Here is a 56318-nt window from a genome sequence, read left to right on the forward strand (position 1 = left end):
CGCGTCGATCGCTGCCTGCGGCCTGACTTCGGAAATGGCGCCGATCCGCATGCCCGGCATCAGCGCGACCTGGACGACGATGTCGGTGCCCATCTGTCCGGCGCCGGCAAGCCCGATGGTGATCGGCCCCTGCTGTTCAGCGCGCTGCAGAAGTTCCGCTGCAAATTGCGGATGGGACATGTCGCTTCCTCCAGTTCCTGACGCGCCGCAGCGTCCAAATCAACGGTTTGAACATTTCTATTTGCAAATGAAAAATATTTCAACCGGCAATTGGGCATTGTCGCTCTGCAATCGGCCGAAGACGATTGGAGGAGCGGTCATCCACACGGCCGTGCCTCCGCAGTCAGAAGGACGCGGCATATTCAGGTTGATTGGGTGCAGCCTTGTTGTAGCTCAGCTGCCGATTTCGAAGAAGGGCGCACCAAGCAGGCCGGGAACGACATCGATGCCGAGGCCCGGCCCATCCGGAATGCCCATACGGCTTCCCGAAACCGGCGGCATGTTGGATGCGGTGCGCACCGTCACCCATTCGTGGAAGGCGATGGCGTGCAGCCGGCGCTCCTCCGGCGTCGACAGCGACAGATGCGCCATGGCCGATGTGTCGATCTCGGCGCCGCCAGTGTCTTCGACCGTGATCATGAAGCCGAGGTCGACGGCAAGGTCGCGGATCTGGCGCGTTTTGGTGACGCCGCCGAGGCGCGAGATCTTCAGCGTCAGCCCGTCGGCCGCGCCCTTGCGGTGGATGTCGAGCATATCGTCCAACGAGGCGACGGATTCGTCGAGCACCATCGGCTTGTCGAGCGAGCGGCGCACCGACAGGCATTCGTCGATCGTCGTGCAGGGCTGCTCGAACGTGTAGTCGATGGTGCGCGTCGCATCCACGAACTGGCGCGCCTCGTAAGGGGTCCAGCCGGCATTGGCGTCGCAGAAGATGACGGTGCCCTTCGGCACCGCGGCGGCAACGGCTGTGACGCGTTCGATGTCGTCATGGACGTTGCCGCCGACCTTGACCTGCAGCCGTTGAAATCCTTTCCCGACGATGTGCTTGGCAAGTGCGGCCATCGCGTCGACCGTGCCGTGGGTGACGACCTTGTAGAGTTCCGCCGTCTCGCTCTCGCGGCCGCCAAGCAACGTGACCAGCGGCACGTCGGCGGCGCGCGCCGCGAGATCCGAGCATGCCATGTCGAGCGCCGACTTGATGTAGGGATGGCCCTTGAACACCGTGTCCATCAACCTGTTGATACTGGCAAGCCCGCGTGGGTCATGGCCAATGAGATGCGGCGCGATCTCGACGACGCCGGCGCGAGTACCCGCAGCGAAGGCAGGCGAATAGAAATTGCCAAGCGGCGCCATCTCGCCCCAGCCGGTGAGCCCGCTATCGGCGGTGACGGCGACGATCACCGCGTCGAACGCATCGGCGACACGCCCCTTGGACATGCGGTAGGGCCCGTCCACGAAGGGCTGCACGACATGGTAGGCCTTGATGGTTTTGATCTGCACGTTTTCTGTCCGTTGTCTGTGTTCCGGGATGTCCGTCAAATTTGTCGGGCTCAGCCGCCTTTAGGTCGGCCGGCACGATCGGCGCCGGCGCCCTTTGAGCCGCGCTGTTCCAGCCCGCGCGCATAGGCGAGCAGTTCTTCGAAATCCAGGTCGATATGGTCCTTGGCGTGGCGCTGTGCGGCGCGCATGTCGCTGCCCTTGAGCAGCCGTACATAGGTCTCGTGAGCATCTACGGCAGGCACCGGCTCGTTGCGCGCCCGCTGGTGCAGCGCGAAATACATCTGCAGCCGGCTGGTCAGCCGCTGCCAGGTTTCCAGCAGCACCGAATTGTCGGCCCATTCGTGGATCAGGCCATGCAGTTGCAGCGCTGTTTCGATCTGCCGCGTCGTGTCCAGGTCGCGCGTCGCCTGCTTCACCGCCGCATGGCGCCGGTCAAGCTCGTCGAAGAAGCGCTGGTCGCGAAGCGGCCAGGTCCGCTCGATGGCGAACTCGTCGAGCACCTTGTTGAGCGAATAGGCGTCGTCGATGTCCTTGGCGGTGACGTTGATGACGAAGGTTCCGGCGTAGGGGATGCTGGTCAGGATGCCTTCCTGCACCAGCTCGCGCATTGCCTCGCGCAGCGGCGCGCGGCTCACCCGCATCTGCTCGGAAATCCTGAGTTCGTTGAGCTTCTGTCCCGGTTCCAGCCGGCCGGTCAGGATCGCCCGCCGGAGCAGCCCCACGATCTCGGCCCTGCGTGTCGTATCCGCGATCGGACTGAAATCCAGCTTTGCCATTCGGCTGCTCCAGGGAACCGAAAGCAAGACAAGCAGATTGTCGACAATCTTACAAGAGCTGGATTCTCGATCCTGGAGACATTGGCGCCCTTCCGGCCTCAGCCAGCCTGACCATGCAAGCCGACCAGGTCCCGGCCGCTGAGCGTCAGCTGGCTTCTCGCAGCGGGAAACAACCTGGTGCGTAGCCTTCGCAATGTCCATTGACGACTGGGAAGGTTTGTGTCACTAGCAGTGACATGAATTCACAAACGATGACTCAGAAATACGAGAGCCCGCTGCGGGCAGAGCAGGCGCAGGCCACGCGCGAGCGCATCCTCGCGTCCATTCGAACGATTCTGGAGCAAAATCCGTACAGCCTGCTTGGCTTCGATGAGGTTGCCGAGGTTTCGGGCGTAAACCGACGGACCATCTTCCGCCATTTCCCGACGAAGGAAGCGCTTTTGGAAGCCTTTTGGGCCAGCACCAATGCCTCTCTGGGAGTGCGGTTCTGGCCTGAGCGGGAGCAGGATCTGATCGATCTTCCTCCCGACCTTTTCGCCTCGTTGGACGCAATCGAAGGCGTAGTCAGAGCCTCGCATGCGAGCGCTACCGGGCGCGAGATGCGCCTGCAAGCCAATGGTGAGCGGCAACGTGCCTTTCAGAGCAGCCTTTCGCAAGTCGCAAACGGAATGGACCCGAAGGCGGCGCGCCAGCTTGAGGCCGTGATCCAGCTCCTGTTCAGCGCCACTGCCTGGCAGACGATGAAAGACTACTGGGGTCTTACCGGCCGTGAGGCCGGAGAGGCAGCCGCCTGGGCAATTCGCGCCTTGCTCAATGCGGCAAAATCGCAGCAAGGCGCTGTTCGAAAGGAAAAAGCAAGTGACTTGGCATAAGACCAAAGCGACGGTCCATCCGGCCGATTCGGTTCAAGGCTTCTGGGTAATGGGCGATCAGGTCGCTGTCCGGGCAAAGCTCGCTGGGACGGCACTCAACGTGATCGACGTCACGGTACCTCCTGGAAGCGGCACGCCGCCCCACACGCATCCTTCCGCGGAAATTTTCCGCATTCTCGAGGGCACCCTCACGATATGGACAATGATCGATGGGGTCGCGCAAGAATATGAGGTGGAACCCGGTGATGTCGTCACCATTCCGGGCAACGCGCCCCATGGCTATCGCAATGCTGGTCCCGTGCCGGTTATTTTCATGGCGATCGTCGACGACGAGATGATCGCATTCTTCGAAGAGGCTGCATCCAAGGACGCGCCCTCCGGCCCGCCGACCGCTGGCATGATTAACCGCGTGATCGAGCTTACCGGACGCCACGGGATCCGGATCCTGCAGGCGGCCTGACCGGCGAAACCGTTGCGCCAGGATTTGACCTGGAAGACGGTGCCTTATGCCGCCTAAATCCAGCAGTCCATCCATCCAGGTCGAAGCGGGCGTTCGCGCGAGTGATACGTGTAGCCGCGACAAGCCGTCGGCTGGATGGATGTCTCGTTTGCTGATCCACAAACTGCCTTCACAGTTGGAGAGCGCCTCTATGCTGCCATCGTCGCCAGAGCCGCCGTTCGCACTACGGCTTGAATCGGCCGTGTCGAAAACATCAGCAAAAACGGCGCCCTTGGCGTGGGAGCCGAGGGCGCCGCGGGACCGGAACCTGATGGGGGTTATCAGGTGGCCGGTTTCTCGGGCAGCGGCGAGATCGGCATTCCCGGGCCGATCTTCTGCAGATTGCCGGTAATCACCCGGTCGCCTTCGGCCACACCGCTCAAGATGGCGACCTGATCGCCATTGGTCGGTCCGAGCGAAACGATACGCTGGTCGACCGTGTTGTCCTTGCCGACGACATAGAGGTATTTGCCGAGCTGGCCTGAGCCGAGTGCCGTCTGCGGTACCATCAGCGCATCGGGCTGCTCTTTGACGTGCAGCCGGACGCGGACATATTGGCCGGGCAGCAGCGTGAACTTGCCGTTGCCGACCGTCGCCCGTGCCGTGATCGTGCCGGTCGATCGATCGATCGTGTTGTCCATGAAGGTAAGATCGCCCTTCTGGCGCGGTTCCGTTTCACCGGGAAGCAGGACGTCGACACTGATCGGTCCCGCGGCCCGGGCTTCCTCGATCTGTGTCAGGTCCGTTTCGCTCGGATTGAAGGTGACGTAGATCGGATCGAGCTGCACCAGCGAATTGAGCACCGTGCCGGCGACGCTGACCAGCGTTCCAACAGATGCTTGGCTGCGTCCGATGCGTCCCGCGAACGGGGCACGGATTTCGGTGTAGCTCAAATTGAGCTCGGCGGTCCGCAAGGCGGCCTGGTTCACGGCGAGCGAGGCCTGAGCCTCACGCAAGGTGCTGGTGCGCTGGTCGAACACGTCCTTGGCGAGATAGCCGCTCTTGGCGAGTTCGCTGCCGCGCCCGAGATTGGAGCGCGCATAGTCGAGCTTCGCCGTGTCGCGCTGGATAAGCGCCTTCGCCTGCTCGAGGGCAGCCTGGAAATCCTCAGGGGCGATCTTGTAGAGAAGGTCGCCCTTCGCAACGTCGCTGCCGTCGGTAGCGACCTGCTCCTGCAGATAACCCGGCACGCGCGCCTGCAGCGTGATGCTGCGGATCGGCTCCACCCGGGCGGCGTAGTCGAGATAGATCGGGATCGTCTTCTTGACGACGCTCACCACCGGCACCGGCATGACAAAAGCTTCCGGCTTGGGTGTCGCCGCCCCGGCTGTGCCGGCGTTGAGGCTGAGGCTGCCCATGTCGAGCAGGTGAACGCTCGCCACCGAAATCGCCCCAAGGGCGACGGCCGTTCCCAGCGCGATTTTCCATTTACGCATGATCAATTCTCCAGTCCTATTCGGCCGCTTCGGCCAATGGCTCGAAGGCGGGTTCGGCAGTTGGTTGTTCGGTCGCTTCGGAAACCGGTTCGCTCTCGCTGCGGCGCTCGCGCAGCTGCTCGATCACCGCATAGAAGACCGGCACGAACACCAGCGACAGGATCGTCGCCGCGACCATGCCGCCAAAGACGGTGGTGCCGATCGACTGCCGGCTTGCGGCACCCGCACCCGTGGCGAACATCAGCGGCAGCACGCCGAGGATGAAGGCGAAGGCGGTCATCAGGATCGGCCGCAGCCGCAGCCGCGCGGCTTCCATCGCGGCGTCGACGATGCTGAGGCCTTCTTCGCGCCGGCGCCGGGCAAACTCGACGATCAGAATCGCGTTCTTGGCCGCCAGTCCGATCAGCATGACGAAGCCGATCTGCGAATAGACGTCGATCTGCATGCCACGCAGCCACAGCACGACGAACGCACCGAACAGTGCGAGCGGCACCGCCAGCAGCACCATGAACGGCATCGCCCAGCTCTCATATTGCGCGGCGAGGATCAGGAAGACGAAGACGATCGCGAGACCAAAGACGACGGATGCGATCGATCCCGCCTTGAGCTCCTGATAGGTGATGCCGGTCCATTCGTAGCCGAAGTCTCTCGGCAACGCCGTGGCAGCGGCGCGTTCCATCGCCGCCACCGCCTGGCCGGACGAAAAGCCGGGGGCGGCGCCGCCATTGATCAGGGCCGACGCATTGTTGTTGTAGTGCGGCACGGTCTCGGGGCCGACGACGGGCACAAGCTTGCCCAGCGTGCTCAGCGGCACCATGCCACCCGACGCATTGCGGACATAGAGCCGCGATATGTCGGCCGGACCGGCGCGAGAGTCCTTGTCGGCCTGTATCGTCACCCGGAAGGTGCGGCCGAACAGGTTGAAATCGTTCACATAGAGCGAGCCGAGATAGATCTGCAGCGTATTGAACACGTCCGGCAGGTTGAGCCCGAGCAGCTTCGCCTTGGCGCGATCGAGATCGTAGTTGAACTGCGGCGTCGAGGTCGAGAACGACGAGAACAATTGCTGTGGGTTGAGCTCGGGCTGCTTGCGCGCCTCGGCAATCACGGCTTGCGTCGCATCGTTGAGCGCCACGCTGCCGCGGCCGGTCAGGTCCTCGACCTGGAACTCGAAGCCCCCGGTGGTGCCAATGCCTGGGATCGACGGCGGGTCGAAGCTCAGCGCAAAAGCCTCTGGAATTTGCAGCAGCTTGTTGCGCACGTCGGCGACGAGCTTAGACGCGCTCTGATCGGGGCCGCGTTCGTCCCATGGCTTCAGGATAGCGAATTCGACCGCCGAATTCGACTGCGCGGCACTGGTCAGGAAGTTCAAGCCGCTGATCGAGCCGACGATGTCGACGCCGGGCGTGTTCTGCAGGATGTCGCGTGCCTTTTGCGCCACCGCGTCGGTGCGTTCCAGCGAGGCCCCGTCGGGGAGCTGGATGACGACGAAGAAATAGCCCTGGTCCTCGACCGGAAGGAAGGTCGAGGGCAGGCGCTGCCAGACGAAATAGGTCGCGACAAGTCCGGCCGCGAACACGCCGAGCATGATCCAGCGCAGGCGGATGAGAATACGGACCCCATTCGCATAGGCATGCGCCAGCCGTTCGAAGCCCATGTTGAACCAGCGGAACAGCACGAACTGCGTTTCCGGCCGGTGGCGCAGGAAGGCGGCGCTGAGCGACGGGGTAAGCGTCAGCGAGACGAAGGCCGAGATGCCGAAGGAGATCGCCACCGTCAGGGCGAACTGGTTGTAGAGCCGGCCGGACACGCCCGGAATGAAGGCGACCGGCACGAACACCGCCATCAGCACGGCGGTCGTCGCGATGATCGGGCCGGTGACCTCCGCCATCGCGGTGCGCGTGGCAGCCAGAGGTTTGAGACCGGCCTCAAGTTGGCGTTCGACATTCTCGACGACGACGATGGCGTCGTCGACGACGAGGCCAATCGCCAGCACCATGCCGAGCAGGCTGAGCATGTTCAGTGAGAAGCCAAGCATATGCATGACGGCCAGCGTCGCCACCAGCGACACCGGAATTGCGATCGTCGGGATGATCGTGGTGCGCCAGCTTTGCAGGAAGATGAACACCACGGCGACGACCAGGACCAGCGCTTCGCCGAGCGTGATCAGCACGTCGTGCATTGAGGCCGAAACGAAACGTGTCGTATCGTAATGCATGGCGTAGCTGACGCCCTTCGGGAAACGGGCCGACAGCTCCTGCATCTTGTCCTTGACGCGCTGCTGCAGATCGAGCGCGTTGGAGCCCGGCATCTGGTAGACCGCGAGCACCACCGTCGGGTCCTTGCCGAAGAAGGCCGACGACGAATATTGCAGCGCGCCGAGCTCGATGCGCGCAACGTCGCGCAGCCTGACCAGCGAGCCGTTGGCGGTATTGGCCCGCACGACGATGTCGCCGAACTCCTTGGGATCGCTCAGCCTGCCGACGGCGTTGACCTGCATCTCGAAGGCGGTGCCGGCCGGAGCCGGCGACTGCCCGATCTTGCCGGCCGCCACCTGGACGTTCTGCTCGGCGACGGCGTTCTGCACGTCGACGGCAGTAATGCCGAGATTGGCTAGCTTGTCGGGGTCGAGCCAGATGCGCATCGAATAGCGCCGCTCACCGAAGATCTGCACGTCGCCGACGCCGGGCAGGCGCTTCAGCGGATCGACCACCTGCAAGTAGGCGAGGTTGCTCAGCGCGACCGGGTTGACGGAACCGTCTGGCGAGGTGAGGTCGACGATCAGGACGAAGTTCGGGTTCTGCTTCTTGATCGTCACGCCGCCCTGATTGACGATGGCCGGCAACGAGGAAGCCGCCTGCGAAACGCGGTTCTGGACGTCGACGGCCGCCGTGCTCAGATCGTAGCCGACGTCGAAGGTGATCGTGATCGTCGAGGAGCCGTCATTGGAGCTCGACGACGACATATAGGTCATCCCCTGGACGCCGTTGATCTGCTGTTCGAGCGGCGTCGTCACCGTGTCGGCGACGACCTGCGCGCTGGCGCCCGGGTAATGGGCGCTGACCACGACCTGGGGCGGCGTGATGTCGGGAAACTGCGAGACGGGCAGGAGGAAATAACAGATCCCTCCGGCGAGCACCATGATGATGGCGATCGCCGACGCAAAGATCGGACGATGAATGAAGAAGTTTACCATGATATGCATGCCTCGCCCGATGCTCTGGCCCGGCCAAACGCCCTGGCTACCCTGGAAAGCCGCCGGCTGCGTGTTGAGCCGGAATCTTCGAGAAAGCCGAAATCTTCAAGGCGGCGCGGCGCATTGCGGCGCTCGGCCTGTTCGTCCGCCAGCGCACGCAGCATCGCCTCGAAAGACCGCGGGTCGACGCGGTCGGCTTTCATCAGCATGCGGATCATCGGATCCCTTACGACTTCATCGATCGTCAGATCATTGCGCTGCGACATCGAAGCGGCTCCTGGTTTTTGGTGATCCGCGGCAAGCCGCGGATCTGGTGTTTTCTTGCTCGCCGGCCGAGGCCGTGAGGTGCGGTTCGTCCCCTTGCCGATCGGGGCGGGGCTGATGGCTGGCACTTGCGAGTTTGACATGATGCAATGCGGGTGTTACAGGTAAGTAACATCTCTAACGTTACAGACCGGTAACACCCTAGTCAAGAGGTGCACCGAGGGAATTTCGGGAAACGCAATCACGGAGGTTTTGATGACAGACGGTGTTGTGGAGCGTGTTCGCCCCCGGGACAGGATCCTGGAGACGGCACGGGACATGTTTCACAAGCATGGCATTCGCGGCGTCGGCATCGACGCCATCACCGAGGCCGCCGGCACCAACAAGATGACGCTCTACCGGCATTTCGAGTCCAAGGACGACCTGATCATCGAATGTCTGCGGGCGACCGCCTGCAGCGCCAACGCGATGTGGGAAAAGTTCGAGGCTGAGAATCCGGGCGACAAGCTGGCGCAGCTGCATGCCTGGGTCCGGATGGCGGCCGATTGCCTGATGTCGGATCGCCGCGGTTGCGACATGGCCAACGCCGCCATCGAGCTGAGCGAGGCCGATCATCCGGCAAGGCAAGTGATCAAGGAACTCAAGGAAGCGCAGCGCGAGCGGCTGGTCTCGCTGTGTCGCGATGCCGGCATCGGACAGGCCGAGCTTCTTGCGGACACGCTGTCGCTGTTGCTCGAGGGCGCCCGCGTCAGCCTGCAAAGCGTCGGCGCCGAGGGCCCGAGCGCGCAGTTCGTCCGCATGGCGGAAGGCCTGATCACGTCGTTCAGGGCCAGATAGTCTCGCAAGCGGCGAAACGATACGTGGCGTTTCGATTGCGGGCCGCGCCGCCGGGTGATGTCTCGTCCCATCGGATGTGCCATCTCGCGTCTCCTGTGCCGATCCTCCGCACCATGGCCGGCGCGGCGTTGATTGCTGGTCGTGAGGCAGGATAGGGCCGCCGGCGAACCGGTGAGAGTGACAAGTGTGACAGGATTCCGCCCGACAAGCCGCGGCGGTCGCAGCGAAGCACATCGATCCGCGGATCAGCAATCGTGTCCGGTGCCAGTCACGATCCCAGCATCGCCCGCTATCCCGGAGCCGGAACAAAAAAAGCCCGCTGCCGGGAGGAGGTGGCAGCGGGCTCGATTTCGAATACGGCACGGGAGGAGGTGTACCGCACTCAGCGTCGGCATCGCATCTGGGAGGAGTAGATGGCCGACACCTGCGAAACTATCGATTGCCCAATGATTCGGCAACCACAAAAGTTGCATAGGTGATGTGCAGATTTGCGGTATCAACCGAATTTTAACGATCCACTGGCCCGAGCCATCGCCTCGCGCGACATCACTGCACCGGGACATTTTCCTTGAAGATCAGGCGCGGCTCGATGAATTTCCGCGTCAGATAGGGCGCCGACGAGGCGATCGAGCCGAGCAGGCGAATGACCGACTGTTCGGCGATCAGCCGCGCATTCTGGTCGATGACGACGTCGAGCAGATCGTCGACCAGATAGCCGCGCGTCTCGCGCGTCAGATCATGGCAGATGAACACCGGCTTCGTCTGCGGCCTGACTTCGAGCAATGCTTTTGCCACGCCCGAGCGCCCGGCGCCGATACAATAGATGCCGAGCAGCTCCGGCTCGTTGTGCAGCGCCTTCATGGTCGCGGTATAACTGACCTCCGGCTCATCGTTGATCTCGACGGCGCTGGTGACGGTTAGGTTGGGGAACTCCTCGCCGAGCACGGAGCGAAAGCCCATCTCGCGTTCCTCATGGCCGCGGTAGGAGCGTGAACCGACGACCATCGCCAGATGGCCCTGGCGGCCGCCGAGGAACCGTCCCATCAGCAGCGCCGCCGTACGGCCGGCCACCCGGTTGTCGATGCCGACGTAGGCCGAGCGGGGCGCGCCCGGAACATCGGACACCAGCGTGACCAGGCGGATGCCGGCCTCGACGATCTCGCGCAAGATGTTGCGCGTTCTCGGGTGGTCGACGGCAATGACGCCGACACCGTTCGCCTTGAGCGAGAGGTTTTCGACGGCCCCCTGCAAGGCGCTCGGCGAGATGCCGGCGAGCTTGTGGATGCGGCAGGAGGCGACCAGCGGCAGGCGCGCCGCATAATCCTCGATGTGTCTGGCCAGATCGGCCATGAAGGCATTGCTGCCGATCGGCAGGAAGAATTCGAGATGCGCCGGCCGCGACGGCAACGCGACCTGGTCGACGACCGGCAGATAGCCGAGCTGCTTGGCCGCCTCCATCACGCGCTGCCGGTTGGCGGCACTGGCTCCCGCCCGGTTGTTGAGCACACGGTCGACCGTCGCGGTCGACAGGCCGCAGCTCCTGGCAATATCCGAAACGGTGGCTTTCATGTCGCAACCATGTGGCGATGCGATCCAGTGCCTCGACGATAAGCCCGGCCGGCTGCTCAGCCGGGCCGTTGCGTGCCCTCGACCAGCGCGTCATGGATCTCCTTGTCCGACATGCCGGTGATGACGCGTTCGACTTCGGCGACACTGGTCTTCTTCGGGTCGATATCGTCGGCAACCACCTTGCCGCGGCGCATGACGACGATGCGGTCGACCACCTGGAAGACATGATGGATGTTGTGGGCGATGAAGATGCAGGAATGGCCAGAATCGCGGGCGCTGCGCACGAAGCTCAGCACGCCTTGCGTTTCGGCGACGCCGAGATTGTTGGTCGGCTCGTCGAGGATGATGAGGTCGCTGTCGAAATGCATGGCGCGCGCAATCGCCACCGCCTGCCGCTCGCCGCCGGAGAGCGAGCCGATCGGCGTCGTCGGCGGGATGTTCTTCGAGATGCCGACCTGCTTGAGCAGGTCGCGGGCAACCACGTTCATCGCCTCCTGGTCCATCCGATTGAGGAAGCGCGGCGGCTTGATCGGCTCGCGCCCGAGAAACAGGTTGCGGGCGATCGACAGCTGCGTCACCAGCGCCGAGTCCTGGTAGATCGTCTCGATGCCATGCGCGATGGCGTCGCTGGTACTGCGCAAATTCACCTTCTTGCCGCGGATGAAGATGTCGCCGCTGGTCAGCGGGACCGCGCCCGACAGCACTTTGATCAGCGTCGACTTGCCGGCGCCGTTGTCGCCGAGCAGGCCGACGATCTCCCTTTCGTTGACATGGAAATTGGCATCAACCAGCGCCTGCACGCGGCCATAGGACTTGCGGATATTTTCCATGCGGACAAGCGGTTCGGCCATGGTTCAAGTCCCTGCCTGATGCCGGCGTTCCAGCCATGAATGGAGCGCCATCATGCCGAGGATGATGGCGCCGATGAAAATATTATAGGCAAGGCCCGGCACGCCGATCAGCACGATGCCGTTGCGCATCACGCGCAGGATCAGGATACCGAGCACCGTGCCGATGATTGTGCCGCGCCCGCCGGTCAGCGCCGTGCCGCCGATCACCACCATGGCGATGACTTCGAGCTCGTAGCCGGTGCCGCTGTTGGGGTTGGCCGCAGAGGTGCGCAGCGAGGAGATGACGCCGGCAAGCGAGGCCAGGATCGACGACAGGATGAACAGGCCGATCTTGACGCCGCTGACGTTGACGCCGCGCGCCCTTGCAGCACTCGGGTTGCCGCCGGCCGCCTGGATCCAGTTGCCGGTCCGGCTCTGCGTCAGCACGTAGCCGAGCGCGATTGCGGCGGCGATGAACCAGAACAGCGACATATAGATCCGGAACGGCCCGATGAAGAAATCGCCGACCAGCGCTTCCCCCAGCCAGCTGCCCTCGGCGCTCCAGGTCCGCTGCGGAAACCCGTTGGTGACGAACAAAGCGGTGCCGCGCACCACCAGCAGCATGCCCAGCGTCACCAGGAAGGACGGGATCTTGAGCTGCGTCACGAACCAGCCATTGACCAGCCCGATAAACGCAGCGACCACCAGCGCGATGACGAAGGCGGCTTCGAGCGAGACGACGCCGCTGTTGAACAACGTCCACATCAGGACCGGCGAGAAGCCGAACACCGAGCCGACCGAGAGATCGAATTCGCCTGATGTCATCAACAGCGTCATCGCCAGCGCGATCAGCCCGAGCTCGACCGTGAAGGCCAGCGTGTTCGAGATGTTTTGCGGCGACAGGAAGTCGTGGTTGATGCCCCAGAACACGGCGATCTCGACGACGAGCAGCACGAACGGCCCGAACTCGGGCCGCGCGATCGAGCGTTGGATAAGAGAACGATTTTCCACCTTGGACCCGCGATAGGATTGGATTTGGCCGCGACCGCAACCGGCTTCGGCGGAATGATGAGACAGTCACGGCCGCCGAAGCGGCCGTGACCAACTCGATCGCGGATTTATTTGCCGGACAGGATCTTGTCGTAGACTGCCGCGGTGTCCTTCTCGTAGAGCGCGCCGGTGATCACGTCGAAGCCGGGTGGAATACCGCTCGCCGCCATGTTGGCGAGCGAGAGCGCGACGTAGCTGGTCGCCTGCGGATCCTGCCACTGCGCGGCATTGACGTAGCCGTTCAGCACTTCCTGGGTGGTGTCGAGCGAGTTGCCCCAGCCGACGACCGGGATTTCGCCCGGCTTGACGCCGACCTGGTCGAACACCCGCTTGATCGAACCGGTGACAAGGTCGCCGAGGCCGATAACCGCCTTGACCTTGGCCCTGTTGGCGGTGAGGTAATCGACCATGCGGTTGATCACTTCGGCCTGGTCGAGCGTCGCTTCGGTGATTTCATAGGTGATGCCGAGCGGCTCGAACACGCTCTTGATGCCTTCCTCTTCCTGGACGCCATAGGTGGCGCCGGGAATCTCGACCGGCATCCAGACGAAGTCGCCCTTCTTCACAAGGCCCTTGTCGACCAGATACTGCGCCCAATGTTTGCCGAAGGTGACGTTGTCGCCGCCGACATAGGCGTTGAAGTCCGCCTTCGGGTCGGGCGTGTTGAAGTTGATGATCGGGATGTTCGCCGCCCGCGCTTCCTTGGCGATCTCCACAAGGCTGCCCGGATCAGGGCTGGTCGTGGTGATGCCGTCGGCCTTGGCGGAAATCGCGGCGCGAACAGCCTCCTGCTGCGACGCCACGTCGCCATTGTGGAACGACGTGTTGACGGTGTTGCCGGTGTCCGTCGCCCATTGCTTGGCCCCGGCAAGGAAGTAGGTCCAGACCGGATCGGCCGGGCCGCCATGCGAAATCCAGTAGAACGTCTTGGCCTGTGCCGCGGCCGGAATGGCCAGCGCCACCACCAAGCCAAGTACAAGCAGTCTTAGCCTCGTCAGCATTTGATTTCCTCCCATTTGAACCGAACTCCTCCTCCGACGACGATCGCGGCCAAAAACCGTGCGCGGCCAAAGCCGTGATCGCATTTGCCAGCGTCGACCTGGGCGCATTAGAGCATTCCCTTTTTCGATCGATGGCAAGCCTCGATTGCCAATGGACGTTGGCGCAAGGCACCACGCCATCAGCAATCCCATCAGATTGCATCAGTTTGGCTGATATTTTCCAGGCGGCCGACGATCGGCCTTGCGACCGTCATGCAATGCTGCGCGGCGGCGCGCCGAGCACGTATTGCTCTAGGTCGATAAGCGTCCCGGTCATCAGCCCGGAGGCGTCGCTGAGCAGGAACAGCGTTAGCTGGGCGACTTCGTCCATGGTCAGCAATCGACCAAGCGGCAGGCCGGCGGCGGCAATCTTTGCCCAGTTTTCGCCCTTGCCCAGCGTGCGCGCCTGCATCTCTTGTTCGGCCGGCGTCGCTACCCAGCCCATGTTGATGCCGTTGACGCGGATGCGATCGGAAAGATGCGCGTTGGCAATGTTTCTGGTCAGCGTCGAAAGCGCGCCCTTGGTTGCGGAATAGATGGCAAGGTCCGGCGCACCGCAATGCGCATTCACCGACAGTATGTTGACGATGGCGCCCGCCGCCCGCCGTGTCTTCATGTCGGCTACGGCCCCCTGCATGAGGAAGAACGGCGCGCGCGCATTGACGGAAAACAACCTGTCCCAGTCGTCGATTGTGCCAGTTTCCAGAGAGGCCCGGTCGGTGAGGGCCGCGGCGTTCACCAGACAATCGATGCGGCCGAGTCTTTTGATCGCTTCCGCCATGACAGCTGCAGGCGCGGCCGGATCTCCAAGGTCGGCCTGGATGAAGACGACGGGCCGGCTTGGTCGTGAAAGCTCTTCGGCGATGCGTCTGCCACGCTCGGCATTGCGGCCGACAATGGCGATCCCTTCGACGCCATCGGCTGAGGCCAGCCGGACGATGGTCTCGCCAAGTCCTTGCGTTCCGCCGGTAACGACAAGGGTCTTGCCCTCAAGAGCGACGATCAATGGACTCTCCCGAATGCCGACGAGCAGGTAATTTCCAATCAGAGAATTCTAGAATCTATCGGATGTAGGGTGGGGGACTAGATGAGGTCGGCCCTGGCAAGGTCGCGCATCAGGTGGCTGGCACCGTAAGTCCAGTGCGGACAGTCGGGCGACAACCGCACCCGGTTGACCAAGGCGCCGAACTTCTCTGACGATATGGTGACGATGTCGCCGACCTTGTGGGTAAAGCCCTTGCCTGTTTCGCCGCGATCCTTCGACGGCACGAACATCGTGCCGAGATAGAGCGCCAGCCCGTCCGGGTATTGGTGATGTGGCCCCATGGCGGCGGCGACCAACTCTTCCGGCGAGCGGCTGATCTCGGCCATCGAACTGGCGCCCTCCAGCGAGAACCCATCCTCGCCTTCGACCTTCAGGCGTACGATCGCCTGCTTCACGTCGCCAATGGAAAATGTCTCGTCGAACAGCCGGATAAAGGGGCCAAGTGCTGCCGAGGCGTTGTTGTCCTTGGCTTTGCCGAGCAGCAGCGCCGAGCGCCCCTCGACGTCGCGCAGATTGACGTCGTTGCCGATCGTCGCCCCGACAATCCTGCCGCTGCTGGCGGCAATCATGGCGATCTCCGGCTCCGGATTGTTCCATGTCGAAACCGGATGCAGGCCGACGTCGGCGCCGAAGCCGACCGAGGCCATCGGCTGGCATTTGGTGAAGATCTCGGCATCGGGGCCGATGCCGACTTCCAGATATTGCGACCAGGCGCCGCGCGCAATCAGCTTGGCCTTGATCTCCATCGCTTCCGGCGAGCCGGGCTTGAGCTTCGACAGATCGTGGCCGATCAGCCCGGCAATGTCGGCGCGAATGGCGTCGGCCTTTTCCGCCGAACCGCGCGCCTGCTCCTCAATAACGCGCTCGAGCAAGCTGACGACAAAGGTGACGCCAGATGCCTTGATCGCCTGCAGGTCGACGGGGGACAGCAGATACGGTTTCCCCGGATCGCGCGCTGTCTCGAAACTGTTGGCGGCAATGGCATCGAGCGGGCCGATCGGCCGCCCCTTGGCCGAGCGGACGTGCCCCGCCGGATCCGGCAATTCGCAAACGTCGCGTACGGTCGGTGCGACATTTGATGTGATGTCGAAGACCGTGCCGTCACGCACCGTGACCACCAGCGGATGGGAAGCATCGCTCGCCCGGGCGCGGCCCACGAAGAGGCCTTCGGCGGGCAAATGTGTGGCGTTCGTCATGGCTTACATTTCCTGTTGTCTTGTCCTTCGGCCGCGGCACTTTCAACAAATTCCCGCCAAAGGTCTATCCCGCTTGCAGGGCGAGCTTTGTCAATTCTTTCAAGCGGTCTTCGCATCGCTGGACCTTGATCGAGCCTGACGTGCGCCAACGGCGACGGAAAACGCTCTTTCAAAATAATGAAACCGTCGCTAGGGTTTTCACCTACTGAAATCTTCAGGTGACGCTTGGTCTTACGGTTTTCCGATCCAATCTGGCAGAAGCCGCGGACAGCCACCGCGTTCCAGTCGCTTTTTCCAGCCGGCCAATGCGTCGATGTCGTTATCGTCGGCGGCGGCATTCTGGGTCTGTCAGCGGCCTTGCACGCTGCCCGGCTCGGCCTTGCCGTCCAGGTGCTGGAGGCCGGCGAAATTGGCAATGGCGCATCCGGCCTGAACGGCGGTCAGGTCATTCCCGGCCTGAAATACGATCCGGACTGGCTGCTGGAGCATTTTGGTCTCGAACGCGGCGAAGCGCTCGTCAACTTTGCCGCCTCGACCGCTGACACCGTCTTCGAATTGATCCGCGACGAAAGACTGGCGGTGCCGTTCGTCCGCAATGGCTGGATCCAGGCCGCGCATACCGAGACCGCGCTGAAAGCGGCGGCGAACCGGGATCGGCAGTGGCGCGCCCGCGGCGCCGATGTCCGGCTGCTGAGCGGGACGGAGATCGCGCGATGACCGGCGCGCAAGGCTATCTCGGCGGCTGGCTCGATCGCCGCGCCGGTGTCATCGATCCGCTCGCCTACACGTTGGAACTGGCGCGCGTCGCTGCAGCGGCGGGCGTAAAGATCGCCGAGCGCCAGAACGTGATGCAGATCAGCAAGAATGCTGGCATTTGGCACGTTTCGACGGAAAGCGGCGCCGAACTCAAGGCCAAGGCGGTCGTTCTGGCGACCAACGCCTATACCGGCGGCCTGCTCCCCGGCCTCGCCAAGACGATCGTTCCGCTGCATTCCTTCCAGATCGCGACAGCGCCGCTATCGTCCAATCTCGCGGCGGCGATCCTGCCGGACGGGCAGGCGGTTTCGGATTCGCGCCGCATCCTCGTCTATTACCGCAAGAGTGCCGACGGCCGGCTGGTGCTTGGTGGGCGCGGCCGCATGGCCTTGCCGAACGGCCCGGCCGACTGGGCGCATCTGGAGCGCGCGCTGCTGCGGCTTTATCCGGCGCTGTCAGACATTGCCATTGAAAAGCGGTGGTTCGGCCGGGTGGCAATGACGCCGGACCATCTCCCGCATATCCACGAGCCAGAGAAGGGTCTGCTGGCGGTCGTCGGTTGCCAGGGCCGCGGCATCGGCCTGATGACCGCGCTTGGCGAGCGCATCGCCTCCTACCTGTCGAGCGGCGACACCAGGCAATTGCCGTTCCCGGTCTCGCCGATCCGGCCGATTCCGTTTCATGCGTTTCGGCAGGTCGGCGTCGCCGCGACGATCGCCTGGTACCGGATGCTGGACGCGTTCGAACGCTGACGTTCATGCCCAAGCATGAAACAGCTTGACAATTTCACAAATATGAAAAAAGCTTAATCGATTTCAAATTTCGATGGACAGCCGATGTCGACCATCGTCGTAACGCAGTCGCTGCCGGAAACCCGGTCTTCGCCGGCCTTCCGCTTCGCCATGCTGCTGCCCGGCGGGCTGGTCACCTTCTTGCTGATCCTTTTCGCCCTCGGCCTCGTGCTTTTCCTCGCCTTCCGCGGCAATGACGGCTCGTTGCTGGGGGCTGGTTTCACCCTTGCGAATTTCGTCACTGTGGCCACCGATCCGCTGTACTGGACGGTGACGCTGCGCTCGCTGGGCATCGCCGGCCTGGTGACGCTGGCAACCGTCGTCACCGCCTATCCCGTTGCCTACTATCTGGCTTTCCATGCCGGGCGGCGGCGCGGGCTGCTGCTGTTCCTGCTGACCCTGCCGTTCTGGACCAGCTATCTCCTGCGCGTCTTCGCCTGGAAGATCGTGCTTGCCTATAATGGCGTGCTCAACTCGGCGTTGATCGAAAGCGGCATCTGGTCGGAGCCGACATTGGCCTTCCTTAATACGCCGGCAGCGGTCGTCGTCACGCTCGCCCACGCTTATGCGCCGTTCGCCATCCTGCCCATCTATGTGGCGCTGGACACCATCCCGAAATCGTTGCTCGAGGCCGCTTCCGATCTCGGCGCAAAACCATTCACCTGTTTCCGCCGCATCGTGCTGCCCAATTCGATGCCGGGCGTGCTGGCGGCCGCTCTCGTCGTCTTCGTGCCGACCGTCGGCGATTATGTGACGCCGGCGCTGGTCGGCGGCCCTGCCAGTACAATGATCGGCACACTGATCCAGGCCGAGTTCGGCAAGGCCAATGACTGGCCGTTCGGCGCCGCACTCGCCGTCGCCGTCATGCTGGTCATTCTCGCCGTGGTGCTGGTGGTGCGCTTCGCCGACCGCCGATACGGCAGCCGCACATGAACACGGCGCGCCTGGACGCAAAGCAAGGCGGCGGCTGGCTGGGTGTCTATGTCCTTGCCTATCTGATGTTCCTGTATTTGCCGATACTGCTGATCCCGCTGTTTTCCTTCAACAATTCGATCCAGGCGGCATTTCCGCTGCAAGGCTTCACGCTTGAGTGGTACGGCACACTTTACGGCAATTCGGCGCTGTCCGGTGCGCTTGCCACCAGCCTCGTCATCGGCGCCATTGCCGCCACCGGCGCAACACTCTGCGGCATCACCGTGTCCTATATGGACCTTTACGGCCGCTCGCCGCTGGCCGCCACGATCAGTGCCATTGCGCGGCTGCCGATCCTGATCCCCGGCGTCATCGTCGGCATCTCGCTGTTGATCCTGGTCAATCTCGCCGGTTTCGGGCCGTCGCGCATTGCCATTGTGCTCGGCCACGTATTGGTGGCGCTGCCGACGACGGTGGTGGTCATGCGCAGCCGCTTCGCCGCCATCCCGAAGACCATCCGCGAGGCAGCGCTCGACCTCGGCGCCTCGGACTGGACGACCTTCAGACGGGTGATGCTGCCGCTCAGCCTGCCCGCCATTATTTCGGCGTTCATGCTGGCCTTCCTGACCTCGTTCGACGAGTTCATCGTCGCCTTCTTCCTTGCCGGCACCGAGCCGACGCTGCCGCTTTATATCTGGAGCCAGCTGCGCTTCCCGAAATCGCTGCCGACCGTCATGGCGCTCGGCACGGCGATCCTGGCCGTGTCGTTCGTCATCGCCGCACTCGCCGAAATCCTGCGCCATCGCGGGCTTGCCGCCACCCGGCGGCCAGCGCCCGCCAGCCTGTCAAAACCAGAAGAAACCGAAAGAGGAGAACTGCAATGGCATTCGACTTGAAATCGATAACGACAAAGACAGCGAAAACCGGACTGGCCGCCTTCGCGCTGGCGCTTGCATCGACTGTCGCCTTTGCCGGCGACAAGCTGCAATATTTCACCTGGTCGGGTTACGAGCTGCCCGACTTCAACAAGAGCTTCCTCGCCGCGCACCCTGATGGCGTCGAAGCCGCGATGTTCGGCGACGACGATGACGCCTTCACCAAGGTCAAGGCCGGCTTCCGCCCCGATGTCGCGCACCCTTGCTATGACAAGGTGGCGCGCTGGAACAAGGAAGGCCTGCTGCAGCCGATCGACACCAAGCGCATCAAGAACTGGGATTCGATCTTCCCGGTCTTCAAGAACCTGCCCGACCTGCAGGCCGGCGACGGCAAGGTTTGGATGGTGCCGTGGGACTGGGGCAATACCTCGATCCTCTACCGCACCGATCTGGTGAAGAACCCGGAAGCCAGCTGGAACCTGCTCTGGGACAAGCAATATGCCGGGCGCATGGCGACCATCGATGCCGTCCACGACACACCGGTGGTGGCGGCCCTTCTGGCCGGCGTCAATCCATTCGACATGACACCGGAACAGATGGACAAGGTGGCGGAAAACTGCGCGAGCAGCGCCCGCTGCTCTCGAACTACACCACCGACATGACCTCGGTCGAACAGGCGCTGGCGAGCGGGCAGTTGGTCGCCGCCATGACCTGGAACGCCTCGGCCACCTCGCTGAAGAAGCAGGGCGTGCCTGTCGAGTTCATGAAGCCGAAGGAAGGCATGCTGACCTGGGCTTGCGGCTTCGTCATGCTCAAGGACGCCAAGAACGTCGATCTTGCTTATGACTTCATCAACAGCCGGCTGGAAACGGATTCCGGAAAGTATCTGATCCAGGCCTACGGCTATGGCAGCTCGACCAGCTCGGCTTTCGCCGCCGTGCCAAAGGAGGAGTTGGAGAAACTGCAGCTGCCTTCCGATCCCGAGGTGATGCTGAAGACCACGATCTTCACCGGGCCGATGAAACAGAATGACGAACTCGCCAAGATGTTCGAGAAGGTCAAGGCAGGCGGCTGAGTTCGCTCTTCCTTCTCCCCTTGTGGGAGAAGGTGTCGCCGAAGGCGACGGATGAGGGGTGTTCCAGATGGCACCGACAGCACTCCGACCAACACCCCTCATCCGTCTCGGCGCTTCGCGCCGATCCACCTTCTCCCACAAGGGGAGAAGGGAAAACCTTACCAAACAAGGACGAACGAATGGACATGCTGGACGAAGCGGCTGAGAAGCCGAAAGACGACGCCGACGTCAGGGTCGGCCGGCGCGTGCGGGCGCTGAGGCTGGAGCGCAATCTCTCGCTGGCCGAACTTGCCGCCAAAGCCGGTGTCTCGATCGGAGCGCTCAGCCAGATCGAGCGCGGCATGTCGTCATTGCGGGTACGCGTGATCTGGCCGCTCGCCGCCGCCCTCGACATCGAGCCGTCGGCGCTGATCGCCGACGGCAACGATGCCGGCAACGATCTCTATTGCGTGCGCGCCAACAGCCGGCGGCAGATCCCGGTCAAGTCGGAAGGCATTGCCAAGGCACTGCTGTCGCCGCCGGCCGCCACGCTCACCGGCATGTTGGTGACGGTGGAAGCCGGCGGCGGCACCGCCGAAGCCTATGCCCATGCCGGCCACGAATTCGGGTTCGTCCTGTCGGGCGAGATCGAGCTGGTGGTCGATTCGACCAGATACGGGCTGAAGGCCGGCGACAGCTTCGCCTTCAAGAGCACCTTGCTGCATGCCTTCCGCAATCCGAGCAGCGAGCGCTGCCAGATCCTGTGGGTCAACACGACCAAGCCGTCCGAGGTTCGCGATGGCGCCTGATCCTCTCGTCCGGCTGGACAAGGTCTCCAAGATGTTCCCCGGCGGCATCGTCGGGCTCGACGCCGTCGATCTCGACATTGCCCGCGGCGAGTTCCTGACCTTGCTCGGACCGTCCGGCTGCGGCAAGACCACCAGCCTGCGGGTCATCGCCGGCTTCGAGGGCCCGTCGAACGGCAGGGTCCTGCTCGAAGGCCGCGACATCACAGCGCTCAGGCCCTTCGGCCGTCCTGTCAATACCGTGTTCCAGGACTACGCGCTGTTCCCACACATGAACGTTGCCGAAAATGTCGGCTTCGGCCTGTCGCTGCGCAAGCTCTCCGGTGCCGAACAGGCAAGGCGCGTCGGCGCAGCGCTCGACATGGTCGGCCTTGCCGAGAAGCTCGGCGCCCGCGTGTCCGAATTGTCGGGTGGCCAGCGCCAGCGCGTCGCACTTGCCCGCGCGATCGTCTGCGAGCCGCGTGTGCTGCTGCTCGACGAGCCGCTGTCGGCGCTCGACGCGCATCTGCGCGAGCAGATGCAGGTCGAACTGAAGCGACTGCAGTCGCGGCTTGGCACCACTTTCGTCATGGTCACGCACGACCAGACCGAGGCGCTGTCGATCTCAGACCGCATTGTCGTCATGAACAAGGGCCGCATCGAGCAGATTGCGCCGCCGGCGACCCTTTACGATCGACCCGCCACCAAATTCGTCGCCAGCTTCATCGGCACCATGAACCTTCTGCAGTCGCGCTTTGTCGGCCGTGACGGCGAGCGCTTGCGGTTCATCGCCGGCGCTCTGCCGCTGGAAGCGATTTCGGATAAAGGCGAGCTGCCTGGCGAGGGCACGGTGCGCACCATCGGCGTGCGTCCGGAGGACCTTTTGGCCACGACCGAGGCGGCGGCCGGTACTGCACCGGTGCGGGTGAACAGCATCGTCTTTCACGGCCGCACCTTGCGCCTTCATGCAGAGTTGGGGCAGGGGACACAGGTGGTGATCGACGCGCCGCGCCGGACAGAGGGTTTTCAATTCAGCGTCGGCGACGTGGCGCATATCAGCCTGCGCCGTGGTGCCAACTGCCCTATGCTGCCTAGCTAGTCTCACTCATTTCCAGAAAACCGGAGCACGGCCCATGAGCAATCATCTCAATTTTTTCATCGGCGGCAAATGGGTCGGCCCCGTGGTTCCGGCAACGCTGGATGTGATCGATCCGTCCACTGAAGAGGCCTACACCAAAATCTCGGTCGGCTCGAAAGCCGATGTCGACAAGGCCGTGGCTGCAGCCAAGGCGGCATTCCCGGCCTTTTCGCAAACGACCAAGGCCGAGCGCCTGAAGCTGCTGAAGCGTATCCTCGAAGTCTACAATGAGCGCTACGAGGACATCGCCCAGGCGGTCAGCCAGGAAATGGGCGCGCCGATCAGGTGGGCGCGCGAGGCGCAGGCCTGGGCGGGCAGGGCGCATATGGAAGCCACTATCAAGGCGCTGGAGGATTACGAATTCAGCGAGAAGCGCGGCACCACCATGGTGGTCAAGGAGCCGATCGGCGTCTGCGCGCTGATTACACCGTGGAACTGGCCGCTCAACCAGATAGTCTGCAAGGTGGCGCCGGCCATCGCCGCCGGCTGCACCGTCATTTTAAAGCCTTCCGAAATCGCGCCGATCAGCGGCATCATCTTTTCCGAGGTGATGGACGCCGCCGGCACGCCGAAGGGCGTCTACAATATGGTGAATGGCACTGGTCCGGATGTCGGCCAGGTCATGGCTGGCCATCCCGATGTCGACATGGTCTCGTTCACCGGATCGACCCGGGCCGGCATCATCGTCGCCAAGACGGCGGCCGAGACGGTAAAGCGCGTCGCGCAGGAGCTCGGCGGCAAATCGGCCAACATCGTGCTGCCCGACGCTGACTTCGAGACGGCGGTGCGCAAGGGTGTCAACGCCTGCTTCGGCAATAGCGGCCAGTCTTGCGATGCGCCGACCCGCATGCTGGTGCCGGCCGCCCGTCACGACGAGGCGCTGACGATCGCCAGGAAGGCCGCCGAACGGCACAAGGTCGGCGACCCGCGCTCGGAGGAGACCAAGCTCGGGCCCGTAGTCAGCAACATCCAGTTCGACAAGATCCAGCGGTTGATCGAGGCCGGTATCGCCGAGGGTGCGACGCTGGTCACCGGCGGCCCCGGCCGGCCGGAACACCTCAACCGTGGCTACTATGTGCGACCGACCGTTTTCGGCCACGTCAGGCCCGGCATGACCATCGAGAAGGAGGAGATCTTCGGGCCGGTTCTGTCGGTCATCTCCTACGATGACGATGATGATGCGGTGAAGATCGCCAACGACACCGTCTATGGCCTGGCTGCCTATGTGCAGTCCGGGGATATCGACCACGCCCGCAAGATTGCCAGCCGCCTGCGTGCCGGCCAGGTCTCGATCAACTATCCGGAATGGGACACGTTCGCGCCCTTCGGCGGCTACAAGCAGTCCGGCAACGGCCGCGAATACGCCGACTGGGCCATCCACGACTTCCTCGAGATCAAGGGCATCATCGGCTACGGCGCCTGAGCGTTCAACATTGGCATTACGCCAACCGTCGAAATTTGTTGCGAGCGTTGGTGCCTCGGCACCGGCGTTCGGTTGAACGGCCACGACGGCTCCGTGGCCGCAATGTGAGTGCGAAGCAGGGTCGCCTCAGATCGTCTTGAGATAGCCGGCCAACTGATCCGCCACCGTGCCCCAGCCGTCGTAGAAGCCCATCTCCTCGTGGCTGTTGCGCGTGGCTTCGTCGCGGTGGATGGCGGTGGCGGTGTAGCGCGTCGTCTCGCCATGCGATTGCAGCGCTATGACGGCTGTGATGAATGGGTCGCCTGACGGCCGGTAGCCGGGCAGCAGCGCATCGGTCCACACCAGCCGCTCGTCCTGGACGATCTCGAGGTAGCAGCAACGCCTATCGTTGACCTCCTTGCCGTCGGGCGACTGCATGCGGGTGCGGAACAGGCCGCCGGGCCGCAGGTCGATCTCGCAATCGGTGATGATCCACGGCTTCGGCGTGAACCATTGGCGGACATGTTCGGGCTCCGTCAAGGCCATCCACAGCAGTTTTCGCGGCGCCTCGATCGTCCGTTCGAGCACGAGGTCGAGCTTCGGATCGGGTTGGAACAACGGCACCGTATTCATCTGTCTTTCTCCTTGAGTTTCAGCACGTAATCGTCGAACTGGTCGAGACGGCGCTCCCACAGCGCACGCTGCTCGGCCAGCCAGTTTTCCGCGAGCTTCAACGGCTCCGGCGCGAGCCGGTAGGTCCTGACGCGGCCGGCCTTTTCCGAATGCACCAGCCCGCAGCCTTCCAGAACCCTGAGGTGCTCGATGAAGGATGGCAGGGCCATCTCGAACGGCCGGGCAAGCTCGCTGACCGAGGCGGGGCTTCGGTTCAGTCGCTCGACCACGCGTCGCCGGGTCGGATCGGCGAGCGCCCGGAAAATGCCGTCAATGGGCGGGGGGCTTTCGGTCTGCAGGCCCGTCATGGTCGTTTCCTTGCCTCAAATTAGCTCGGGAAATAGTTAGGAAGATTCCTTACTATTGGCAAGCGCGAAAATCGCAGACGGCCGGCGAGGCCGCTGGAAAACCGAGAGGCGCGGTTTTAGGGTGCCGTCAGATTCGACTGGTCCGAGGACGCGTTTTGACGATCACCATGTACGGCATCACCAATTGCGATACGGTCAAGAAGGCGCGTTCCTGGCTGGCGAGCCACGATGTTGCCTATCGCTTTCACGACTACAGGGCAGACGGCCTTGACGCGGATCGGCTGAACGGCTGGTCAGGCAAGGTCGGCTGGGAAATTCTGCTCAACAAGGCGAGCACAACGTTCCGTGAACTGTCGGACGAGGACAGACTGGGCCTGGACGAGAAGAAGGCCAAGGCGCTGATGCTGGCCAAACCGACGATGATCAAGCGTCCGGTGCTGGAACTTGGCGACAGGGTTCTCGTTGGCTTCAAGCCTGATGTTTATCAAGAGGCGGTGAGTGGGAAGTAGAACCGACCCGCCGCGATCCGTCGCGCCCCCCTCTGTCCTGCCGGACAGCTCCCCCTCTGGTGGGGAGATTGGATGTCGCTTCGGCTTTCGCTAGTCTCCAAAGAAGGGCGCTTTCGGCGAAGCTGCCAATCTCCCCCCTTGAGGGGGAGATGGCCGGCAGGCCAGAGGGTGGCGCTGTCCCGCCGGTGTGACTAATTGATCTCACGCAAATAGCTCGCCAGTGCCACCGCATTGTTGTGCGCCTCGTCATGGGCGCCGTAGAGCAGCGTCACCTTGCCTTCACGGAGCAAGGCACGTAGTTCCGCCACCGCCTCGCTGTTCCGGTCGAGCTCATCGCGGTATCGCCGCTGGAATTCCGCCCAGCGCGCCGACTCATGACCGAACCATTTGCGCAACGCATTGCTCGGCGCGATGTCCTTCAGCCAGACCGTCAGCGCCGCGTCCTCTTTGCGGACGCCGCGAGGCCATATGCGGTCGACGAGCACCCGCTGCCCGTCATCGGGCGCCGGCGGCTCATAGATGCGCTTGACCGCGAGCCCCATTGCCAACTCCGCATGGGCCAGCAGGCGCCGCTGCTTGCTGGCCTTCGTTTAGAGATCCCGGGCCTAAACCCACTCGCCCTTGCGCATCACCGGCACGCGGCTGCCGTCCTTATGGACACCGTCTATGTCGATCTTGTCCGAGCCGATCATCCAGTCGATGTGGATGAAACTCTTGTTGCCGCCGCGCGCCGCGATCTCGTCCTGGCTGAGCGAGGCGCCGTCGACGAAGCACTTCGAATAGCACTGGCCGAGCGCGATGTGGCAGGCGGCGTTCTCGTCGAACAGCGTGTTGAAAAACAGCAGCCCGCTCTTGGCGATCGGCGAGGAATGCGGCACCAGCGCCACCTCGCCGAGACGGCGCGAGCCTTCGTCGGTATCGAGCACCTTTTGCAGCACATCCTCGCCCTTCGTGGCCTTGGCCTCGACAATGCGGCCCGCCTCGAAACGCACCGCAATGCCGTCGATCAGGGTACCCTGATAGGACAGCGGCTTGGTGCTGGTGACATGGCCTTCGACGCGCCTTGCATGCGGCGTGGTGAAAACCTCTTCGGTCGGGATGTTGGGGTTGCAGGTGATGCCGTTCTTGGCGGTCGAGGCGCCGCCCATCCACTCGTGGCCGTCGGCCAGCCCGACGGTCAGGTCGGTGCCGGGGCCGGTGAAATGCAGTGCGTGGAAATTGTGGCCGTTCAGCCATTCGGTGCGGCTCTTCAACGCCGCATTGTGCGCCGTCCAGTTGCCGATCGGGTCTTCGACATCCACGCGCGAGGCGGCAAAGATAGCGTCGGCGAGCTTGGCCACGGCGACGTCTTCGGCATCGTCCGGAAATACCTGCTTGGCCCAGGCCTCATCGGGATAAGCGACGATGTTCCAGTTGATGTCGAAGCCGGTGATCTTCTCCAGCGCCGGCTGGTAAGCCATCGAATTCGCCTTGTTGGCACGCGCCACCTTTGCCGGGTCCTGCGCCGAAAGCAGCGACGGATCCTCGCCGCGCACGGCAAGCCTCGCCGCATTGTTGGCGAAGGCTTTTGTCATGCCTTCATAGAGCCAGCCGGCGGCGCGGTCGAAGCCGGCGTCGGCGCCGTAGCGGAAGCGCGCGAGAGTGATCTCATCGTCGTTGAAGATCGGCGTCACCAGGCCCGCGCCTGCCTTGTAGGCGTGCTCGACGATCCGCCGCGTCAAAGGCAGCGCGGCAATAGACGAGGTCAGCACCAGATCCTGCCCCGGCTGCAATTGCAGCCCGACCTTGACGGCGACCTCCGCCAGCCTGTCGAGCTTCACCGGGTCGATGCTTGCGGAAACGCCGCGCGAATGTGTGGTCATGATCCTGCCTGCCGTGATTGGGGACTGTTTCTTACATAGACCGGCGCTGCCGACCTTTCCACTGTGATGTGCCGGCAGGTTTAGCGCGTGCTCTCGAGCGACCTGAACTGCGCCATCGTCGCCTCGATCTCTTCGCGGATCCAGGTCTTGAAATCCCTGACCTTACGGCTTTCGCTCTTGATGGCCGAGGTCACCAGCCAATAGCCGAGCCCGCTCTGGGCGCGTATGCCGAACGGCGCAACGAGACGGCCGTCGGCCAGCGCGTCGGCGGCCAGCAACTGCCAGCCGAGCATGACGCCGTGGCCGGCAATCGCCGATTCCAGGCACAGCATCGGATCGGTGAAGCGCGCGCCCTTCATGAAGGTGACAGGCTCCACTCCGGCCGCTTCGAACCAGCTCTCCCAACTGATCATCGATCTTTCGTCCGTGATCGCACAGGTCAAAGCAAGGTCCTCGATCGATTTCAGCTTGCTGGCGATCACCGGTGCACAGACCGGAAACACCTCCTGCGCCAGCAGCAATTCGGCCCGCCCGCCCGGCCATTTGCCGTCGCCGAGCCGAATGGCGACGTCGATGTCCGAACGATCGAGATCGGCAAGCCGCACCGAGGCATCGATGCGCAGAAGCACGTTCGGATGCCGGGCGAAATGCCGCGACAGCCGCGGCAGCAGCCATTTCGAGGCGAAAGCCGGCGCCACCGAAACCACCAGCGTGCACTCCGAGCTTTCATCGGCAAGCGCCACCGCCTGTGCGAGTTCGCGGAAGCCTGCGCTGAGCCGCGCGGTAAAGACGGTGCCGAATTCCGTCGCCACCAGGCCAGCTGGCGTTCGTTCGAATAGCGCCCGGCCGAGCTGCTTTTCTGTTCGGTTGATCTGCTGGCTGACGGCGCTGACCGAGACGTTGAGCTCGCCGGCCGCCGCCGCGAGCGAGCCCAGGCGGGCAACAGTTTCCACGGCGCGCAAGCCGTTGAGATGGACGCGGTTCAGAGTAGCCATACAGTTTTTCTAAACTGGAGCGGCTGAAATCTCAATTGCCAGACGCTAAGGAACGGCGGATTCTAAGTGGGCTACTCAGAGTGAGGAGGCAAATCCGATGAAGATTTTGTCATGGCTTGGCGCCTTTTCCCCGATCGGGGCGCAGCCGCACCGGGATGACAGCCAGGCCACCAGCTGGGTGACCGATCCGCTGTCGCATCCGGTGCTCGACACCATGTCGGAGCGCGAACTCGCCGACATGCCATTCAGGCTGACCGCGTGTCGTACCCGCTTCGAGACGGCGCCAAGGACCTGCTGCGGCTGAACAAGGACTTGCTGGCACTTCAGGTGAGCCGGCCGCCGACGCGGCTGCGCAACCCTTCTGGCCCAACAAAAGGCGGATTGTCTGACCGGCAGGCGCACCTATTGTGCATCGCGATGAAAGCCGCTTCGCCCTTGCGCCTGGCAATCGCCGGCATGATTGCCCTGGCCGTCGCCATGGGAATCGGCCGCTTCGTCTATACGCCGATCCTGCCTGGCATGATGGAAGAGCTCGGCCTGTCGCCGGCTGATGCCGGCTGGATCGCATCGGCCAATTATCTCGGCTATCTCGTCGGCGCGCTTGCCGCCACCGGCGGCTGGGCGCAAGGCCGCGAGCGCCAGCTGATGCTGGCCGGCCTTGCCGCCACCGCGATCCTCGCCGGCCTGATGGGCCTGAGCGGCACCATGCCCGGCTTTCTCCTCATCCGCTTTCTTGCCGGCCTCGCCAGCGCCTTCGTGCTGGTCTTCATGACCAGCATCGTTTTCGGTCATCTCGCGGCGGCCGGGCGAAACGACCTGCAGGCGCTGTATTTCGGCGGTGTCGGCCTCGGCATCGCGGCGTCCTCGGCGCTGTTGGCAGTCCTCGTCACCGAACATGCCGGCTGGGCGGCGGGCTGGCTGTGGTCCGCGGTGATTTCGGCCTGCGGCTTTGCCGTCGTCGCCTTGCTGGCCGGCGGCACCTCGGCCGCGAACAGCACCACCGGGAGCGAGCCGGCACTGCCGAAAGACCGGTCGCTGGTGAAGATCATCGTCGCCTACGGCCTGTTCGGCTTCGGCTACATCGTCACGGCAACGTTCCTGGTCGCCATCGTCCGCCAGGGCGGCGGCGGCCGCGTCTTCGAGGCCGTGGTCTGGATGGTCACCGGACTTGCCGGTTTCCCATCGGTCTGGCTGTGGCAGAAGCTTACGGCTAAAATCGGGCTCTATGCCACCTACGCCCTGGGGTGCCTGGTCGAGGTGGTCGGCGTCAGCGCCAGTGTCGTCATGGGCGGGCGCACCGGGCCGCTGCTCGGCGGCCTTCTTGTCGGCGGCACCTTCATCGCCATAACCGCGCTTGGCCTCCAGGCCGGACGGCAGCTTGCCCCGCAAGCACCACGCCGGATGCTGGCGGTGATGACGGCCGCCTTCGGCCTCGGCCAGATCATTGGCCCGATCGTCGCCGGTCTGCTTGCGCAGGCCTCGGGTAACTTTTTCCTTGCCTCGATCGTGGCCGCCGCCGTCCTGCTCGCCTCGGGTGCGATCGCCTGGTCGGCTGCGCCAAAATCGCCATGATTATGGTCTTGCTCGGCGCCGGGCGTTGGGCACGGGCATTTTCTTTCCCGCTAATGTGTGACTTTATGCCCGCTGAACCCGCTGATTTGCGCATCGACCGAGGATTTCGCCACAGTGTTCGTATCGTTTTTTCCGCAGCCGAAGCTGTTCTTCAGTTCGGTCGCCGTCTGGAGCCTCGCGGCCGTTCTGTTTTGGTTTTTTGGAGGAGAGCAACTTGGAGCAGTGTTTGGACTGCCCCCGATGGCCGCCGGCGTCGACAAGATCATTGGCGTGTCGCTCTTTTGGTCGAAGCCATTTCTCTGGTTCTATATATATTTTGCGGCTGTCGTCCTCATCTTCTACGGCTTTTGGGCCTGGTACCGACCTCATCCATGGCGGAATTGGTCGATCCTTGGCACCTCACTGATTCTCTTTGTGATCTATTACCAGGTGCAGGTAAATGTCGCCTTCAATGACTGGTATGGCCCTTTCTACGATCTTATTCAGAAGGCTTTAGGCACACCGTACTCTACGACGCCGTGGGACTTCTATATCCAACTGCTGACAATCATGTGGATTGCGCTTCTGGCTGTGACCGTTGGCGCCCTCAACCGGTTTTTTGTAAGTCATTGGATATTTCGTTGGCGCACCGCAATGAACGAATACTACATGACCAACTGGGAAAGATTGAGGCGCATCGAAGGTGCGTCCCAGCGTGTTCAAGAAGACACGATGCGCTTCTCCAGCACGATGGAGGATCTGGGCGTAAGCTTAGTCGGGTCCATCATGACACTGATAGCGTTCCTTCCCGTGCTGCTGCATCTCTCTGAAAACGTCACGGAACTGCCGATTGTCGGCACGGTGCCTTACTCCCTGGTCGTTGTAGCAATCCTTTGGTCGGCCTTCGGAACTACTTTCTTAGCTGCGGTAGGAATCAAACTGCCGGGTCTCGAATTCCGCACCCAACGTGTCGAGGCAGCCTACCGCAAAGAATTGGTCTATGGTGAGGACGATGCAGATCGCGCCCAACCGCCAACTGTCGCTGACCTTTTTAGAAGTGTAAGAAGCATCTATTTTCGTAAATACTTCCACTACTTATATTTTAACGTCGCTAGAATATTCTATCTACAGATCGACAATATATTTCCATATATTGTTCTTGTCCCTACGATGGTCGCGGGAAAGATCAAGCTCGGCGCTCTGAACCAGATTCTCAACTCCTTTGAGCAGGTCCGATCTTCATTTCAGTATCTGGTCAATGCCTGGCCGACGGTCGTGGAACTGATCTCGATCTACAAACGCTTGCGCGCCTTCGAGGCCACGCTCGAAGGCGAGCCGCTGCCGGAAATCGACCAGCGTTATCTCGAACGTGAGCAAGCCGGCTTGCGTCCGGAGGATCAGCCGGCAAGCTGAGATGGGGCAGCGGCGATCACTTGCGGCTCAGCCGCCCACCGCTGCCTGTCTTTCGCCTCGCCGCGAAACGTAGTCGCGAAAACTGATGCACTCGACATCGGACCTGGTGCAGACCTCGCCGGCAAAGCGTTCCAGCGCGTTCCAGTAGGCGCCGTCGTTCATCAGCGTGAAATGGAAGCCGAGCTCAAGCGGAATGCGCTTGCCCTGGTATTGCGCGTCGAAGGCGGCGCGAAAGGCCTTATAGGTCCGGTCGGCAAACTCTTCTGCCATGCTCGGCCGCTCGAAGCCGCCGGAATGCCTGACATAGAGATTGTAGTCCATGGCGATCACACGCCTTGAGTTCGGCCCTTCCGGGATCTGCGGCAGCGAAAAGCGCGTGATGCCGTTGACGGTTGGCGGCTCGACCGGCCCACGCGAGACGCCGCTTGCGTCGAGCAGGAAACCGGCCGCGGGCAGCGCCTCGTAGAGCGCCTTGTTTGCCGACAGATAAGGCGCGCGGAAGCCGACCACCGATTTGCGGGCGAAATCGCGCCAGCCCTTCGGTTCGGGAGCGATGCCGTTGATCGAATAGGCGTTTTGGAGAATGTGCTTGAACGAGCCGAACTCGCTCAGCCAGTCGGCCTTGCTCCAGTCCTTGCCGTCGAAGTGCCCACAGCCATGGCTGCCGATGTCGTGGCCTTCCGACGCCGCAAGGTTGATCTGCTCGAGGCGCTCGGCGATTTCCTGTTTGGAGGCGGCAAAGCCGATGTTTGATTTGCCGGCTGTCTTGCCGGGTGCGGTGTATTCCTTGCGCGTCTCGGGCGACAGCAGGAACACGCAGGAGACAAAATAGGTGAAGTGCGCACCTGTGCGCGCGGCCAGCGCCCGGCTGCGCTGCCACTGCGAAATGTCGCGGGCGCTGTCGAATGAGATGATCACGACCTGTTTCGGCTTTGCCGGCGCCGCCGGCGGGTCGGCGCAAGCCGCGCCGGCAGCAAACACGGCAATGGAAAACGCAATAACGCGGGACAAACGGGGCAAAGGCATCTGACCGGATCAAGGAATGTAGAAGCGACGCCTACCGGTGAAATATGGCACGGGTAGGATCGACCTGTACGGCCGCCGTTGGCCGCGACTGCCTCGTGAATAGGCGATTTTCCTGCCGAACCCCTTCCATGCCGGCAAAATTTCGCTAAAACGCGGGCTCATCAACCGCCCCGGCCGGGGCATGAATGGTTTTGATCCATGTCGGACGACAGTTTTATCCGCGAAGTCAACGAAGAGATTCGTCGCGACCAGGCGCATGCGCTGTGGGATCGTTTCGGTCCCGCCTTGCTTGTGCTGGCTGTGCTGGTGGTGCTCGGCACTGCCGCTGTCGTCGGCTACCGCTATTGGGACGAAACTCGCGCCAACCGCTCGGGCGATGCTTTTTCGCAGGCGCTCAAGCTTGCCAATGACGGGAAGAACGACGAGGCGCTTGCCGCTCTGGAGGCGTTGGAGAAGGACGGCTACGGCGCCTATCCGCTGCTCGCCCGCATGCGCGCGGCAACCGTCAAGGCGGACAAGGGCGACGTCGACGCCGCCGTCAAGGATTTCGACGAGGTCGCCGCCGACACCAAGATCCCCTCCGGCATTCGCGACATGGCTCGTCTCAGGGCAGCGCTGCTTCTGGTCGACCACGGCTCTTTCGCCGATGTCTCCAGCCGCGTCGAGGCGCTCACCGCCGACACCAACACGCTGCGCCATACGGCGCGCGAGGCGCTTGGCCTTGCCGCCTGGAAGGAAGGCAAGGCGGCCGATGCATTGAAGCTGTTCGACCAGATCGCCGCGGATGACGGCGCCCCGCGCAACACGCGCGAGCGGGCGACTTTGATGTCCGAGCTGATCCGCGGCTCGGGCGGCGTGTCGTGATAGTCCATGACCTTCAAAGTCGCCATCATCGGCCGGCCTAACGTCGGCAAATCGACCCTTTTCAATCGGCTGGTGGGAAGGAAGCTGGCGCTTGTCGATGATACGCCCGGCGTCACTCGCGATCGCCGCGTCCATGCCGCAAAGCTCTACGACCTGCATTTCGACGTCATCGACACCGCCGGCTTCGAGGATGCGGCTGCCTCGACGCTGCCCGGCCGCATGCGCGCCCAGACCGAGATCGCCATCCGCGAGGCCGACCTGATCTTTTTTACGATCGATGCCAAGTCCGGGCTGATACCCGACGACAAGACGTTCGCCGAGATCGTGCGCAAGTCCGGCAAGCCGGTTGTCGTCGTTGCCAACAAGGCTGAGGCGCGCGGCGCCCAGGGCGGCATGCTGGAGGCCTGGGAGCTCGGCCTTGGCGAACCGATCCCGGTCTCGGCCGAACACGGCCAGGGCCTGCCCGATTTGCGCGACGCGGTGATCGCAGCACTTGGCGAGGCGCGCGCCTTCGGCGAGGACGAAGAGGCCGGCGAGGATGAGGTCGCCGCCAGCGAGGTGCTGATCGGCGAGGACATCACCGACCCGGACGCCGAGCCGGGCTATGACGACACCAAGCCGATGCGCATCGCCGTCGTCGGCCGCCCCAACGCCGGCAAGTCGACGCTGATCAACGCACTGATCGGCGAAGAGCGGCTGTTGACCGGTCCTGAGGCCGGCATCACTCGCGATTCCATCTCGGTCGACTGGGACTGGCATGGCCGCCGCTTAAAATTGTTCGACACCGCCGGCATGCGCCGCAAGGCCAGGATCCACGAAAAGCTCGAAGTGATGTCGGTGCAGGACGGCTTGCGCGCCATCCGCTTTGCCGAGATCGTCATCATCGTGCTCGACGCCACCATTCCCTTCGAGAAGCAGGATCTGCAGATCGCCGACCTGATCATCCGCGAGGGCCGTGCCCCGGTGATCGCCTTCAACAAATGGGACCTTGTCGATCATCCCCAGGAGTTGCTGGCCGAGCTGCGCGAAAAAACCGAGCGGCTGCTGCCGCAAGCGCGCGGCATGCAGGCGGTGCCGGTGTCGGCCGAGACCGGGCGTGGCCTCGACAAGCTGATGGACGCTGTCATCAGGACGCATCGAGTTTGGAACAGCCGTGTGTCGACCGGCAAGCTCAACCGCTGGCTGGAAGGCATCCTGGCGCATCATCCGCCGCCCGCTGTCGCCGGGCGTCGGCTGAAGATCAAATATGTCACGCAGGCCAAGACGCGGCCGCCGGGCTTCGTCGTCTCCTGCTCACGTCCGGATGCGATGCCGCAATCCTACGTCCGCTATCTCTCGAACAGCCTGCGCGAGGCTTTCGACATGCCCGGCGTGCCGATCCGCATCGCCTTGCGCACCTCGGACAATCCTTTCGCCGGCAAGGCAAAGAAGCGCCACTGAGCCTCTGCCTTTACGCTACGTTGCGCAGAACGGGCGCCGGTTGCGTCTGCGGCAAGGCTTCAAGCGCTGCCTGCAGCAGGATGTCGCCAAGCCGCGCTGCCACGGGGTCGGGCTCGGCCTCCTTGCGATGCAGGAACAGCGCCATCTTGGGCAAGGCGGGCAGCCCGGCGATCTCCGGCGTCATCGCCCTGACGGTGGCCGGCAGGCCGATATCGGTGCGGATCGTCAGTCCGAGCCCGGCGGCGACGGCTGCCCAGATGCCGCCAAGGCTCGGGCTGGAGAAGGCCATCCGCCATGCCAGGCCGGCGCGGTCGAGCGTTTCGGTCGCCACACTGCGCAGCAGGCACGGCGCTTCGAGCGCCACCAGCGGCAACGCCTCGCCATCGCGCAGGCTGGTCTCGATCTGTTTTGCCGGGCCGATCCAGCGCATCTGGACGTCGGCGACATGCCGGCTGCAGGGCAGCGTCGCGCCATTGTGCCAGGCAAGCGCGATATCGAGGCTGCCCGAAATGATCCGTTCGGCAAGCTCATGGCTGCGTGCGATCCTGGCCTCGATCTTGACCTTGGGATGGGCGCGGGCGAAGCGCCCGAGCACCTCCGGCAGCACCGCCTCGCCGAAATCCTCCTGCAGCCCAAGCCGCACCCAACCCTCCAGCTCGACATCGTGGATGGCGGAGGCGGCCTCGTCATTGAGCTCGATCAGCCGCCGCGCGTAGCCGAGCATGGTCTCGCCCGCGTCCGTCAGCGCCAGGCCACGCCCAGATTTGCGGAAGATCGGCGTCGCCGCCTGCTCCTCCAGCTTCTTCAATTGCGCACTGATTGCCGAGGTCGAGCGGCCGAGCCGGTCGGCGGCCTTGGCGAAGCTGCCCAGTTCCATGCCGGTGACGAAGCTGCGCAGGACGTCGAGATCAAATGTCACGCGTCGCATGGCGATAATCCTGATATTCGGGACATTACGTCAAAAACTTCCTGATATTCAGTACGAAGCTATGGCGGTAGAGACAGCGCGTCAACACCGAATGCAGCCGACCCATGCAGGAGCTGAACCATGTCCGCTGTCGCCACACGAGCAGATTGCAAACCGCTTCGCCCGGCCGCCGTTGCCGCCCCGTCAGAAGCGGCGGCACTTCGAGCCAATCATCGCTGGAAGGTGCTGGGCATCGGCGTCGCCGCCAATGCCTGCTTTTCCGCGACCTTCTCCGGCATTCCGGCGACGGCGGTGTTCCTGCGCTCGGGCTACCATCTCTCCAATGGCGAACTCGGCCTGGCACTTGGCCTTCTCGGCCTGGGCGTGGCGCTGAGCGAATTGCCGTGGGGGCTGCTGACCGATCGCTGGGGCGACCGCCGCGTTCTGCTGACCGGGCTCGGCGCAACCGCGGTTTGGCTGCTTGTCATGGCTGCGCTGGTCGTGCCGTCACCGGCCCATATTCCCGGCATCGCGCTTCTCGCCGCTGCCCTGCTGGTCACCGGATTGCTCGGCGGCAGCGTCAACGGCTCCAGCGGCCGCGCCATCATGGCCTGGTTCGGCGAAGGCGAGCGCGGCTTTGCCATGAGCATCAGGCAGACGGCGGTGCCGCTTGGCGGCGGGCTTGGCGCGCTCGTGCTGCCGTCGCTCGCTTCAGCCCATGGCTTCACGGCAGTCTTCGGACTTTTGGCGGCTGCATCCGCGGTCTCGACCTCGCTCGCCTGGCGCTGGCTGCATCAGCCGCCGGCGCATGATGATGCCAATTCGGGCAGCATGGCATTGTCGGCCGGCCCGGCGCCGCTGCGCAACCCGGCCGTCTGGCGCATCGCAACAGCCATCGGCCTGCTTTGCTTTCCGCAGGTGGCGGTGCTTACATTTGCTTCCGTATTCCTGCATGATTTCGCCGGCATGGGAACAGCCGTGATCAGCGCTAGCCTCGCTGCCGTGCAGGTCGGCGCCATGGTCATGCGCGTCTGGAGCGGCCGCTACACCGACCGTCACGGCAACCGCCGGTCGTTCCTGCGTCTGTGCAGCATGCTGAGCGTGGCCGCCTTCACCGTGCTTGCGGCGCTCGTCTTGTTGGCGGCCCAATTCTTGTCAGGCCAAGCGCCGATGCTGTCGCCGGCGATCGTCGCGATGCTGGTCGTGGCCGGCATCTGCGTCTCCTCCTGGCATGGGGTCGCCTACACCGAGCTTGCGACGCTGGCCGGCGCCAGCCAGGCCGGAACGGCGCTCGGCCTCGCCAACAGTCTGGTCTTCATTGCCTTCTTCCTGGTGCCGATCGCCATTCCCGGGCTTCTCGTGCTCTGCTCGTGGGCAGGCGTCTGGCTGGGTGCGGCTATTTGCGCGCTGATCGCGTGGCCGATCTTTCTTCCGCCAACGGATAGCCGCAAAAGCGCCTGACTTCGACACGAGATGGGAAAACAACGTTCTAAGCTGTTAACGCCCCATCAAGGTTAATGCATCATTGTAGCTCTCCAGTGGGGTCCGTTGCGTTTCTGGAGAGTTCCGTGCATCGACGTGTTTTGACGCGGCTTGTCGCCGCCGCCGGTGAGAAAAAGCGTTCCTTCCTGTCTCCGTTCATTATTGGCCTTGGCATCTGGATCGGCTTTCCGACGGTCGCTGCCTATCAGGACATGACAAGCCTGGTCTCCGGTCTTGAGGCGCCGAGCGTCCGCTGGAACGCCTATGTCGAGAAATCCGTCGCCGGCTCCGTTCACGCAGCCGAAATGCCCTTCCTCGATTCCAGCAGCACCGGCTCGCTCTCCGGCTCCGGTGTCCAGTTGCCGGGCGTCGGCGCCGTCTCCTTTCGCGGCAAGGGCGGCATCGCCGGCACGACGCCGGACGAGAACCGCATCACGCGTGCCGAAAAGAAGGGCCGCATCATCCAGGTCTCGCCCGTCTCGCCGCCGAAGAACTTCAACGCCGGCTCTATCTTCGAGCGCACCTCTTCGCTGCTCCGCCCAAGCATGGATAGCGGCTTGAGGATGGCCTTCGCCAAGCCCGAGATCAAAGGCAAGGAAATCCAGATCGCCGCCGCCTTCCACACGCGCGTCGACAAGAAGCCGGATCCCGGCGTGCCGGCGATGCTTGCCGCGCTGGTCAACAATGATCATCCTGACGTGCTGGCGACCGCCTACGCCTCGTCCGCTCCCGATTATGCACAGGCGTCGCCTTTCGAGGCCTTGCTGCAGGACGAGGACCCGAACGATGGCCGCTTCATTCCGCCGCTGAGCAAGGGCGATCATTCTTGGATGCAGACGCCGCTGCCAGCGAGCGTCTTTTCCAAACCGGAGCAGGCCTGTCTCGCCAACGGCATCTATTTCGAGGCGCGCGGCGAAGCCGTGCGTGGCCAGGCCGCCGTTGCCCAGGTCATCCTCAACCGCGTCCGCAACCCCGCCTATCCGAACTCGATCTGCGGCGTCGTCTACCAGAACGACAACTGGTTCAACCGCTGCCAATTTTCCTTTGCCTGCGACGGCAGGAAGAAGCGCATCGACAACGCCGCCGCCTACAAGACCGCCCAGGATGTCGCCATGGCCGTCACAGCCGGCAAGATCTTCATTCCGGAAGTCGGCTCGTCGACCCATTATTACGCCAACTACGTCCATCCGGGCTGGGCGCGGACGATGCAGAAAATGACCAGGATCGGCCTGCACATCTTCTACCGCACCTATGGCGGCGGCTGGAGCTGAGTGCTCGGGCAGCCCTTGCATCTTTCGCGCGAGAGCGGCCGATCGAAGGCCCGTCGCCGTAGGGATTCGGCCGCAGCCCGCCAGAGGCCGCGTCGGGCACGATGTCGCACCCGAGCAAGTAGCTGATTTATAACAAAAAAATACTTGAGCTTGAACGTCCGCCCGTGGCTTGACGGGCGCGGACCCTCTAACTATGTTGCCGGCGACTTTAAGAAGCGGACGGACGGTGACGGTCTGACCGGGCAGGGGGGTTGCGTGGCCGACAAGAATGGGCCAGACGGAACCGGAAAAACCGGCCGCGGCAAGCAGCATGAAGCCGATATCCGCGACGAGGATCTTGAGCGCCGCCGGCGCGACCTTGAAGCATCGCTTGCGGCAAGGCGGCCGGACCGGCTCGAGGGGAAAGACGACGCGAAAGCGGGCAGTGCGGCCGGGTACGGCCAGGCGCTCAAGCTGTCCAGCGAGTTCATCGCCGGGATAGTGGTCGGTGCGGCTCTCGGCTGGTTTATCGATCGCGTGGCGGGGACAACGCCATGGGGTCTGATAGTCGGGCTGCTGCTGGGTTTTGGCGCCGGCGTGCTCAATGTCCTGCGTTCAGCCGGGCTTGTGTCGGAATTCGGAACGGGCGACAAGCCGCGCGATCCGAAAGAATGAATTGAGGCGCCGCATGCCGGCGCATTGAACAGGATACTGAAGCCGTCTGCGGCTTTGATGGGGATTTAAAGTGGCTGCTGACAAGGTCGATCCGATCCACCAATTCCAGATCCATCCGATCATTCCGATTCACATCGGCGGCTACGACCTGTCTTTCACCAATTCGGCTCTGTTCATGCTTGCGACGGTTGCTGTCGCATCGGCGTTTCTCTACCTCAGCACGTCGAGCCGCAGCCTCGTCCCGGGCCGCCTTCAGTCGGTCTCGGAAATGGCCTATGAATTTGTCGGCAATATGCTGAGGGACGCCGCGGGCACGCAAGGCATGAAGTTCTTCCCCTTCGTGTTCTCGTTGTTCATGTTCGTGCTTGTCGCCAACCTGCTTGGCCTGTTCCCGTATTTCTTCACCGTCACCAGCCACATCATCGTCACTTTCGGCCTTGCGGCGCTGGTGATCGGAACCGTGATCGTCTACGGCTTCATGAAGCACGGTCTCGGCTTCCTGAAGCTGTTCGTGCCGAAAGGCGTGCCCATCGTGATGATGTTGCTGGTCGTTCCGATCGAAGTGATTTCCTTCGTCTCGCGTCCGGTCAGCCTCTCGGTTCGTCTGTTCGCCAATATGTTGGCCGGCCACATCACGCTGAAGGTGTTTTCGGGATTTGTCGTCAGCCTCAGCGCTCTCGGCACGCTTGGCATTGCAGGTTCGGTCCTGCCGCTGGCGATGGCCGTGGCGTTGACGGCTCTGGAGTTGCTCGTAGCGCTCTTGCAGGCTTACGTCTTTGCCGTGCTGACCTGCATGTATCTGAACGACGCATTGCATCCCTCGCACTAATTGGATTTCCGGCATTGCCGCCGGATGGAATCGCAACGGAATTTTAGATCCAAAGGAGTTGAACAAATGGACGCAGAAGCAGCAAAGTACATCGGCGCCGGCATCGCATGCCTCGGCATGGGCGGCGCGGGCATTGGCCTCGGCAACATCTTCGGCAGCTATCTGGCGGGCGCGCTGCGCAACCCGTCGGCCGCCGACGGCCAGTTCGGTCGTCTGATTTTCGGCTTCGCCGTGACCGAAGCGCTGGGTATTTTCTCGCTTCTCATCGCGCTTCTCGCCCTGTTCGGCTGAACATTGGGAAGAATTGAACAGGCCGGCCGCGATCCTGCGGCGGGCCTGAATTTCGGGGATAGTCCATGTTCGTGACATCTGCCTTTGCGCAAGAGTCCGCGCCCGCCGTCGAAGAAGGCAGCGCTGGCACCGGTGTGCCTGCCGAGGCGCACGGCACGTTCCCGCCATTCAATCCGGCGACGTACCCCTCGCAGCTTCTATGGCTGGCAATCACCTTCGGGCTGTTTTATCTCTTCTTGAAACGGGTGGTGATGCCGCGCGTTGGCGGCATCATCGACGTGCGCAACGACCGCATCACGCAGGATCTCGACCATGCTGCCCGGCTCAAAAGCGAGGCCGATGCCGCCGTTACCGCCTATGAGCAGGAATTGGCGGAAGCCAAGGGCAAGGCCAATGCGATCGGCCAGCAGGCCAACGATGCGGCCAAGGCGGAAGCCGAAGCTGCCCGCAAGACGATCGAGGCAGCGCTTGACCAGAAGCTTGGCGAGGCCGAGGCGCGCATATCTTCCATCAAGGCCAATGCCATGAAGGAAGTCGGCACGATCGCCGAGGACACCGCTTCGGCCATCGTCGAGGCGCTTGTCGGCGGCAAGGCCAGCAAGGCCGAAATCGCGGCCGCGGTCAAATCCGTGGCCGGGTGAGGAGCGCATCATGGACGCCACATCTCTCGCGACGCTTTGGGCAACGGTTGCCCTCGTAATCTTCCTCGGCATCGCCATCTACATCAAGGTGCCGGGCATGATCGCCAAGGCGCTCGATGCGCGTGCCGACAAGATCAGCTCCGAGCTCGAGGAGGCGCGCCGGTTGCGCGAAGAAGCCCAGCAGCTGCTTGGCCAATACCAGCGCAAGCGCAAGGAAGCCGAGCAGGAGGCCGCGGCCATCGTTGCCGCCGCCAAGCGTGAAGCCGACATGCTTGCCGCCGAGGCGCACAAGAAGACCGAGGACTATGTCGCCCGGCGTACCGCTTTGGCCGAGCAGAAGATCGGCCAGGCCGAGCGCGAAGCAATCGGCGAAGTGCGTGCCAGCGCCGTCGATATCGCGGTAGAGGCCGCGCGCGCGCTGCTGGCCGGCAAGATCGACGCCAAGGCCGGCGCCGACCTGTTCAACGCCTCCCTGCAGGATTTGAAGTCGAAGCTGAACTGAACGGCTGCATCAACAAGTCATCGAAAGCCGCCTGGGAAACCCGGCGGCTTTTTTGTTAGCGAAAGCGGCTGAGCGCGTAATCTCCCCCTGAGGGGGAGATGGCCGGCAGGCCAGAGGGGATCGCCGCGCGTGAAGCGCCAGCCTTCTCTTTCGTCCCGCATGGCGTCGCGCCAGGACGTACCGACCCCCTCTGTCGCCTTTGGCGACATCTCCCCCTCGAGGGGGGAGATTACGCCTAGCCGACAGGGTCGCTCAATCCAAACCCGAAAAACCCTCTTCCTCCAGCACCTCGGTGCCGCCGAACCGGAACGGCGCGAAGGAGGCGCGGTGCAGCCGTGCCACTGGCCCGTGCAGATCGATCGCCGTGCGATGGCGGACAGTGGCGTAGCCCATATGCAGTTCGAAGCCGTAATGCGCATGATGGCTGCCGCAGCCGCACATCATACGGTCGCGCATCACCTTGGCGACGATCGAGGCTGCGGCGATCGACTGCGAGCGCTGGTCGCCCTTGATCAGTGCTTTGCCCTCGCAGGGCAGGCCGGGCGGCACGTCGCGGCCGTCGGCCAGTGCCAGCTTCGGCCGGATTGACAGGCCGGCCACTGCACGGCGCATCGCCTCCAGGCTGGCCTTGAGGATGTTGGAGGCATCGATACCTTCGGCGCTGACCGACGCCATCGATACGGCGAGCGCGGAGCCGAGGATTTTCAGGAACAGCGCCTCACGCTGCAAATGCGTCAGCCGCTTGGAATCGTCGAGGCCGTCGGGGATGTTGGCTGGATCGAGCACCACCGCTGCCGCCACCACCGGCCCGGCGAGCGGGCCGCGGCCGGCCTCGTCCATCCCCGCCACCGGCCACAGGCCTTCGGCCATCGCCCTCGTCTCGAACGAGAAGTCGGGTTTCTCGACGATTTCGAAGAGAAGCGGAGAATCGGAACGCGGGCGAGCCATGGTGCGGCGAGGTTCGCATCGGCTCCGATTCTCCGCAAGTCCCTCCGGGTCGGGCGGGGCACCGGACCAGGAGGGGCTACCGTCTGCAAGCCCGGGGACAGGACAGGCCGGACGGGATTTTTCGCCTGCTGCGGCCGCTTCAAGCGGCTGGCGCGAGACGCTTTGTCACAGCAGCATCAGCTGCTCGGTTGCCTTGGCGGCGGGGACGAACTGGTCGGTCCTCAGCGAGCGCCGCTCGGCATTGAGGCCGAGCCGTTTGGCGGCGATCTCGAAGCGCCGGCCGATCTGCCAGGCATACGGGCCGGAGCCTTTCATGCGCTTGCCCCATTCCGAATCGTAGTCCTTGCCGTCGCGCATCGAACGGATCAGCGACATGACGTGGCGATAGCGGTCGGGATAGTGGCGCAGCAGCCAGTCCTTGAAGATCGGCGCGACCTCCAGCGGCAGGCGCAGCAGCACATAACCGGCCTCGCGCGCACCCGCTGCCCGTGCCGAATCGAGGATGCGCTCCATCTCCGGGTCGGTCAGTCCGGGGATGATCGGCGCGACCATGACCGAGGCCGGTATGCCGGCATCCGAAAGCTGCCTGATCGCCTCCAGCCGCTTGGTCGGCGTCGACGCGCGCGGCTCCATGGTGCGCGCCAGCATCCTGTCCAATGTCGTCACCGACAGCGCCACCTTGGCCAACCCGCGCTCGGCCATGCGCGACAGAATGTCGATATCGCGGGTCACCAGTGCCGATTTGGTGACGATGCCGACCGGATGGCCGCGCGCCTCCAGCACTTCGAGGATCTCGCGCATGATCCGGTATTGCTTCTCGATCGGCTGGTAGGGATCGGTATTGGTGCCGATGGCGATGGTGCGCGGCTGGTAATTATCCCTGGACAATTCCTTGTCGAGCAGCCGCGCCGCATCCGGCTTGGCAAACAGCTTCGATTCGAAATCCAGCCCCGGCGACAGCCCCATGAAGCTGTGCGTCGGCCGCGCGAAACAATAGACGCAGCCATGTTCGCAGCCACGATAGGGGTTGATCGAGCGGTCGAAGGAGATGTCGGGCGATTCGTTGCGGGTGATGATGGTGCGCGGCTTCTCGACCTGTACCTCGGTCTTGAAGGGCGGCAGCTCCTCCAGCGAATTCCAGCCGTCGTCGAACACGTGCCGGCTGACCGGCTCGAAACGGCCGGACGGATTGATGCCCGCCGACCTGCCGCGATTGCGGTCCGGGCGGACGCGCATGCCGCTCTGCTCGATCATCGCATTCGCCATCTCGGCCCTGCCAGCGCCGAAGGCGGCAATATCGGCACGCACGATCTGTTCCATTTTGGCCCTTTCCCAGGGACTGTCCGCCCGCTGTCGATTCGCTCTGCTCATGAATGTATTCCTATCGTATCGATGAGAACAAAGCAAGAACTTTCTCGCGGCGCGCCGCAAAAACTGGCGCTGCCCACCGCTTTCCGCTATTCGGCTAAACATGCTCAGCGTCCTGATCGAAACCCTGAATGACGAGGAGGGCCTTGCCCGCACGCTCGCCTCGCTGATCGGCGGCGCGGTCGAAGGCGTGGTGCGCGACGTTCTCGTCTGCGACACCGGCTCGACCGATCAGACGCACCGCGTCGCCGAACATGCCGGCTGCCACTATGTCAGCGGCGGCATCGCCGCCGGCATCAGGCAGGCCAAGGGCGACTGGCTGCTTTTGCTGGAACCGGGCGCGCGGCTGGGAGAGGGCTGGATCGACGAGGTCGTCGCTCATACGGCGAGGCAAACCATGGCGGCGCGATTTTCGCGGGCACGCGGCAGCCGCGCGCCGTTCCTGTCGCGGGTCTTTGCCGGAAATCGCGCTCTCGCCGAAGGCCTGGTGATCAGCAAGCGACAGGCCGCGGCGCTGTCGAAGAACGCCCGCAGCGCCGAAGCGATTGCCCGCGGGCTGGCGACCAGGAGGCTCCACGCCGAGATCTGGGTCGCGCCGCGGAAGTGACGGCTTACCGTCCCGGTCCGGGGAACGCCCAAGCAAATTTTCTGGCGGGTCGTGGTTTATTGTGCATTGCACAAAATCTGGCCGGGGGTTACCATTCCCAGCGATATGGGCGAATAGGGTTTGGGGTGTGCCGGAGCGGCGACGACTAACGTCGATGCTGTTCCCTCGACATTTTGAGGACCCCGATGACCCTTTCAAGCCCTGACAAGTCCGGCGCCGCAAGCCTCGAGGCGATCGCACGCAACGGCGGCACGCTGCGCCGCATCGCCGCCCGCATCCCGACCTATCTTTCCGACCTTCGCGAGAATCCGGCATGGCTGCCGATGTTCATGCTGGCCCGCACCATGCCGGCGCGTCGGCTGCACTGGCGCGGTGCCAAGCCCGTTCGGCCGGCGCGCAACGTCGGTGAAACGATGTTTGCCGGCGTCGATCGCAACGCCGTCGTCGGCGCGCTGCGGACGGAGGGGCTCTATTCGGGCCTGATGCTGCCGGCCGCCATCCATGAGGAGATTGCCCGCTTCGCCGAGCACACGCCATGCTTCGGCAATTTCGACCGCCGGCTGGAATTCCTGCCCGAAAAACACGCCGATGCAGAAAAGCATTTCGGCCGCCCGCTGCTCAGCGGCCATTATTTCGAGCGGGTCCTCGACTGCAGCGCGGCGGTCGCCGTGCAGCGCGATCCGCTGCTTCTCGACATCGCGGCGCACTATCTCGGCAGTCAGGCCAAGCTGATCACGACCCGTGTCTGGTGGAGCTTTCCGACCGGTGGCGTCTCGGACGCCGACAAGAACATGGCCTCGCTCGGCAAATACCATTTCGACCTCGACGACTGGCGCATGCTGAAGTTCTTTTTCTACCTGGTGCCGGTCGACGCCGACACTGGGCCGCATGTCTATGTCCGCGGCTCCCACAACCGCCGCATCCTGAAGCATCAGCTGACGCTGCTGGTCGGCCATTCGGCGGAAGAGGTGCTGGGCGTCTACGGCGAGCAGAGCCCGGTCACGCTGACCGGGCAGGCCGGTCTCGGCTTTGTCGAGGACCCGTTCGGCTTCCATATGGGTACCGTGCCGACGCGCACCCCGCGGCTGATGATGGAGGTTGGCTTCGGCGTGTCGCCGCCCTCGCGCCGCCGTTTTCACGGCGAGCCGGTCATTCGCTAAACCGAGGTCGCTTGGCTGATACCTCGGTTCGCCTCAGCCGCGCCGCAAATGCTCGTCCAGCCGCGGCATGATCTCGACGAAGTTGCAGGGCATGTGCCGGTAGTCGAGCTGCGGCTTCAAGATGCCGTCCCAGGCGTCCTTGCAGGCGCCCGGCGAGCCCGGCAGCACGAAAACGAAGGTGGCATTGACGACGCCGCCGGTTGCCCGGCTCTGGATCGTCGAAGTGCCGATCTTGTCGTAGGAGATGCGGTGGAACACTTCGGAAAAGCCATCCATGCGCTTTTCGAAGATCGGCTCCAGCGCTTCCGGCGTCACGTCGCGGCCGGTGAAGCCGGTGCCGCCGGTGGTGATGACGACATCGATCGCTTCGTCCTTCGACCAGCCCAGGACCTTGTCGCGAATCTTATCGCGGTCGTCGGTGACGATGTCGCGGGCGGCCAGGACATGGCCGGCCTCGGCGATACGGTCGGCCAGCGTCTGCCCGGATTTGTCGTCGGCGAGGCTGCGCGTATCGGAAACGGTCAGTACCGCGATGCGCACGGGAACGAAGGGGCGGCTCTCGTCAATCCTGGCCATGGGCATCAACCTCCGATGTCACGCTTCGCGTCGCCGCGACAAACCAGTCGGGATGGCGGCTGCGAATATCGACGGCCGCGCGCTTGGCCACATTGCCGGTCTCGAACAGCCCGAAGCAGGTGGCGCCTGAACCGGACATCCTGGCAAAACCGGCTCCGGCCTTGTTGAGCACGGAAATCGCCTTGCCGATGGCGGGCTGGATTGCGCGCGCCGCAGGCTCGAGATCGTTGCGGGTGACCTCCAGCCAGTTGCGGATGCCGTGGAAGTCGAGGTTGCGCGGCAGCGGCGGCAGCCCCGCATTGTCGCGGCGGCCAAGCGCCTCGAACACGTCGGCCGTCGAGACGGCAGTGCCGGGATTGACGAGCACCAGACCCAGCGCTGGGAAACCCGGCACGAGCGTCAGCTCGTCGCCGACGCCGCGGGCTATCAGCGGCTTGGCAGCGAGGCACATCGGCACGTCGGCGCCGAGCGACAGGCCGATCCGCGCCAGTTCGGCATCGCCGACATCAAGTCCCCAGGTCTGGACCAGGGCACGCAGCACAGCCGCCGCATCGCTCGACCCTCCGCCGACACCGGACGCAACCGGCAGGTTCTTTTCGAGCCTGATCGCGACAGCCGGCGCGTGCTGGAGACCGGCCTCGCGCCGCAGTGCATCGCGCGCTCTCACCACCAGATTATTGTCGTCGACCGGCACCGCGGAGGCGTATTTGCCAGACACGGAAAACCCATCGCTGTCGGCAAGTTCCGTCTCGATGCGGTCGCCGAAGCGCGTGAACACAGCCAGGCTTTCGATCATGTGATAACCGTCGGCGCGCTGGCCGGTGACGTGCAGCGCGAGATTTATCTTGGCGTGCGCATGCGATGCCCGGATGCTGGCCTCGGCGTTCACTGGCTCGGCCGCGAGGGGGACGACGTCAATCCTTGGCCAGACGGTATTCGCCGGTCTTCGGGTCCTTGACCAATGTTCCCATTGTACCGTTGGCGGCCTGCTTTTCGGTACGCCGCACCTTGGCGGTCACCCGCTCGGCTTCCCTGACGAAGGAGCGGTAGCCGAAATAGGCGGCAATGCCGACGACGGCGAAGAAAATGATCTGCGGCATGTCAAACTCCTCCCTCGCAAGGCCGGCAAGGCGGCCGGTCGGGTCGGTTGATGATTTATGCTAGACGCTTTCACCAGCTTTTCAAAGCCCGAAGCGCGCCCACAGCGCGCGCTCTTCCGCCGCATCGATGACGCCGCTTGCCGCGGCGGCGGCGATATCGGGCGCCGAAAAGCTCGAGCCGAACAGGCCGAAGCGGCCGAACAGGCCGCGCGGTGCGGTGATCAGCTTGAGCTGGGTTTTCGGCCCGAAACGGCTCTTCAGCACGCTGCGCATGTCGCCGAGCGCATCGACCAGCCCGAGCTCCAGCCCCTTTTTGGCCGTCCAGAAAAGTCCGGTGAACAGGTCGGGATCGTCCTTGAGCTTGCTGCCGCGCCTGTCCTTGACGAGATCGATGAAGGTCTCGTGGACCTCGAGCTGCAGCGCCTTCAGGCGCTCGACGTCCTCCTTCTTTTCCGGCTTGAACGGGTCGAGCACCGCCTTGTTCTGGCCGGCGGTGTGGACGCGGCGCTCGACACCGATCTTCTTCAACAGCTCTGGAAAGCCGAACGAGGCCGACACCACGCCGATCGAGCCGACGATGGAGGACGGGTCGGCAAAGATCTCGTCGCCGGCGACCGCGATCATGTAGCCGCCTGATGCCGCTACGTCCTCGACGAAAACCAGGACTTTCTTGTTCTTCTCGCTCGCCAGGTCGCGGATGCGCCTGAAGATCAGCCGCGACTGCACCGGCGAGCCACCTGGCGAATTGATCGAGATGGCGACCGCCGGCGCGTCGAAGGAAAACAGCTTTTCGAGAAGACCGGCGGTGGAAGCGAGCGACAGGCTCGGCCGGAACTGGCCGCCGCCGGGCATGATGGTGCCGTGCAGCCGGATGACCGGAATGGTGACGACGGTGGAGCGCCAGGATTTCGGCAGCAGGCGGTTGAAAAGGCGTTTCACGAGGGGGCTGTCTCCGGTCGATTTGCTTGAGGCATGTAGGAATTCGCCGGCCAACGGCAATGCCGTCACCCCGGCAATCAGAATGGATTAGTCTCCGAACAGCGACGCCAGCCCGTTATTGATCAGCTCCGCCCGTTCCGAAGGGCTGTTGCCTGAATAGGCATGCAGCATCAGCGGCGGCCGGATCGACAGTTTGCCGCGTGCGCCGAGAATTGCCCGGACGACGATGCGGATCGCTGCCGCCTCGGGGCGAGGGTGGACGGCCAGCATCTCGGCATCGCCGAAGCGGCCGGCGATGGCATCGAGGATGGCGCCGAGCTGTTCCGGCCGGGCGATGACGGCCAGCCCGCCGCCCGGTCTGACCACCGCGGCCGCGCTGCGGATCCAGCTGTCGAACAGCCCATCCTCTGAGACATGCGCGGCCTTTCTCAGCGGATCGGGCGTCGCGCGATCCTCGGCGGCATTGAACGGCGGGTTCATGATGACGAAATCGAAGCTGTTGTCCTCGAGGCCGGCGGCCGTTCGCGCCCGGCCCGACAGCGCGACATCGGCGACGAGCATCGAAGCGCGGTTGCTGAGATGCGCATTACCGGGATGGGCAAGCGTGGTGGTGGCGAAGGCCGCCATTTCCGGAGAACGCTCGACAAGCACGGCCTCTGCAGCGGGGCAGCGCGACAGGACCGCCAGGCCGGCCGCACCGGCGCCCGCGCCAAAGTCGGCAAGCCGCCCGGCGAAGGAGGACGGCACGGCAGCCGCCAGCATCATCGCATCCATGCCGGCGCGGTGGCCTGCCTTTCTCGGCTGCACCAGCCAGAAGCGACCGCGATGAAAGGCGTCGACCGTATGAGCCGGCATGTCCGGGACAAGGGCAGCGGGCGACGCGGACATTATTTTTGGCGGATCTCGTTGGCGATGCCAGCATCCGTCAGGATGCGCCGCGCCGCATCGGCCTTGTCGGCGTCCACCATGACACGGCGGGGCAGGATGCCGATCGAGCCGTCGAGGACGCTCATATTCTGGTCGGCGACGAAACAGCCGATGCCGGCATCGCGCATCAGCGATTCGACAAACGAAATGATGACGGCGTCGTTGGTGCGGATGAGCTCTATCATCGGATTAGGGCCATGATCTATCGATATGGTCGAAATGGCGCCTGAAACGGCAAGAAGATGCGAGGAGAAGCGCGAAGGTCGGGGTCTTTCCCCCGGCCGAGCGGTTCGACGACGCAGCTTGCAGCCGTTTCGGCGTCCGGAGGATGTGGTCCATCTGCCCGGCTACTTTGTCGCGAAGGACTTGAAAGCCGAATGGCTTCCTGCGCCTTCGCTCCGCGTATCCGGACAGATGGCCTCACACCATTTCGATCATATCGATAGATCATGGCCCTAAACTCGCAGTTTGCGGCGTTGATGTAAACGTAGGCGTGATCATGTACCAGAGCCGGCGCGCCAATTCGCCTCTTGCCGCGCCGGTGGGTGACACCCTAGAGTCTGTCCAGGGACCATGTTGCCGTCGTGCATATCGAGGTTGGGAGTTTTGCCGTGGGTGTCGTTCTCAACATTGAAAACGGGAAGCGCGAAGCCGCCTCGATAAAGGACCTCATCGACCTGACCGCGGCCGACATGGGGCGCGTCAACAAATTGATCCTGTCGAAGGCCGGCTCCGATGTCGAGATGATTCCGGAGATAGCCAACCATCTGATCTCGTCGGGCGGCAAACGGCTGCGGCCGATGCTGACGCTCGCCGCCGCCCAGATGTTCGGCTATTCCGGTGACGGCCATGTCAAGCTCGCCACATCGGTCGAATTCATGCATACCGCGACACTTCTCCACGACGACGTCGTCGACGAAAGCGGCATGCGGCGCGGCAAGAAGACGGCGCGTATGATCTGGGGCAACCAGGCCAGTGTTCTGGTCGGTGATTTCCTGCTCGGCCAAGCCTTTCGCATGATGGTCGATGTCGGCTCGCTTGAAGCGCTCGATATCCTGTCGAGCGCGGCCTCGGTCATCGCCGAAGGCGAGGTGATGCAGCTCGCTGCCGCAAAAAACCTCGAGACCACCGAGGATGAGCATTTCGCGGTGATCAAGGCCAAGACCGCGGCGCTGTTTTCGGCCGCCGCCGAGGTCGGCCCCGTCATCGCTCAGGCGACGCGCAATGATCGCGCAGCACTCCGCTCCTACGGCATGAATCTTGGCCTTGCCTTCCAGCTGATCGACGACGCGCTGGATTACGGCGGCACCAGCAAGGATCTCGGCAAGAATGTCGGCGACGATTTTCGCGAGGGCAAGGTCACGCTGCCGGTGATCCTCGCCTATCGGCGCGGCACCAAGGCCGAGCGCAGCTTCTGGAAACGCGCCATCGAGGACAATGCCGCCGACGATGCCGGGCTGGAAAAGGCAATCGGCCTGATGCTCCGCCACGGCGCAATTGCCGACACCATCGGGCGCGCCCGCCATTTCGGCGAAATCGCCCGCGACGCGCTGGCGCCGCTCGAGGCGACGCCGCAGAAATCGGCGCTGATCGACGTCATCGATTTCTGCATCAGCCGGGTGAATTGACAGGCATCGGCGCCCCGCGCTTGTTCTCATCGAGCCTTTGCCGGAAGAACCATTGCTGCCAGCAGACTGACGACGATGCCCGCCGCCGCGAGCCAGAAGGCGACCTGGATGCCGTCGGCGACGGCAATTTTCAACGCATTGCCGGACAATTCGCCGATTTGGCTGTTTGCAATCGCAATCAGCACGGCCATGCCGATGGCGTTGCCGACATTGAGCGTCGTCGAAGCCATCCCCGAGGCGACGCCTTGCTGGTCATGGGCAACGCCGGAAGCGGCGGCAATCCACATTGCGGTCCAGACGATGCCTTGTCCGACGCCGGAGACGATCAGGCCGGGTACGAGGGACAGATAGCTGCTGTCGGCAGTCGCGCCTGATACCATCAATGCTGTCCCGACCGCGCCGACCATCATGCCGCCGACCAGGGTGCTGCGCGTCGAAAAGCGCGTTGCCAGACGCTCGCCGGCTTGCGTACCGGTGGCGATGGCGACCGACGGCACGAGAAAGGCGAGGCCCGTCTGCAAGGCAGTGAAGCCGTGCACGTTCTGCAGCAGCACGGTGAGGAAGTAGGGCAGCGCTCCGAAAGTGGCCATGTAGAGGAAGGTTATCGTCATGCCGGCGACAAGGCTGCGGTTGTGGAACAGGCGCAGCGGCATCAGCGGGTCGGCGCTGTTGGCCTCGATCACGGTGAAGGCAATCAGAAACAATGCCGCCAGCAGCGCGCTGGCGATGATTGCGCCAGAGCCCCAGCCATATCCGGGCCCTTGAACCAGGGTGAAGACAAGCAGCGTCGCGCCGGCGGTGACGGTCAGGGCGCCCGGCAGATCGAAGCTGCGCTGCTCGTGCCACTTGCGATCGCGCGGGATGATGGCGAAAGCCGCGATGATGGCGATCCCGGCCAGCAGCACGTTGACATAGAAGACCGACGGCCAGCCGAAGGCGCTGGTCAGAAACCCGCCGGCAAGCGAACCGAGCGTCAGACCGCTGGCGCCTGCGCCGCCCCAGACGGCGAGCGCCCGGTTGCGTTCCGGTCCCTCGGCGAACAGGCGGTTGATCAGCGACAGCGTCGCCGGAAACAGGAACGCGGCGCCGATGCCTTGTACGGCGCGGTCCGCGATGATGATTTCCGGCGACCAGGCGAGGCCGCCGATCAGAGATGAGAGCGCGTAGAGCCAGAGCGCGAAGATGAAGACGCGGCGCTGGCCGATCAGGTCGGCCGCCCGGCCGCCGAACAGCAGGAAGCCACCGGTGAACACGGTGTAGGCGCTGACCACCCACTGCAGGGTCTGGCCTGAAAATCCGAGGCCGGCGCCGATCTCCGGCAACGCCACGAAGACGATGTTGAGGTCGAGCGAGATGATGAGCTGCGCGAAGGCGAGGAGCGCCAGCGTTGCGCCATGTTTCGCCGTGCTTGCTCCTTGCGTTATCGCCCCGAGCGGCGCGCCTTGATCGAGTGAACTCATGTCGGACTCCTTGTCGACAATTATTTAATGATCGACAAAGAATTGAGATTTGCAATCCGAAGTCAAGCGGATTATTTGTTGATCGACAAAAATTGGAGACCGACATGGCAGGCAGGCCAAGGCAATTCGACCGCGACCAGGCGCTGGAGAAAGCCCGCGACGCTTTCTGGAGGCGCGGCTACGAGGGCACTTCGATGGCCGATCTCGTATCGGCGCTTGGCCTCGCATCGGCGCGCATCTATGCCGCCTTCGGCTCGAAGGAGGATCTGTTTCGCGAAGCAGTGGCGCTTTACGAGGCCAATGAGGGCGGCTTCGCCACGCGCGCGCTGCAGGAAGAACCAAATGTCCGGCGCGTCATCGAGCGCATGCTTCGCGACGCCGTCGAAATCTATACGCGGCCCGGGCGGCCGCAGGGCTGCATGGTGGTGACGGCCGCGACCAATTGCGCCGTCGAAAACGACGCCGTGCTGCAATGGCTGGCGGAGCATCGGCTGGCGCGTACCGCGTCGATCGTCGAGCGATTGAAAAAGGCCGTGCGCGATGGCGAATTGAAGCCGGATACCGATGCCGAGACGCTGGGTGACTATTACGCCACGCTGATGCACGGCCTTTCGGTCCAGGCACGCGACGGCGTGCCGAAAAAGCGGCTGCACGATCTTGTCACCGTCGCCATGCAGGCGCTCGACGCAAGCCTTTCGCAAACGTCCTGAGTTCCGGGCCGTGACGCCGGTTTCCCATTGCCGGATTGCCGCAATGCGGTCGTGCGACCTCTTTCGGCATGGTTTATTAATTGCTTGACCCGATTGTGAATTCGGGCCGGGTTGAAGCCCGACCCCAAAAAGGCCATGCTTTACCTGTAAAGATCGAGTCTACGGCGATCCCGCTGACGCGGAGATGGCGTTTGGCTGAAAGGGATATGATGCGGCAAGGATATGCGCGCTGGCTGACGGGGCTGGCAATCGCGACGGGCATGGCGATCTCGGCTTTGCCGGCGCATGCCAAACAGACCGCCGAGCCGGTCAGGATCACATCCTTCTCGGGGGCCTATCTTGCCGCCAGGATCGCCGACGGCGACAACGACCTCGACAGTGCCATCTCCTATTACAAGCAGGCGCTTGCGTTCGATCCGAACGATACGGGACTGCAGCAGAGTCTGATGCTGTCGCTGATCGCGCAGGGGCGCTTCGACGAATCCCTGGTCTATGCTGACAAGCTCAAGGCGGTTCCCGACGTCGAGCGCTTCTCGCGCCTGGCGCTGGCCATCGATTCCTTCCACAAGAAGGATTTCTCCAAGGCCGAATACTGGCTCAAGCTGTCGCTCGAATCCGATCTCGACCGGCTGATCTCCGGCGTCATGACCGGCTGGGCCAAGCAGGGTGCGGGTGACGCCGGCGAGGCCATGGCTTCCATCGACAAGCTGCAGGGCCCCGACTGGTTCAGCCTGTTCAAGTCCTTCCACCGCGCCTTGATTGCCGACGCCTCCGGCCTGCCCGACAGGGCGGATGCGCTCTACACCGCCACCGTGCAGGACACGGCGGCAGGCGGTGCGGCCCCCGAAACATGGATGCGCAACGCGCAGGCCTACGCCTCTTTCCTCGCCCGCAAAGGCGACAAGGCCAAGGCGCTGTCGGTGCTCGACAAGGCCGAGGCGTTCGCCCCCGGCAAGGTCGAGATTGCGGCCCTTCGCGACAAGATCAACAAGGGCGAAAAGATCGAGCCCTTCGTTGCCGGTCCGTCGGACGGCGCCTCGGAAATCCTGCTCGATCTCGCCACCGCGCTCAACCGCGGCGGCGGCGAGCCATTCGTGCGGCTTTATCTGCAATATGCCCTGGCGCTGCGGCCCGACAACGACGCGGCGCTCGTTCAGCTTGCCGCCGTTGCCGAGCAGTTGAAAGATGGCGAGGGCGCCATCGCGCTCTATCGCCGCATTCCCGCCGGCTCGCCGCTGAAGGAGCTTTCGGACCTGCAGCTTGGCCTCAACCTTGCCGATCTCGACCGCAACGATGAGGCGATCGCTCACCTCAAGGCCATCGTCGATGCGCATCCCGACGACATGCGCGCCTATCTGGCGCTCGGCGGCGTCTATTCCTCGAAGGAGGATTTCCGCTCCGCCGCCAATCTTTACGACAAGGCAGTCGAGGTGCTGAAGACGCCGACCGCCGCCAACTGGAACATTTTCTACCAGCGCGGCATCGCCTATGAGCGGCTGAAGGAATGGCCGAAGGCTGAGCCGAATTTCCGCAAGGCGCTGGAGCTCTACCCCGACCAGCCGCAGGTTCTGAACTATCTGGGCTATTCCTGGGTCGACAAGAACATGAACCTCAAGGAAGGCCTCGCGATGATCCAGAAGGCCGTCGACCTGAGGCCGAGCGACGGCTACATCGTCGATTCGCTGGGCTGGGCCTATTACCGCCTTGGCCAGTTCGACGATGCGGTGCGCGAAATGGAACGCGCCGTTTCGTTGAAGCCGGAGGATCCGGTGCTCAACGATCACCTCGGCGACGTTTACTGGCGCGTCGGCCGCAAGCTGGAAGCCACCTTCCAGTGGAACCAGGCCCGCGACCTGAAGCCGGACCCGGACGTGCTTGCCGCCTTGCAGCAAAAGCTGATGAAAGGCCTGCCGCCGATCGAATCCAACACAGCGCAGGAAACCCCGAACGTAAAGCCCGTGCCGGCGCCCGCGCCCAAGGGGTGACCCTTCTTTCCTTCTCCCCTTGTGGGAGAAGGTGGATCGGCGCGCAGCGCCGAGACGGTTGAGGGGTGTTGGACGGAGTGCCGTCGGTGCCAATCTAGAACACCCCTCATCCGACCGAGCTTCGCTCGGCCACCTTCTCCCACAAGGGGAGAAGGGAACACCTTCAAAGGCCTGACCCCCTCTGCCTTGACGCTTGCTGGCCAGGCATCTAGGACGTGCCGGCATCCCGCCTTTCCCGCCGGAGGCCGCCGTGACCGTTGATATCCCTGCCCACATGCACCCCAGCCGCTCGTTCCAGGGGCTGATCCTGACGTTGCATAATTATTGGGCGGACTATGGCTGCGTCGTCCTCCAGCCTTACGACATGGAAGTCGGCGCCGGCACCTTCCATCCGGCAACGACATTGCGCGCGCTCGGCCCAAAACGCTGGAACGCGGCTTATGTCCAGCCCTCGCGCCGCCCCAAGGACGGCCGCTATGGCGAGAACCCGAACCGGCTGCAGCACTATTACCAATACCAGGTGATCCTGAAGCCCAATCCGCCCAATCTGCAGGAGCTTTACCTCGGCTCGCTGGCCGCGATCGGCATCGATCCGCTGCTGCACGACATCCGCTTCGTCGAGGACGACTGGGAAAGCCCGACGCTGGGCGCCTGGGGGCTGGGCTGGGAGTGCTGGTGCGACGGCATGGAGGTGTCGCAGTTCACCTATTTCCAGCAGGTCTGCGGCATCGAATGCGCACCGGTGGCGGGCGAGCTCACTTACGGGCTGGAACGGCTGGCCATGTATGTGCAGGGCGTCGACAATGTCTACGACCTCAACTTCAACGGTCGTGAAGGCGCCGACAAGGTGACCTATGGCGACGTCTTCCTGCAGGCCGAGCAGGAATATTCGCGCCATAATTTCGAATTTGCCAACACCGCGATGTTGCTGCGCCATTTCGAAGACGCCGAAGCCGAGTGCAAGGCGTTGCTACAAGCCGGCGCGCCCATCTTCCCCCTTGAGGGGGAGACGCCCGCGAAGCGGGCAGAGGGGGTCGCCTCAGAAGGCACTGCAGGTCAGGCGTCGAGCACTGCACGAGCGACCCCTCCCGGCCAGACCTTGTCTGGTCCCCTCAAGGGGGAGGGATATCACCGCATGGTCTTCCCAGCCTACGACCAGTGCATCAAGGCCAGCCACGTCTTCAATCTGCTCGACGCACGCGGCGTGATTTCGGTCACCGAGCGCCAGAGTTACATCTTGCGGGTGCGCAATCTGGCCAAGGCCTGCGGCGAGGCGTTTCTGCTGACGCAGGCGGGTGGAATGGCGGCTTAGCTCCAGGCGATTTCGACAGGGGCGCTGATTGGCAACGTGCCTTGGCCGCTTGCACCGGCTATTGTCCGCAACGCTTGTCTGACGCCGGGCATCGAGAACGTGCCATGCACCTGCGCTGTAAAACAGGCGCTGAGCGCGAGGATCTGCAGGAATGTCGATGCCGTTTTCATGCTCGTTCAGCCAATAGCTCTCTGCCTGAGCGTTGGTCGCTTCAGCGCTGCGTTCGGTTCAGGGAAATCTTTGATCCAAGGACGGGCGGACCGGCGCGTGTCCGACAGGCGGCTGAATTTTTTCGGAATTCGCTGTTGGACGCCTTGATCGTGCTGGCCCGATCTTGCTGGGAAGGGTGACAGCAGCCGACCGAGTTGCTATGCCCCGCTTACCTTCGCCTCGATGGGGGAGGACGCCGCGAAGCGGCGGCTGTTTCTTGTCGCGTGAGCTCTTTCAATGCCTGACCTGCTTCTAGAACTTCGTTCCGAGGAAATCCCCGCTCGCATGCAGCGCAAGGCGGCCGGCGACCTGAAAAAGCTTTTGACCGACGGTCTGGTCGACGCCGGG

The 56318-nt window shown here is 63.5% G+C and carries 56 protein-coding genes and 2 pseudogenes (2 of these 58 cut by a window edge); 30 read left to right on the top strand and 28 right to left on the bottom strand.

Annotated elements, in window-relative coordinates; all coding sequences use genetic code 11:
• From NKI54_RS25680 to NKI54_RS25690, 3 genes are all read right to left on the bottom strand, one after another.
• Positions 1-180: the beginning of an NAD(P)H-dependent oxidoreductase gene (locus NKI54_RS25680; protein ID WP_352590126.1), read on the bottom strand. 1143 nt of this gene lie to the left of the window's left edge; only the first 180 of its 1323 coding nucleotides appear in the window; the start codon lies at positions 178-180; its stop codon lies off the left edge, out of view.
• A gap of 213 nt (positions 181-393) precedes the next feature.
• Positions 394-1500: a mandelate racemase/muconate lactonizing enzyme family protein gene (locus NKI54_RS25685; RefSeq protein ID WP_352590123.1), complete on the bottom strand. Its 1107-nt coding sequence runs from the start codon at positions 1498-1500 to the stop codon at positions 394-396.
• Positions 1501-1550: 50 nt separating this feature from the next.
• Positions 1551-2276: a GntR family transcriptional regulator gene (locus NKI54_RS25690; protein ID WP_023674032.1), complete on the bottom strand. Its 726-nt coding sequence runs from the start codon at positions 2274-2276 to the stop codon at positions 1551-1553.
• Between the two features lie 251 nt (positions 2277-2527).
• On the opposite strand from NKI54_RS25690, the gene NKI54_RS25695 reads away from it, so the two are divergent.
• Both NKI54_RS25695 and NKI54_RS25700 read left to right on the top strand, forming a co-directional pair.
• A complete protein-coding gene (locus NKI54_RS25695; RefSeq protein WP_352455172.1) occupies positions 2528-3148 on the top strand; it encodes a TetR/AcrR family transcriptional regulator in 621 nt (206 codons plus the stop codon).
• Positions 3135-3608 (top strand): cupin domain-containing protein, encoded by a 474-nt coding sequence (locus tag NKI54_RS25700; protein ID WP_352590118.1) that lies wholly within the window; start codon positions 3135-3137, stop codon positions 3606-3608. The genes NKI54_RS25695 and NKI54_RS25700 overlap by 14 nt, the downstream gene beginning before the upstream one ends.
• A gap of 320 nt (positions 3609-3928) precedes the next feature.
• Here NKI54_RS25700 and NKI54_RS25705 read toward each other — a convergent pair whose 3' ends face one another.
• Genes NKI54_RS25705 through NKI54_RS25715 form a run of 3 tightly spaced genes read right to left on the bottom strand, consistent with a single transcriptional unit; the run spans position 3929 to position 8545 of the window.
• Entirely contained in the window at positions 3929-5083 is a 1155-nt protein-coding gene (locus NKI54_RS25705; protein WP_352692643.1) for an efflux RND transporter periplasmic adaptor subunit, read from the bottom strand.
• 16 nt (positions 5084-5099) lie between these two features.
• The gene (locus NKI54_RS25710) at positions 5100-8279 is read right to left on the bottom strand and encodes an efflux RND transporter permease subunit (RefSeq protein ID WP_352452553.1); all 3180 of its coding nucleotides are present in this window, start codon (positions 8277-8279) and stop codon (positions 5100-5102) included.
• Positions 8273-8545, bottom strand: a complete 273-nt coding sequence (locus NKI54_RS25715) for a hypothetical protein (protein ID WP_031211028.1) — start codon at positions 8543-8545, stop codon at positions 8273-8275. The genes NKI54_RS25710 and NKI54_RS25715 overlap by 7 nt, the downstream gene beginning before the upstream one ends.
• 253 nt (positions 8546-8798) lie before the next feature.
• Between NKI54_RS25715 and NKI54_RS25720 the strand changes: the two genes are divergently transcribed.
• The gene (locus tag NKI54_RS25720; RefSeq protein ID WP_031211029.1) at positions 8799-9380 is read left to right on the top strand and encodes a TetR/AcrR family transcriptional regulator; all 582 of its coding nucleotides are present in this window, start codon (positions 8799-8801) and stop codon (positions 9378-9380) included.
• Positions 9381-9926: 546 nt separating this feature from the next.
• On the opposite strand, the gene NKI54_RS25725 is transcribed toward NKI54_RS25720, so the two are convergent.
• The 6 genes from NKI54_RS25725 to NKI54_RS25750 form a co-directional block, all read right to left on the bottom strand.
• Positions 9927-10949 (bottom strand): LacI family DNA-binding transcriptional regulator, encoded by a 1023-nt coding sequence (locus NKI54_RS25725; RefSeq protein WP_352692644.1) that lies wholly within the window; start codon positions 10947-10949, stop codon positions 9927-9929.
• Between the two features lie 56 nt (positions 10950-11005).
• Positions 11006-11800 carry an ATP-binding cassette domain-containing protein gene (locus NKI54_RS25730; RefSeq protein ID WP_023674040.1) on the bottom strand — a complete coding sequence of 265 codons (795 nt, stop codon included), beginning with the start codon at positions 11798-11800 and terminating at the stop codon, positions 11006-11008.
• 3 nt (positions 11801-11803) lie between these two features.
• Positions 11804-12790, bottom strand: a complete 987-nt coding sequence (locus NKI54_RS25735) for an ABC transporter permease (protein ID WP_352692645.1) — start codon at positions 12788-12790, stop codon at positions 11804-11806.
• Between the two features lie 107 nt (positions 12791-12897).
• On the bottom strand, positions 12898-13830 hold the full coding sequence (locus tag NKI54_RS25740; RefSeq protein ID WP_352579430.1) for a substrate-binding domain-containing protein: 933 nt from the start codon (positions 13828-13830) through the stop codon (positions 12898-12900).
• 250 nt (positions 13831-14080) lie between these two features.
• Positions 14081-14875, bottom strand: a complete 795-nt coding sequence (locus NKI54_RS25745; protein ID WP_352692646.1) for an SDR family oxidoreductase — start codon at positions 14873-14875, stop codon at positions 14081-14083.
• A gap of 77 nt (positions 14876-14952) precedes the next feature.
• Positions 14953-16110 carry a fumarylacetoacetate hydrolase family protein gene (locus tag NKI54_RS25750; RefSeq protein ID WP_352452558.1) on the bottom strand — a complete coding sequence of 386 codons (1158 nt, stop codon included), beginning with the start codon at positions 16108-16110 and terminating at the stop codon, positions 14953-14955.
• 357 nt (positions 16111-16467) lie between these two features.
• Between NKI54_RS25750 and NKI54_RS25755 the strand changes: the two are divergent.
• From NKI54_RS25755 to NKI54_RS25785, 7 genes and pseudogenes are all read left to right on the top strand, one after another.
• Positions 16468-17618: pseudogene (locus NKI54_RS25755) on the top strand (NAD(P)/FAD-dependent oxidoreductase).
• Between the two features lie 84 nt (positions 17619-17702).
• Entirely contained in the window at positions 17703-18590 is an 888-nt protein-coding gene (locus NKI54_RS25760) for an ABC transporter permease (protein ID WP_352692647.1), read from the top strand.
• Positions 18587-19465 carry an ABC transporter permease gene (locus NKI54_RS25765; protein WP_352692648.1) on the top strand — a complete coding sequence of 293 codons (879 nt, stop codon included), beginning with the start codon at positions 18587-18589 and terminating at the stop codon, positions 19463-19465. Before NKI54_RS25760 ends, NKI54_RS25765 begins: the two co-directional genes overlap by 4 nt.
• Positions 19450-20519, top strand: a pseudogene (locus NKI54_RS25770) (ABC transporter substrate-binding protein). The gene NKI54_RS25765 and the pseudogene NKI54_RS25770 overlap by 16 nt, the downstream one beginning before the upstream one ends.
• 179 nt (positions 20520-20698) lie before the next feature.
• The gene (locus NKI54_RS25775; RefSeq protein ID WP_352692649.1) at positions 20699-21307 is read left to right on the top strand and encodes a cupin domain-containing protein; all 609 of its coding nucleotides are present in this window, start codon (positions 20699-20701) and stop codon (positions 21305-21307) included.
• Positions 21297-22382: an ABC transporter ATP-binding protein gene (locus NKI54_RS25780; protein WP_352692650.1), complete on the top strand. Its 1086-nt coding sequence runs from the start codon at positions 21297-21299 to the stop codon at positions 22380-22382. The genes NKI54_RS25775 and NKI54_RS25780 overlap by 11 nt, the downstream gene beginning before the upstream one ends.
• Before the next feature lie 34 nt (positions 22383-22416).
• On the top strand, positions 22417-23844 hold the full coding sequence (locus tag NKI54_RS25785; protein ID WP_352692651.1) for an aldehyde dehydrogenase family protein: 1428 nt from the start codon (positions 22417-22419) through the stop codon (positions 23842-23844).
• A 126-nt stretch (positions 23845-23970) separates the two neighbouring features.
• Here the strand turns inward: NKI54_RS25785 and NKI54_RS25790 are convergent, their stop codons facing one another.
• Both NKI54_RS25790 and NKI54_RS25795 read right to left on the bottom strand, forming a co-directional pair.
• A complete protein-coding gene (locus tag NKI54_RS25790; RefSeq protein WP_023674053.1) occupies positions 23971-24456 on the bottom strand; it encodes an SRPBCC family protein in 486 nt (161 codons plus the stop codon).
• Entirely contained in the window at positions 24453-24803 is a 351-nt protein-coding gene (locus NKI54_RS25795; protein ID WP_023674054.1) for an ArsR/SmtB family transcription factor, read from the bottom strand. Before NKI54_RS25795 ends, NKI54_RS25790 begins: the two co-directional genes overlap by 4 nt.
• Before the next feature lie 155 nt (positions 24804-24958).
• Here NKI54_RS25795 and NKI54_RS25800 point away from each other — a divergent pair, with 155 nt between their 5' ends.
• Complete coding sequence (locus NKI54_RS25800) at positions 24959-25312, top strand: ArsC family reductase (protein WP_031211032.1); 354 nt, start codon at positions 24959-24961, stop codon at positions 25310-25312.
• A gap of 191 nt (positions 25313-25503) precedes the next feature.
• Here the strand turns inward: NKI54_RS25800 and NKI54_RS25805 are convergent, their stop codons facing one another.
• The 3 genes from NKI54_RS25805 to NKI54_RS25815 all read right to left on the bottom strand — a co-directional run bounded on the left by NKI54_RS25805 (position 25504) and on the right by NKI54_RS25815 (position 28169).
• Entirely contained in the window at positions 25504-25860 is a 357-nt protein-coding gene (locus NKI54_RS25805) for a DUF488 domain-containing protein (protein WP_031211033.1), read from the bottom strand.
• 57 nt (positions 25861-25917) lie between these two features.
• The gene (locus NKI54_RS25810; protein WP_352569432.1) at positions 25918-27174 is read right to left on the bottom strand and encodes an aminopeptidase; all 1257 of its coding nucleotides are present in this window, start codon (positions 27172-27174) and stop codon (positions 25918-25920) included.
• Between the two features lie 80 nt (positions 27175-27254).
• On the bottom strand, positions 27255-28169 hold the full coding sequence (locus NKI54_RS25815; protein WP_352569433.1) for a LysR substrate-binding domain-containing protein: 915 nt from the start codon (positions 28167-28169) through the stop codon (positions 27255-27257).
• A gap of 97 nt (positions 28170-28266) precedes the next feature.
• Here NKI54_RS25815 and NKI54_RS25820 point away from each other — a divergent pair, with 97 nt between their 5' ends.
• The 3 genes from NKI54_RS25820 to sbmA all read left to right on the top strand — a co-directional run bounded on the left by NKI54_RS25820 (position 28267) and on the right by sbmA (position 31133).
• Positions 28267-28473 (top strand): hypothetical protein, encoded by a 207-nt coding sequence (locus NKI54_RS25820; RefSeq protein WP_023674059.1) that lies wholly within the window; start codon positions 28267-28269, stop codon positions 28471-28473.
• 152 nt (positions 28474-28625) lie between these two features.
• Positions 28626-29741, top strand: coding sequence for a YbfB/YjiJ family MFS transporter (locus tag NKI54_RS25825; RefSeq protein WP_036237967.1), 1116 nt, complete (start codon positions 28626-28628; stop codon positions 29739-29741).
• Positions 29742-29855: 114 nt separating this feature from the next.
• On the top strand, positions 29856-31133 hold the full coding sequence (gene sbmA / locus NKI54_RS25830; protein ID WP_031211034.1) for a peptide antibiotic transporter SbmA: 1278 nt from the start codon (positions 29856-29858) through the stop codon (positions 31131-31133).
• 27 nt (positions 31134-31160) lie between these two features.
• Here sbmA and NKI54_RS25835 read toward each other — a convergent pair whose 3' ends face one another.
• A complete protein-coding gene (locus tag NKI54_RS25835; protein WP_352635429.1) occupies positions 31161-32153 on the bottom strand; it encodes a polysaccharide deacetylase family protein in 993 nt (330 codons plus the stop codon).
• 204 nt (positions 32154-32357) lie between these two features.
• On the opposite strand from NKI54_RS25835, the gene NKI54_RS25840 reads away from it, so the two are divergent.
• Together NKI54_RS25840 and der are read left to right on the top strand one after the other, a co-directional pair.
• Complete coding sequence (locus NKI54_RS25840; RefSeq protein ID WP_023674063.1) at positions 32358-33023, top strand: tetratricopeptide repeat protein; 666 nt, start codon at positions 32358-32360, stop codon at positions 33021-33023.
• Positions 33024-33029: 6 nt separating this feature from the next.
• A complete protein-coding gene (der, locus tag NKI54_RS25845) occupies positions 33030-34463 on the top strand; it encodes a ribosome biogenesis GTPase Der (RefSeq protein WP_352692652.1) in 1434 nt (477 codons plus the stop codon).
• Positions 34464-34473: 10 nt separating this feature from the next.
• Here der and NKI54_RS25850 read toward each other — a convergent pair whose 3' ends face one another.
• The gene (locus NKI54_RS25850; protein ID WP_352635398.1) at positions 34474-35391 is read right to left on the bottom strand and encodes a LysR substrate-binding domain-containing protein; all 918 of its coding nucleotides are present in this window, start codon (positions 35389-35391) and stop codon (positions 34474-34476) included.
• A gap of 120 nt (positions 35392-35511) precedes the next feature.
• Between NKI54_RS25850 and NKI54_RS25855 the strand changes: the two genes are divergently transcribed.
• The 7 genes from NKI54_RS25855 to NKI54_RS25885 all read left to right on the top strand — a co-directional run bounded on the left by NKI54_RS25855 (position 35512) and on the right by NKI54_RS25885 (position 41040).
• Positions 35512-36831 carry an MFS transporter gene (locus NKI54_RS25855; RefSeq protein ID WP_352692653.1) on the top strand — a complete coding sequence of 440 codons (1320 nt, stop codon included), beginning with the start codon at positions 35512-35514 and terminating at the stop codon, positions 36829-36831.
• A 107-nt stretch (positions 36832-36938) separates the two neighbouring features.
• On the top strand, positions 36939-38123 hold the full coding sequence (locus tag NKI54_RS25860) for a cell wall hydrolase (RefSeq protein ID WP_352456843.1): 1185 nt from the start codon (positions 36939-36941) through the stop codon (positions 38121-38123).
• Between the two features lie 255 nt (positions 38124-38378).
• Entirely contained in the window at positions 38379-38777 is a 399-nt protein-coding gene (locus NKI54_RS25865; RefSeq protein WP_352456844.1) for an AtpZ/AtpI family protein, read from the top strand.
• Positions 38778-38847: 70 nt separating this feature from the next.
• Positions 38848-39606 (top strand): F0F1 ATP synthase subunit A, encoded by a 759-nt coding sequence (locus NKI54_RS25870; RefSeq protein ID WP_352449933.1) that lies wholly within the window; start codon positions 38848-38850, stop codon positions 39604-39606.
• A gap of 66 nt (positions 39607-39672) precedes the next feature.
• Entirely contained in the window at positions 39673-39897 is a 225-nt protein-coding gene (locus NKI54_RS25875) for a F0F1 ATP synthase subunit C (RefSeq protein WP_006206606.1), read from the top strand.
• Positions 39898-39962: 65 nt separating this feature from the next.
• Positions 39963-40538 (top strand): F0F1 ATP synthase subunit B, encoded by a 576-nt coding sequence (locus tag NKI54_RS25880; protein WP_352692654.1) that lies wholly within the window; start codon positions 39963-39965, stop codon positions 40536-40538.
• 10 nt (positions 40539-40548) lie between these two features.
• A complete protein-coding gene (locus NKI54_RS25885) occupies positions 40549-41040 on the top strand; it encodes a F0F1 ATP synthase subunit B (protein ID WP_023674071.1) in 492 nt (163 codons plus the stop codon).
• 252 nt (positions 41041-41292) lie between these two features.
• Here NKI54_RS25885 and rnhB read toward each other — a convergent pair whose 3' ends face one another.
• Complete coding sequence (gene rnhB, locus NKI54_RS25890; RefSeq protein ID WP_352449930.1) at positions 41293-41988, bottom strand: ribonuclease HII; 696 nt, start codon at positions 41986-41988, stop codon at positions 41293-41295.
• Positions 41989-42153: 165 nt separating this feature from the next.
• Positions 42154-43308, bottom strand: coding sequence for a PA0069 family radical SAM protein (locus tag NKI54_RS25895; protein ID WP_352692655.1), 1155 nt, complete (start codon positions 43306-43308; stop codon positions 42154-42156).
• Positions 43309-43459: 151 nt separating this feature from the next.
• Here NKI54_RS25895 and NKI54_RS25900 point away from each other — a divergent pair, with 151 nt between their 5' ends.
• Together NKI54_RS25900 and NKI54_RS25905 are read left to right on the top strand one after the other, a co-directional pair.
• Positions 43460-43963, top strand: a complete 504-nt coding sequence (locus NKI54_RS25900; RefSeq protein ID WP_292664385.1) for a glycosyltransferase — start codon at positions 43460-43462, stop codon at positions 43961-43963.
• Between the two features lie 185 nt (positions 43964-44148).
• Positions 44149-45123, top strand: coding sequence for a phytanoyl-CoA dioxygenase family protein (locus tag NKI54_RS25905; protein ID WP_352692656.1), 975 nt, complete (start codon positions 44149-44151; stop codon positions 45121-45123).
• Positions 45124-45156: 33 nt separating this feature from the next.
• On the opposite strand, the gene moaB is transcribed toward NKI54_RS25905, so the two are convergent.
• The 6 genes from moaB to NKI54_RS25935 form a co-directional block, all read right to left on the bottom strand.
• Positions 45157-45699 (bottom strand): molybdenum cofactor biosynthesis protein B, encoded by a 543-nt coding sequence (moaB, locus tag NKI54_RS25910; RefSeq protein WP_352682803.1) that lies wholly within the window; start codon positions 45697-45699, stop codon positions 45157-45159.
• Entirely contained in the window at positions 45686-46588 is a 903-nt protein-coding gene (locus tag NKI54_RS25915) for a 4-(cytidine 5'-diphospho)-2-C-methyl-D-erythritol kinase (protein ID WP_352692658.1), read from the bottom strand. The genes moaB and NKI54_RS25915 overlap by 14 nt, the downstream gene beginning before the upstream one ends.
• Positions 46589-46613: 25 nt before the next feature.
• Positions 46614-46799, bottom strand: coding sequence for a membrane protein (locus NKI54_RS25920; protein ID WP_023674078.1), 186 nt, complete (start codon positions 46797-46799; stop codon positions 46614-46616).
• A gap of 81 nt (positions 46800-46880) precedes the next feature.
• Entirely contained in the window at positions 46881-47738 is an 858-nt protein-coding gene (locus NKI54_RS25925) for a S49 family peptidase (protein ID WP_352456850.1), read from the bottom strand.
• Between the two features lie 87 nt (positions 47739-47825).
• Positions 47826-48626, bottom strand: coding sequence for a tRNA1(Val) (adenine(37)-N6)-methyltransferase (locus NKI54_RS25930; protein WP_352692659.1), 801 nt, complete (start codon positions 48624-48626; stop codon positions 47826-47828).
• On the bottom strand, positions 48626-48850 hold the full coding sequence (locus tag NKI54_RS25935; RefSeq protein WP_023674082.1) for a putative signal transducing protein: 225 nt from the start codon (positions 48848-48850) through the stop codon (positions 48626-48628). Before NKI54_RS25935 ends, NKI54_RS25930 begins: the two co-directional genes overlap by 1 nt.
• A 426-nt stretch (positions 48851-49276) precedes the next feature.
• On the opposite strand from NKI54_RS25935, the gene NKI54_RS25940 reads away from it, so the two are divergent.
• Complete coding sequence (locus NKI54_RS25940) at positions 49277-50293, top strand: polyprenyl synthetase family protein (protein ID WP_292663011.1); 1017 nt, start codon at positions 49277-49279, stop codon at positions 50291-50293.
• Between the two features lie 26 nt (positions 50294-50319).
• On the opposite strand, the gene NKI54_RS25945 is transcribed toward NKI54_RS25940, so the two are convergent.
• Positions 50320-51753 carry an MFS transporter gene (locus NKI54_RS25945; RefSeq protein ID WP_352692660.1) on the bottom strand — a complete coding sequence of 478 codons (1434 nt, stop codon included), beginning with the start codon at positions 51751-51753 and terminating at the stop codon, positions 50320-50322.
• Positions 51754-51857: 104 nt separating this feature from the next.
• Between NKI54_RS25945 and NKI54_RS25950 the strand changes: the two genes are divergently transcribed.
• From NKI54_RS25950 to NKI54_RS25965, 4 genes are all read left to right on the top strand, one after another.
• A complete protein-coding gene (locus NKI54_RS25950; protein ID WP_023674085.1) occupies positions 51858-52463 on the top strand; it encodes a TetR/AcrR family transcriptional regulator in 606 nt (201 codons plus the stop codon).
• A gap of 209 nt (positions 52464-52672) precedes the next feature.
• Positions 52673-54448: a tetratricopeptide repeat protein gene (locus tag NKI54_RS25955; RefSeq protein ID WP_031211039.1), complete on the top strand. Its 1776-nt coding sequence runs from the start codon at positions 52673-52675 to the stop codon at positions 54446-54448.
• Positions 54449-54698: 250 nt separating this feature from the next.
• Positions 54699-55760 (top strand): glycine--tRNA ligase subunit alpha, encoded by a 1062-nt coding sequence (locus NKI54_RS25960; protein ID WP_031211040.1) that lies wholly within the window; start codon positions 54699-54701, stop codon positions 55758-55760.
• 447 nt (positions 55761-56207) lie between these two features.
• Positions 56208-56318, top strand: partial view of a glycine--tRNA ligase subunit beta gene (locus NKI54_RS25965; protein ID WP_352692661.1) — the 5' portion only. Its footprint extends 2637 nt past the window's final position; 111 of the gene's 2748 nt are visible here — the first part of the coding sequence; the start codon lies at positions 56208-56210; its stop codon lies beyond the right edge, outside the window.

The sequence above is a fragment of the Mesorhizobium sp. M0663 genome (assembly GCF_040320585.1).
In the GTDB taxonomy this organism is placed as follows: Bacteria; Pseudomonadota; Alphaproteobacteria; order Rhizobiales; family Rhizobiaceae; genus Mesorhizobium.

What these genes read in the sequence shown, in the direction of transcription:
- NKI54_RS25920 (WP_023674078.1), bottom strand. Translation starts at nt 46,799, where the DNA reads ATGCCGCAGATCATTTTCTTCGCCGTCGTCGGCATTGCCGCCTATTTC.
- NKI54_RS25725 (WP_352692644.1), bottom strand. Translation starts at nt 10,949, where the DNA reads ATGAAAGCCACCGTTTCGGATATTGCCAGGAGCTGCGGCCTGTCGACC.
- NKI54_RS25850 (WP_352635398.1), bottom strand. Translation starts at nt 35,391, where the DNA reads ATGCGACGCGTGACATTTGATCTCGACGTCCTGCGCAGCTTCGTCACC.
- NKI54_RS25820 (WP_023674059.1), top strand. Translation starts at nt 28,267, where the DNA reads ATGAAGATTTTGTCATGGCTTGGCGCCTTTTCCCCGATCGGGGCGCAG.
- NKI54_RS25900 (WP_292664385.1), top strand. Translation starts at nt 43,460, where the DNA reads ATGCTCAGCGTCCTGATCGAAACCCTGAATGACGAGGAGGGCCTTGCC.
- NKI54_RS25855 (WP_352692653.1), top strand. Translation starts at nt 35,512, where the DNA reads ATGTCCGCTGTCGCCACACGAGCAGATTGCAAACCGCTTCGCCCGGCC.
- NKI54_RS25955 (WP_031211039.1), top strand. Translation starts at nt 52,673, where the DNA reads ATGCGGCAAGGATATGCGCGCTGGCTGACGGGGCTGGCAATCGCGACG.
- NKI54_RS25935 (WP_023674082.1), bottom strand. Translation starts at nt 48,850, where the DNA reads ATGATAGAGCTCATCCGCACCAACGACGCCGTCATCATTTCGTTTGTC.
- NKI54_RS25765 (WP_352692648.1), top strand. Translation starts at nt 18,587, where the DNA reads ATGAACACGGCGCGCCTGGACGCAAAGCAAGGCGGCGGCTGGCTGGGT.
- NKI54_RS25795 (WP_023674054.1), bottom strand. Translation starts at nt 24,803, where the DNA reads ATGACGGGCCTGCAGACCGAAAGCCCCCCGCCCATTGACGGCATTTTC.
- NKI54_RS25790 (WP_023674053.1), bottom strand. Translation starts at nt 24,456, where the DNA reads ATGAATACGGTGCCGTTGTTCCAACCCGATCCGAAGCTCGACCTCGTG.
- NKI54_RS25785 (WP_352692651.1), top strand. Translation starts at nt 22,417, where the DNA reads ATGAGCAATCATCTCAATTTTTTCATCGGCGGCAAATGGGTCGGCCCC.
- NKI54_RS25930 (WP_352692659.1), bottom strand. Translation starts at nt 48,626, where the DNA reads ATGTCCGCGTCGCCCGCTGCCCTTGTCCCGGACATGCCGGCTCATACG.
- NKI54_RS25885 (WP_023674071.1), top strand. Translation starts at nt 40,549, where the DNA reads ATGGACGCCACATCTCTCGCGACGCTTTGGGCAACGGTTGCCCTCGTA.
- rnhB (WP_352449930.1), bottom strand. Translation starts at nt 41,988, where the DNA reads ATGGCTCGCCCGCGTTCCGATTCTCCGCTTCTCTTCGAAATCGTCGAG.
- NKI54_RS25720 (WP_031211029.1), top strand. Translation starts at nt 8,799, where the DNA reads ATGACAGACGGTGTTGTGGAGCGTGTTCGCCCCCGGGACAGGATCCTG.
- NKI54_RS25840 (WP_023674063.1), top strand. Translation starts at nt 32,358, where the DNA reads ATGTCGGACGACAGTTTTATCCGCGAAGTCAACGAAGAGATTCGTCGC.
- NKI54_RS25690 (WP_023674032.1), bottom strand. Translation starts at nt 2,276, where the DNA reads ATGGCAAAGCTGGATTTCAGTCCGATCGCGGATACGACACGCAGGGCC.
- NKI54_RS25780 (WP_352692650.1), top strand. Translation starts at nt 21,297, where the DNA reads ATGGCGCCTGATCCTCTCGTCCGGCTGGACAAGGTCTCCAAGATGTTC.
- NKI54_RS25730 (WP_023674040.1), bottom strand. Translation starts at nt 11,800, where the DNA reads ATGGCCGAACCGCTTGTCCGCATGGAAAATATCCGCAAGTCCTATGGC.
- NKI54_RS25905 (WP_352692656.1), top strand. Translation starts at nt 44,149, where the DNA reads ATGACCCTTTCAAGCCCTGACAAGTCCGGCGCCGCAAGCCTCGAGGCG.
- NKI54_RS25880 (WP_352692654.1), top strand. Translation starts at nt 39,963, where the DNA reads ATGTTCGTGACATCTGCCTTTGCGCAAGAGTCCGCGCCCGCCGTCGAA.
- NKI54_RS25775 (WP_352692649.1), top strand. Translation starts at nt 20,699, where the DNA reads ATGGACATGCTGGACGAAGCGGCTGAGAAGCCGAAAGACGACGCCGAC.
- NKI54_RS25895 (WP_352692655.1), bottom strand. Translation starts at nt 43,308, where the DNA reads ATGGAACAGATCGTGCGTGCCGATATTGCCGCCTTCGGCGCTGGCAGG.
- NKI54_RS25715 (WP_031211028.1), bottom strand. Translation starts at nt 8,545, where the DNA reads ATGTCGCAGCGCAATGATCTGACGATCGATGAAGTCGTAAGGGATCCG.
- der (WP_352692652.1), top strand. Translation starts at nt 33,030, where the DNA reads ATGACCTTCAAAGTCGCCATCATCGGCCGGCCTAACGTCGGCAAATCG.
- NKI54_RS25705 (WP_352692643.1), bottom strand. Translation starts at nt 5,083, where the DNA reads ATGCGTAAATGGAAAATCGCGCTGGGAACGGCCGTCGCCCTTGGGGCG.
- NKI54_RS25760 (WP_352692647.1), top strand. Translation starts at nt 17,703, where the DNA reads ATGTCGACCATCGTCGTAACGCAGTCGCTGCCGGAAACCCGGTCTTCG.
- NKI54_RS25810 (WP_352569432.1), bottom strand. Translation starts at nt 27,174, where the DNA reads ATGACCACACATTCGCGCGGCGTTTCCGCAAGCATCGACCCGGTGAAG.
- NKI54_RS25740 (WP_352579430.1), bottom strand. Translation starts at nt 13,830, where the DNA reads ATGCTGACGAGGCTAAGACTGCTTGTACTTGGCTTGGTGGTGGCGCTG.
- NKI54_RS25710 (WP_352452553.1), bottom strand. Translation starts at nt 8,279, where the DNA reads ATGGTAAACTTCTTCATTCATCGTCCGATCTTTGCGTCGGCGATCGCC.
- NKI54_RS25875 (WP_006206606.1), top strand. Translation starts at nt 39,673, where the DNA reads ATGGACGCAGAAGCAGCAAAGTACATCGGCGCCGGCATCGCATGCCTC.
- NKI54_RS25945 (WP_352692660.1), bottom strand. Translation starts at nt 51,753, where the DNA reads ATGAGTTCACTCGATCAAGGCGCGCCGCTCGGGGCGATAACGCAAGGA.
- NKI54_RS25825 (WP_036237967.1), top strand. Translation starts at nt 28,626, where the DNA reads ATGATTGCCCTGGCCGTCGCCATGGGAATCGGCCGCTTCGTCTATACG.
- NKI54_RS25695 (WP_352455172.1), top strand. Translation starts at nt 2,528, where the DNA reads ATGACTCAGAAATACGAGAGCCCGCTGCGGGCAGAGCAGGCGCAGGCC.
- moaB (WP_352682803.1), bottom strand. Translation starts at nt 45,699, where the DNA reads ATGGCCAGGATTGACGAGAGCCGCCCCTTCGTTCCCGTGCGCATCGCG.
- NKI54_RS25750 (WP_352452558.1), bottom strand. Translation starts at nt 16,110, where the DNA reads ATGACGAACGCCACACATTTGCCCGCCGAAGGCCTCTTCGTGGGCCGC.
- NKI54_RS25950 (WP_023674085.1), top strand. Translation starts at nt 51,858, where the DNA reads ATGGCAGGCAGGCCAAGGCAATTCGACCGCGACCAGGCGCTGGAGAAA.
- NKI54_RS25815 (WP_352569433.1), bottom strand. Translation starts at nt 28,169, where the DNA reads ATGGCTACTCTGAACCGCGTCCATCTCAACGGCTTGCGCGCCGTGGAA.